Raw genomic sequence first — 53,830 nt, forward strand, 5'->3', positions numbered from 1 at the left:
TGGTTGCCGTCGGGCTGGTAGGGCGGCACGAGGTTGGCGATGTTGCGGTGGATGAAGAATTCCCCGGTGTCCGCGCCGAAGATCGACGTGACATGCACCCGGCTGTCGCAGCATGAAATGATCATCGCCCTCGGATGCTGCCCCTGGGAGGCCAGCCGCCGATACCACGCGTGATTTTCCGCGTAGCTGGTCGCCTTCCAGCCCTGGAACCTTTGGACGAGATAATTGGGAAGCGGTCGTGCGGCCTGCATCACTCTCTCCGGCGTCAGATGGTTTGCGAAGGCAATACGCGGAATTCAAATGGAATTCGAGAGAAGAAATGCTTCCGGTATAATGTTTCGGGAAGGAGAGTGCCGTATCAAGGCAAGGCCGTGGGGGCGAGAACGAGAGGACGATCGTGGTGAAACGGGTAGCTGTGCTTGCACCAAGCGAAAAAGCCGGGCTGGATCCGGAACGACTGGACGCGCTCTTTGTCCGGATGGGGCCCGTCGCCGGTGAGGATGCCGTCTGCCGCGCGATGGAGGAACTTGCCTACAATCTCGGACGGGCCGACCGGCTTCATGTCGCGGGCGATCTGGAAAACATGCTGTCCTGTACGCAGGCGCTGGGCCGGATCGCGGATGAAATCGGCATGTGGAAGCTGCATCGCGTGGCCGAAGACGTTGCCCAGTGCATCCAGGACGGCGATGGCGTGGCGGTGGCCGCCACCCTGGCGCGCATGGCGCGGGTCGGAGAGCGGTCGCTCTACGCCGTCTGGGATTTGCAGGACCTCTCGGTCTGACCCCTTGCAGGCACGGCGCGCTGGGGTAGGGTCCGGTCTGACAAGAACCGGAGCTTCGCCATGCCCTTTGCCTTTGCCGCCGCTGAATCCGGGGCCACCCCCCTTCACGTGATCGAGCAGGAGGCGCTGGCCGGCTGGCTGGACTCCGCGCCCGAAAGCACGGCGGCCTGGGTCGCCGGCAACGGATTCAAGGGCGCAATCGGGGAAACCCTGCTCATCCCCGGACCCGACGGCAGGCCGATCGCGGCGCTTGCCGGTTACGGCAGCGCAGAGCGTCGCCGCCGCGGCCGCTTTGCCCTGGCCGCCGCCGCCGCGAAACTTCCCGTGGGCACCTATGCGCTGTCCGGGCCCTTTCCCGATCCCGACCGGCTGGAGGAAGAGGCCCTCGGCTGGTTGCTGTCCTCCTATGCCTTCACCCGCTACCACGGCACGCCCCGCGACGCTGCCCGTCTTGTCGCCCCGGAGGGAATCGACGCCGCGCGCATCGAATGCCTCGCCGCGTCCGAGGCGCTGACCCGCGATCTGGTCAACACCCCGTCGTCCGACATGGGGCCGGAGGAACTCGAACGGGCGGCCCGCGCGCTGGCCGAGGAATTCGGCGCCTCGGTCGAGGTCATCACCGGCGACGACCTGCTCAGCGCGAACTTCCCGATGATCCACGCCGTCGGCCGCGCCAGCCCGCGCGCCCCGCGCCTGATCGACCTGACCCGCGGCACCACCGGCCCCAAGGTGACGCTGGTCGGCAAGGGGATCGTCTTCGATACAGGCGGGCTCAACATCAAGCCCGGCAGTTCCATGGGGCTGATGAAAAAGGACATGGGCGGTGCGGCCAACGTGCTCGGCCTCGCGCGGATGATCATGGCGCTGGACCTGCCGCTGCAACTGCGCGTGCTGATCCCGGTGGCGGAAAACGCCATCTCGGGCAATGCCTTCCGCCCGCAGGACATCCTCACCTCGCGCAAGGGCCTCACGGTCGAGATCAACAACACCGATGCCGAGGGGCGGCTGGTTCTGGCCGATGCCCTCGCCCTCGCCGACGAGGGGCGCCCCGATCTCATCGTCTCAATGGCGACGCTCACCGGCGCGGCCCGTGTCGCCGTCGGCCCGGAACTGGCGCCCTTCTACACCGATGACGAACCGCTCGCGGCGGCGCTTTCCGCCTCCGGTGCGCGCATGGCCGACCCGCTCTGGCGGATGCCGTTCTGGCCCGGCTACGAAAGCCGGATCGAGCCGGGCATCGCCGATCTCGACAACGCGCCCGCCGGCGGCATGGCGGGCAGCATCACCGCGGCCCTGTTCCTGCGCCGCTTCGTCACCGAAACGCCGCGCTACGCGCATTTCGACATCTACGCCTGGAACCCGGCCGCCGCGCCCGCCTGCCCCAAGGGCGGGCTGGGGCAGGGGCCCCGCGCCATCCTCGGCGCCCTGAGCGCGGTGTTCGACCTGTGAGCGACCGCCGCCTGACGCCCGCGAACGGCCGCGTCGCCGCCGCCCATCTCCGCGGCCTGGTCGAGGCCGAGCACTTCTCCGAAGGCCGCCGCGCCACCATCCGGCCCTCGGTCGCCAACCTGCTGGAAAGCCAGGGCGGCCGGCGCGAGCGCCAGCTCCTGCACGGCGCCGAGGTCGTCGAATACGAGGATGTCGACGGCTGGTCCTTCGTGCAGTCCCTCGCCGACGGCTATGTCGGCTATCTGCGCAGCGACATGGTCAACGACGATCTTGCCGACGAACCGGCGATGGCCGCGACCCACCGCGTCGTCACCCGCGCCACCCATGCCTACCGCCAGCCCGACATCAAATCCCGCGAGGCGCTCTGGCTCAGCCTCGGTGCGCGGGTCGAGGTGACGGGGCGGGACGAAACCTTTCTCCACACCACCAGCGGATACGTTCCCGCGCGGCACCTCGCGCCCCTCGAAGAGACCGCGACGGACCCGGTTGCCGTTGCCGAACGGCTGCTCGGCACGCCCTATCTCTGGGGCGGCAATTCCTCGCAGGGGATCGACTGTTCCGGCCTCGTGCAGGGCGCGCTGCTGCTCTGCGGGTGCGATTGTCCCGCCGACAGCGACCTGCAACAGGCCGCGCTCGGCGACACGCTGCCGCCGGACACCGAACCCCGGCGCGGCGATCTGCTGTTCTGGAAGGGTCATGTCGCCTGGGTTGCCGGACCGGACCTGCTGCTCCATGCCAATGCCCACCACATGGCCGTGGCCTTCGAACCGCTGGTGGCCGCCGTTGCGCGGATCGAGGCCAACGGCGACGGCCCCGTCACCCGTCACGCCCGCCTTCCCCTGACCTGACCGACCGGAGACCGAGACATGTCCAGCGATCCCTTCTTTCACCCCGTCTCCGGCATGGACCTGCCGCGCTTCGCCGGGGTGGCCACCTTCATGCGGCTGCCGCTGGTGACGCCGGACCATCCGCGCTTCCCCGAGGTGCAGGTCGGCCTCGTCGGCGTGCCCTGGGACGGCGGCACCACCAACCGCCCCGGCCCGCGCCACGGCCCGCGCCAGTTGCGCGACCATTCGACCATGGTGCGCGCCCAGCACGGCGTTTCCGGGATGCGCCCGTTCGAGACGCTGGCCTGCGCCGATCTTGGTGACGTCGGTCCCAACCCCGCCGACATCCAGGACAGCATGGCCCGGATCACCGCCTTCTACGACAGGCTGGTGGCCAACGGCACGCGGCCGCTGACCGCCGGGGGCGATCACCTCACCTCCCTGCCGGTGCTGCGCGCGCTCGCACGGGAACGCCCGCTGGGCATGATCCATTTCGACAGCCACACCGACCTGTGGCATTCGTATTTCGGCGGCACGATGTTCACCCACGGCACCCCGTTCCGCCGCGCGGTCGAGGAAGGCCTGCTCGACCCGAAACGCATGGTCCAGATCGGCATTCGTGGCCCGATGTATGATTCCGAGGACCGCGACTTCGCAAAGGCCGAGGGCATCCGCATCATCACGATCGAGGAGTTCCACGCCCGCGGAGTCTCGGATGTCATGGCCGAAGCCCGCGAGATCGCGGGAACGGGCGAAACCTATGTCAGCTACGACATCGACTTCGTCGACCCCACCTTCGCCCCCGGCACCGGGACGCCCGAAATCGGCGGCCCCAATTCCTGGCAGGCGCTTCAGGTGGTGCGCGAGCTGACCGGCGTCACCATCGTCGGCGCCGACCTTGTCGAGGTCTCGCCCCCCTTCGACGCGACGGGCGGCACCGCCTTCCTCGGCATCACGATCATGTTCGAACTGCTGTGCAAGATGGCCGAAAACGCCGCCTGACCGCGCCACGGGGCCCGCATCGGCGATCCGCGCCGGGTGCGGGGCTCACTCCACCGGACGGATCAGCTTGCGCTCCAGCACCCGCAGCACGGTGCGCAGATCGTGGCCGCGCTTCAGCACCTGCCCCTCCAGGCTGATGACGGCATATTCGCCCTGCCGGTTGCGCAGCTTCGGACGCTTCTCGATCCGGTAGAGCGGATTCTCCGCGGTCCGTCGAAAGACCGAGAACACCGCAACGTCGCGCAGCGAGGAAATCCCGTAATCCCGCCACTCTCCGGCCGCGACCATGCGCCCGTAGAGGGAAAGGATGACGCTCAACTCGGTCCGGTGAAAGGCGACGACATCCGCCCCGCCGCGCCGATCCGGAAAAGGTGTAAGGCTGTTCATTCCCCGAATCTGCGCCCGAACCCTCCGCAAATCAAGCGTCTCGCCGGATCCGGGATCGTCCCGCGGCATCTTCTGGCGCGAAATATCCCGGGGAGTCCGCCGCAAGGCGGACGGGGCAGCGCCCCGGGACGGTCCCGAAGTTTCCGATCCGCTCCATCGCCGGGGGACGATCCTCCGATTGCGACAATTCATGCACGGAATCCGGCTTGCCAGATCGCGCGGCCTGGCATATCTGCCGCAGCGGGACACCCTTCCCCAACGAAGGGCATCTATCTGTAAGGTTAGGCTACATGGCTCACAAGCACCCCACCGCACGCCCGGCGAATCCGCGTTTTTCGTCCGGCCCCTGCGCCAAGATCCCCGATTTCTCCGTCGACATGCTCGCCGATGCCGCGCTCGGGCGCTCGCATCGCGCCAAGATCGGCAAGGACAAGCTCAAGGCCGCCATCGACGGCACGCGCGAGATCCTGAACATTCCCGCCGACTACCGCATCGGCATCGTTCCCGCGTCCGATACCGGCGCCGTGGAGATGGCCATGTGGTCGCTGCTCGGACAGCGCAAGGCGACGATGGTCGCCTGGGAAAGCTTCGGCGCCGGTTGGGTGACCGACGTGGTCAAGCAGCTCAAGATCGACGCCGAAGTCCGGACCGCCGATTACGGCCGGATCGTCGACTTCGCCGAGATCGACTTCGACACCGACGTGGTCTTCACCTGGAACGGCACCACCTCCGGCGTGCGCGTGCCGAACGGCGACGCGATCCCCGCCGACCGTGCCGGCCTCACCATCTGCGATGCGACCTCGGCCGCCTTCGCGCAGGATCTGCCCTGGGACAAGCTCGACGTCACCACCTTCTCCTGGCAGAAGGTCATGGGCGGCGAAGCGGCCCACGGCATGCTGATCCTCAGCCCCCGCGCCGTCGAGCGGCTGGAAAGCTACGTGCCCGCATGGCCCATGCCCAAGATCTTCCGCATGACCAAGGGCGGCAAGCTGATCGAAGGCATCTTCGTCGGCGAAACGATCAACACGCCCTCCATGCTCGCGGTCGAGGACTACCTCGTCGCGCTCGACTGGGCGAAGAAGATCGGCGGCCTGCCGAAGCTGATGGAGCGGGCGTCCACCAACGCCAAGGTGCTCTGGGATTTCTGCGACCGCAACGACTGGCTTGCCAACCTGGCCGAGGACCCGGCGACGCGCTCGAACACCTCCGTCTGCCTCAAGTTCACCGATCCCCGGATCAAGGACGGCGCCGCCTTTGCCAAGGCCGTCGCCAAGAAGCTCGAGACCTATGACGCGGCCTATGACGTCGGCGCCTATCGCGACGCCCCGGCCGGCCTGCGGATCTGGTGCGGCGCGACGGTCGAATCCTCGGATGTCGAGGCGCTGACCCTCTGGCTGAAATGGGCCTTCGAAGAAGAGATCGAAGCGCAGACCGCCACCGCCTGAGCGCGATCTTCCGACATGAAATCGGGGCCCCCGCCGGCCCCGGACACTCTCCCCGTATTCAAAAGGACCACGCCAATGGCCCCCAAGGTTCTCATTTCCGACAAGCTGTCGGACGCCGCAATCCAGATCTTCAAGGACCGCGGCATCGAGGTCGATTTCCGCCCCGAGCTGGGCAAGGACAAGGACGCCCTCGCCGCCGTGATCGGCAACTATGACGGTCTCGCCATCCGCTCGGCCACCAAGGTCACGCCGTCGCTGCTCGAACATGCCGCCAACCTCAAGGTGGTGGGGCGTGCCGGTATCGGCACCGACAACGTCGACAAGGAAGCCGCCTCCAAGAAGGGGGTGATCGTCATGAACACGCCTTTCGGCAACATGATCACCACCGCCGAGCATGCCATCGCGCTGATGTTCGCGGTCGCCCGCCAGATCCCCGCCGCCGACGCCTCGACCCAGGCCGGCAAGTGGGAGAAGTCGCGCTTCATGGGGGTCGAACTGACCGGCAAGACCCTCGGCGTGATCGGCGCGGGCAACATCGGCGGCATCGTCTGCAACCGTGCCGTCGGGCTCAAGATGAAGGTCGTGGCGTTCGATCCCTTCCTCTCCGAGGAAAAGGCCGAGCAGATGCATGTGGAGAAGGTCGAACTCGACGACCTGCTCAAGCGGGCCGATTTCATCACCCTGCACGTGCCGCTGACCGACGGAACCCGCAACATCCTCTCGGCGCAGAACCTCGCCAAGACGAAAAAGGGCGTGCGGATCATCAACTGCGCCCGCGGCGGTCTGGTGGACGAGGCCGCGCTGGCCGAGCTGATCAAGTCGGGCCATGTCGCCGGTGCCGCCTTCGACGTCTTCTCCGAGGAACCCGCCACCGAGAACCCGCTGTTCGGCCTGCCCAACGTGGTCTGCACGCCGCACCTCGGCGCCTCGACCTCGGAAGCGCAGGAGAACGTCGCGCTGCAGGTGGCCGACCAGATGGCCAACTACCTGCTGACCGGCGCCGTCGAGAACGCGCTGAACATGCCGTCGGTCACCGCCGAGGAAGCGAAGGTCATGGGCCCGTGGATCAAGCTTGCCGGTCATCTCGGCAACTTCATCGGCCAGATGACCGACGAGCCGATCAAGGCGATCAACGTGCTCTATGACGGCCAGGCCGCCACCATGAACCTCGAAGCGCTGAACTGTTCGGCCATCGCGGGCATCATGAAGTCGATCTCGCCCGAGGTGAACATGGTCTCGGCGCCGGTCATCGCCAAGGAACGCGGCATCCGGATCTCGACCACCAGCCAGGAGCAGGCCGGCGTGTTCGAGGGCTACATCAAGATCACCATGGTCACCGACACCCGCGAACGGTCGATCGCGGGCACGGTATTCAGCGACGGCAAGCCGCGCTTCATCCAGATCAAGGGGATCAACATCGACGCCGAGGTGGGCGGGCACATGCTCTACACCACCAACAACGACGTCCCCGGCATCATCGGCAAGCTCGGCACCATGCTCGGCGATCACAAGGTCAACCTCGCGAACTTCACCCTGGGCCGTTCGGCACAGGGCGGCGAGGCGATCGCCATCGCCTATCTCGACGAAGCCATCGGCGCGGATGTCATCACCGCGCTGAAGGACACCGGCCTGTTCCAGCAGGTGAAACCGCTGGAATTCGACGTCGCCTGACGATCCGGGGCGGGCGGTGCACAATGCGCCGCCCGCCCCGCGCCCTCACCTCTGGTAGCGCCAACATTTTCCGCCGCGACGGGTTGTGCCCCGGCGCGGCTGCCGTCATCAAGAGGCAGGGAAAAGAGGGTGGGCCATGACTCCGATCTATGCCGTTGGCGATATCCACGGCCATGTCGACCAGCTGCACAAGGTGCTCAAGTACATCGAACGGGACGGCGGGCAGGATTGTCCGGTCGTCTTCGTCGGCGATTACGTGGACCGGGGGCCGAAATCCCGCGCGGTGATCGAAACGCTGATGCAGGGTCAGGCCGAGGGCAAGCCATGGACCTGCCTCATGGGCAACCACGACCGCTACGTGCTGCGGTTCCTCGAAGATCCCGACTACATCGATTCCGCGCCGTCGCGTCCGATCTACTGGACCGAACCGCCGCTCGGCGGGGCGCGGACGCTGGCCTCCTACGGGGTGGACGTGGACGAACGCCGCTCGCGCCGCGACATCCGCGACGATGCGCTCGACGCCATTCCGCAGGCGCATCGCGACTGGATCGCCGCCCTGCCGCGCTACCACGAAACCGACGATCAGATCTTCGTGCATGCGGGCCTGCGCCCCGGCGTCGCGCTCGAAGACCAGGTCGAGGACGACCTCGTCTGGATTCGCGGCCCCTTCCTCGATTTCGAGGGCGACTGGGGCAGGCTGGTGGTGCACGGCCATACCGCGCTCGACCAGCCGCAACTTTATCCCAACCGCCTGAACCTCGACGGCGGGGCGGGGTACGGACGCGCGCTGCGCCCCGCGCTGCTACTGGGCGGCGAGGTCTTTCTGCTCGGTCCCGAGGGGCGCAGCCGCCTCTAGCGCGCACCAGGCATCGTATTGCGCAAGGAACACCCGGCCGCTCAGCTCGTCGAGGAAATGCGACCGCTTGAGCCGGTCCATCACCGGGCCCTTCACCTCGGTCAGGTGCAGCTGGATGTTCAGCTCCGCCAACCGGCGGTTGATCTCCTCCAGCGTCTCCAGCGCGCTCATGTCGACCTCGTTCACCGCGGGGAACATCAGGATGACGTGGCGCAGTTCGGGCGAGGCGGCAACTCGGTTCAGCACGTAATCCTCCAGAAACCGGGCGTTGACGAAATAGAGGCTCTCGTCCACGCGCAGCGTCACGATCTCGGGCCGGGTTTCGACCCTGTGGCGCAGGATGTTGCGGAAATGGTGGGTGCCGGGGACGAGACCGACCTCGGCCACATGCGGTTTCGACGTCTTGTAGAGATGCAGGAAGATCGACAGCAGCACCCCGGCGGTCACCCCGACCTCGACCCCCACCAGCAGGGTCAGGACGATGGTCGCGGTGACGGCGGCGAAATCCACCATCGAATAGCGCCATGTCTTTCCGAGGATCGAAAAGTCCACGAGGCTCAGCACGGCCACGATGATCGTCGCGGCCAGCGTCGCGTTGGGCAGGAAGTAGAGCAGCGGCGTCAGCAGCAGCGTGGCGAGGCCGATTCCCACCGCGGTAAAGGCCCCGGCGGCGGGGGTTTCGGCGCCCGCGTCGAAATTCACCACCGAACGGGAAAAGCCGCCGGTCACCGGAAAGCCGCCCGAGAGCGCCGAGGCCACGTTCGACGCACCGAGTCCGATCAGCTCCTGGTCCGGGTCGATGCGCTGGCGCCGCTTCGCCGCCAGCGTCTGCGCGACCGAAACCGATTCGACGAAGCCGATGACCGAAATCAGGATCGCGGGCATCAGCAGGGCCGACCACATCTCCGGGCTGAACGAGGGCGCGGACAACGGCGGCAGGCCCGACGGGATGTCGCCCACCAGCTTCACCCCGTGCGCCCCGAGATCGAAGGCGCGGGCCAGCAGCGTCGTCACGGCGACGGCGGCCACCGGCCCGGCCTTGGCCAGCACATCGGTCATGCGCGGCCCCAGCCCGGACCGCAGCAGCAGCGGCTTCAGCCCCGTCCTCACCCAGAACAGGAAGGCCAGCGTCGCGCCCCCGATGGCAAGCGTGATGAGGTTGGTTTCGGTGAGGTGCTCGCCGAGGGAAATCAGCATCTCCAGCAGCGTGTGGCCCGACGCCCCGACCCCGAGCAGATGCTTGAGCTGCGAGGCGGCGATCAGCACGCCGGACGCGGTGATGAACCCGGCGATGACCGGGTGGCTCAGGAAATTGGCGAGAAAGCCCAGTTTCGACACGCCCAGCAGCACGAGGAACAGGCCCGAGATGAAGGCCAGCGTCACCGCCGCCTGCGCGATCTGCGCGGGCTCCGTCAGGCCTAGCTGCCCGACGGCGGCGGCGGTCATCAGCGACACCACCGCCACCGGCCCGACCGCCAGCGCCCGCGAGGTGCCGAAGATCGCATAGGCCACCAGCGGCAGGATCGAGGCATAGAGCCCCATCTCGGCCGGGAGTCCCGCGAGCAGCGCATAGGCCAGGGATTGCGGGATCAGCATGACCGTCACGATCACCGCCGCCACGAGATCCGAGGTTGCGATGTCCCGGTCGTAGCTCCGGGCCCATGTCAGGATCGGCAGATAGGTCGCAAGCGTCGCGCGGGAGAGGGGCATGGAAAGGTCCGTTCGCTCGATCCGGCGGCAGGGAAGGGCCGCCCGAGGCCCTATATATTCACAATGTAGAATTTGTGAAAGGGTAAAACCGGGGCCGGGGGCAAATCGCGCCCCCGATCGCCTTCGGCCCGGCCCGTCTTCGGTGCATCCGGGTCGCGGCAGTCACCGGGAGAACGAAAAACGCCGCCCCGAGGGGCGGCGCAAGTCGTCGAAACGGGCGAGGGTTCAGAAGCCCAGGCCTTCGTATTTCTTCTTGAACTTCGACACGCGGCCGCCGGCGTCGAGCAGGCGGGACGAGCCGCCGGTCCAGGCCGGGTGCACCGTCGGGTCGATGTCAAGCTGCATGCTGTCGCCTTCCTTGCCCCAGGTGGTGCGGGTCTGGAAGGTGGTGCCGTCGGTCATCTTGACGTCGATGACGTGGTAATCGGGGTGGATGCCCTTTTTCATCGCTCGGCTCCTTATGCGTCCGTGCCCGCGAGGGGCTTGTAGTTGGTGACTTCGGCGATGCGGGCAGATTTGCCGCGACGCGCGCGGAGGTAGTACAGCTTGGCGCGACGGACCTTGCCGCGGCGCACCACCTCGATGGTGTCGATGTTGGTCGAATAGAGCGGGAACACGCGCTCCACGCCTTCACCGAAGGAAATCTTGCGGACGGTGAACGAACCCGCGATACCCTTGCCGTTCTTGCGGCTGATGCAGACGCCTTCGTAGTTCTGCACACGGGTGCGGGTGCCTTCGGTCACCTTGTAGCCGACGCGAACGGTGTCGCCGGGCTTGAAGTCGGGGATGGTCTTACCCAGGGCGGCAATCTGTTCCGCCTCCAGCTGTGCGATCAGATTCATGTGATCGTCTCCTATATGACTCGCGGTTGCTCCGCGAAGATGTCTCGTGCGCCCAGAGCTCCGCGTCTTCGATCGGGTCCGCGCCGGAAGGGTCCGTGGCGCCCGCGGGAGGTTCGGTTCAGCTTTTCTGTCGTCTGTGCCTGCCCGGCCGTCTTGCCGCGCCGAAGGAGCGGGCCCGACCATGCAGGTATGCCCGCGCGACTCGATCAGAGCGCCCGGACCCGCGCCGTATATGTCGCAGCGCCCTGCCGATCAAGGAAAAAACGGGCCCCCGCACCAGATCGGCGGGGGCGGAGGGCGCCGGTCAGTCGCCCGAGGCTTCGTGCGCCGCCCAGAGGTCGGGTCGCCGCGCGCGGGTCAGCTCTTCGGACTGCGTCCGCCGCCAGGTCGCGATGGCGGCGTGGTTGCCGGAAAGCAGCACCTCGGGGATCGCGCGGCCGCGCCATTCGGCGGGCTTGGTATATTGCGGGTGTTCCAGCAAGCCGTTGGAAAAGCTTTCCTCTTCGGTCGAGGCGGCATTCCCGAGCACGCCGGGAATCAGCCGCACCGTGGCATCCAGAACCGCCTGTGCCGCCAGCTCTCCGCCGGTCAGCACGAAATCCCCGAGCGAGATTTCGGCGACGCCGTACTGTTCCAGCACCCGCTGGTCGAGCCCCTCGAACCGGCCGCAGATCATCGTGACGCCGGGACGCGCCGCAAGATCGCGCGCCATCGCCTGATCGAAGCGCGGACCGCGCGGCGAGAGGTAGACGATGGGGGCCAGCGGGTCGATCCGCTGGCGCGCCGCATCCAGCGCGCGGCCCATCACGTCGGCGCGCAGCACCATGCCCGCGCCGCCCCCGGCGGGGGTGTCGTCGACGTTGCGGTGCCGGCCCTCGCCGAAGTCGCGCAGCGCGATGGGGTCGAGCTGCCACAGGCCGTCCTGCAACGCGCGCCCGGTCAGCGACAGGCCGAGCACGCCGGGAAAGGCCTCGGGGAACAGGGTGATGACCTGCGCGGTCCAGGCCCGTGCCAGGTCAGGCTGCGGCGTCATCAGTTCGCGCGGTTTCAGGCTGGGGCGGATGGCCATGCGGCCGTGGGAACGGGGCGGGTTGCTCATGCCGCCCTCCTAGCCGCAAGGGGGGCGCCACTCAAGCGGCGTGACGGTCGTCCGCGTCGATATAGTCCGCGATGCTCGGCGCGCGGCTGACGCGCCCGGTCGCCAGGTCCCAGTGGTCTCTGTCGCGCGCCGCCCGTCCGGGGTATTCCGCGAACAGCCCGCGCGGCATCGGCCAACGCGGCCGGTGTTGCAGCGTCGACAGCCGGTCCAGCGCGCGGGACAGCACCGGCGCCTTGTCCGACACCGCGTCGGCCGGGGACAGCCCCAGTTCGCGGCCCTTGTACTGCCCGGCGTTCCAGGTCTCGATCACCTCCAGGACCCCGGCCAGCCAGGCGATGTCGCCGCGTTCGGCGGCGGCCTCCAGCCGCCCCGCGGTCGCGATGTCCGACAGGAACTGCGCGACGCTGGCGCGCTCGCAGGCGGGATGACGCGCGCACCACAGGGCCGCCGTCGCCTGCGCGGCGTCCGCCGGGTCATGCGCGACGATGACATGGTGGAACAGGTCCGGGTCCGGCTCCGTCAGGGCCTTCAGCGCCGTGCGCAGCGGCGCCGGGTGGGCGCCCGAGGCGACGCCGGTCCAGACCGCCTGCGTTGCCCGGAAGGCACCGAGCTGGCGGTCGTAGGCCTCTCTCCGCCGCGCCACGTCGGCGATCCGGTCGCGGATGTCGAGCACCACGTCGGGCTTCAGGAACGACCGGGCCAGATCGCCCGCCCGGTCCGGGCTTGCGGTCACGATCTCCACCAGAAGCCAGAGTTCGCGCAGCTCCTCCGGGCTCAGATCCTGCGCGTCGTGTTTTCCCCAGGACCCGAGCACACGGCCGATCACCCCGGCCAGCGCGTGCTCCGGCAGTTCCGGTTCCGGTGTGCCGGTCAGCGCGCGTCCGGGCGGCGGGGAGCGCAGGATGCGCGCGATGTCCGCGCGCTGGTCGCTCTCCGGCGGCGTCTCGATGGAGGACGCGCGACCGCCGTGCATGAGCGGCGCCTTGCGATCGGAAAAGGTCCGGGACAGCCGCCGCGCCACATGCGCCGCGCCGAAAGCGACAAGCCATGACCCGCCGAGCACCGTGGCGGGCCCGACCGACGCCAGCAGACCGTCGATCACGGTATCGGGCGTCAGCACCAGTGCGATGGCAGGGCTGAGCGCAATTCCGACCAAAATCTTCTGTTGCAAAACCATTGTCACGGGACGTTCCCCTTCTCGCCGCGATAACGGCTGAATTCACCTCGAATTGTGGCGATTTCTTGAAGGTCGATGGGCGATTTGGCGGACTGGTGACGCAGGGGAAACGATCAGCCGGATTCGGCGTCCCTGTTCGCGATCCGACGCAATTTCTTCTTGATCTCGCGCAGGGACTCCTCGGAAAAGCCGCTGCGGTTCAGTGCGAGAAAGACCTCGGCCAGCCCGATGTCCGGCTCCGCGTTGACGGGGGGGAGGGTGACCAGACGGGCGCGGACCTCCCCCGGAAGCGCGACCAGATCCAGCAGCGGGCTCAGAGGGCCCTCCGGCCGGTCGCGGCTGATTTCCAGCCGTTCCGACACGACCGTCGCGGGGGCGACGGCGGCGGCAACCTCCTCCAGCACCCGCGCCATGTCGGCGGCGGTGGCGAGCCCGGCGGCGTAGTCCTCGAACGACAGTTGCAGCCGGGTGCTGCGCAGGTTCTGCCACCAGGTCGAGCGCAGCCAGGCCCCGGCCTCGCGGGTGGAAAAGTAGAAGGTCAGCTCCAGCGCATCGCCGAACCGCGCGCGGGCCTGTTCCGCCAGCCCGGCCAGCAGCAGCGGCGCGGCGTCGTAGCCTTCGAGCCCGCGTCGCCCGGGCAGGGTGCCCGACAGATCCTCGGACGAGATCAGCACCGGGCGCGGATCGGCGGGGTCGATCCGGCGCAGCATCCGCGCCGCGCGCCCGCCGGCGGTGGTCAGCGCCTCTTCGGAGGGGCGCAGGGAAAAGCTGCGCGACGCTTCTGCCAGCCCGTCGAAATCCGCCTTCAGCAGGATGCGCAGATGCGGCGACAGCAGGGTGGCGTTCTTGCGCAGCATGGCCTGCACGCTGGAGGTTCCGGTCTTGTGGAACCCGGCATGAACGACGAGCCGCATCAGTCCAGCAGGCCCTCCGGCGGGTCCGCCACGATGCGCCCGGAGGCAAGATCGACCGTCGGCACGACCGCCTGCGTGAAGGGCAGCAGCACGGTGCGGGACGACCCCGGCAGATGCACTTCGAGCAGGTCCGCGGCGCCGTGGTTCAGCACCGCCTTGACGGAGCCGAGTTCCTTGCCGCCGGTATCGAAGACCGACAGGCCGATCAGGTCGGTGTGGTAGAATTCGTCATCGGGCAGCGCCGGCAGGCGGTCGCGCGGCGCAAAGAGCCGGGTGCCCTTGAGCGCGTCGGCCTCTTCCTTGCTGCGCACCTCGGACAGGCGCGCGGCGAACCCGCCCGACACGGCGCGGGTGATCTGCACCGAAAAGCTGCGGCCATGATCCTCGGTCGTCAGGGGGGCGTAATCCGCGATGGCCTCGGGATCGGCGGTGAAGCTCTTGAGGCGCACCTCGCCATGGACGCCGAACGCCCCGGAAATAACGCCTACGCAGATATCTTCGCTCACGCCCGTCGCCCTCGTCCCGTGCTGCACCGCTGCCGCTCTGGATAGACCAGAGCGGGACGCAAAGGCAATGCGGGGCGGATCTTCAGAACCGGAGGTTGAAGGTGCGCGTCACGCCGAGCCGCACGCGCCACTGATCGTCCGAGCCGTTCTCGACGATGGGACTGTCGGCGGCATCGTTGCGGAACTGCTGCCAGGTCACCGCGCCCTCGAGGCCCCAGGCGTCGTTGATGCGGTAGCGGGCGCCCAGTTCGATGCCCGCGCTGACGAGGCCGCCATCGGGATCGTAGGCGGGCAGGGTCGCGCTGGCCTCGGCCGGGGTGATGCCGAAATAGGTGTCGGTATAGCCGTCCGAGCCGTAGAACAGCCGCGGCCCGAGGCTGAGCCGCAGGTCCGGCGTCGGGCGCAGGATCGCATCCGCGCCGATTTCCCCGACCCAGCTTTCATGCCCGCCGAAGCCCCGGCGCACATCGGCATAGCCCGAGAAATATTCCGAGGAATAGCCGATGCCCAGCCCGAGTTCGAGCGCGGCATCCACGTCGTCCAGCCCGCGCAGTTCCGAATGGTCGCTGCTGTCACGCTCGCCGATGTAGCGGAAGGAGCCATGCAGGCCCCAGCCGGTCGGATCGTCCCAGGGATCGGGCGTGCCGAATTCGCGGCCGTTGCCCAGCCGCAGGTAATTGAAGCGGAAGCCCGCATCGGGACCGGCCTTGTAGTCGTCCGAGCCGAAATATTCCGGGGCGGAACTCACGCCACCGCGCAGGGTAAAGCTGAACTGGCCGTCCTGCGCCTGAAGCGGCGCGGCAAGCGCAAGTGTCGAGACCGTCGCGACGGCAAGGTGGCGGAGCATCATGGCAGTATCCCCGGGGGCGTGGTGAGCGAGCATGTCCTGAATGCACGAAATAACTCTGAAATGCCATAAGGAAAGGCGCGCGGGTTTCCCCGCGCGCCTTATTTGTCACGCCCGGAAGCGGCGGATTATTCCGCGGTTTCCTCGGCCGGTGCATTGGCGGCCTCGGCTGCGGCGGCAGCCTTGGCGGCCTTGGCTTCGGCGCGCTCCGTGGCGGCCTTGCCGGGCACGGCTTTCTTGGGGTTGTTGCGCTCTTTCTTCTCGACGACGCCGGCGGCTTCGAGGAAGCGCGCCACGCGGTCGGTCGCCTGGGCGCCCTGGCCCAGCCAGTATTGCACGCGCTCGACATCCATCACCACGCGGCGCTCGTCGTCCTTGGCGAGCAGCGGGTTGTAGGTGCCCAGCTTCTCGATGAAGCGGCCGTCGCGCGGCATGCGCGAATCGGATGCGACGATCGCGTAGTGGGGGCGCTTCTTGGAACCGCCGCGAGCGAGTCTGATCTTCATGGCCATTGTGGAATCTCCTTTTGAATGGCGTCTGGCGGGTCTCCCCGCCGGGATGACGGCAGGGCCGTCAGGATTGGTGACGTTCGTGGTGCTTGATGACTTCCTGAATGATGAAGTTCAGGAATTTCTTGGCGAATTCCGGATCGAGATCCGCGTTCTCCGCAAGATTCTGAAGCCGCGCGATCTGCTGTTCCTCACGCGCGGGGTCGGACGGGGGCAGGTCGTGTTCGGCCTTGAGGACGCCGACCGCCTGGGTGTGCTTGAACCGCTCGGCCAGGGTGAACACGAGGATCGCGTCCAGCCGGTCGATGCTTTCGCGGTGCCCCTTGAGAAGGGCTGCGGCGCGCGCGACGGTGTCGGGCGCACCCGGTTTGAGGGTCTCAGTCAATGGCCCAGCCTTTCGGTTTGAACAGGGGATCCTGAAAGTTGGCGATTTCCATGTCGATGCCGTGGGCAAGCTGCGTGCCCTTCAGCGCCGCCGGAGAGGGATGGCGGTAGACCGCGTCCGAGCCGTCGATCGAGGCCGCGGCCGCATCCCTGGTGGCACCGAGGCGCTCTGCCAGCCGGATGGAATCGAGGTTCTTGGGGTCGATGTAGCTGACCGCCGTCTCCCAGCCCGCATCGTGGTAGAAATGCCGCCGCACCCGGTCGGTGGCTTCGAGCGCAAAGCCCTTGCCGCCCTTGTCCGGCCAGATGATCCAGGCGATCTCGCGCTCGGGCCATTTCGCCGGGAACCAGCCGCCCGCCATGCCGACGGTCTCGCCGCTGTCCTTGAGGTGGACCATCCACATGCCGTAGCCGCGGATGTCCCAGTGGCCGATCTCGGCGGCGTAGAGCATCCAGGTCTCGTACGGGTTGAGCGGCCCGCCCATGAAGCGCGAGCGGTAGGAGGCGAAGGTGGCCTTGAAATCCGGGTAATCCTGCGGCTCGGGGGCGCGCAGGACCAGGCGTTTCGTCTCCAGCACCGGAATGTCGTGGCGGCGCGTCATGCGGCCTCCTTCCGGTGGCGGTAGACGCAGGTCGCGCCGTCCTCCAGCGCATCTTCGGCGGCGCGGTCGCGCTTGGCGCCGAGCTTGCGCATCAGCTTGCGGGCGCGGTCGTTGCCATGTGCGACGTAGGAGACGACGCTGTCCCAGCCGAGTTCGCCGAAGGCATGGCCGCGGGCGGCGATCATCGCCTCCTCGGCATAGCCCTGGCCCTCGGCCTCCTCGCAGAGGAAGATGCCGAGTTCCGCCTCCGGGTCCTCGTATTCGTAGCCCAGCAGGACGAAGCCGGCCGAGGGACGCGTCTGCGCGTCGATCGTCCAGAGCCCGTGCCCGTGCAGCAGCCAGAGCGCGGTGTACTGGGTGAAATCGGTCCAGGCCTGCGCGCGGCTCAACGGCCCGCCCATGAACTGTGCCCGATCCGAGGTCAGGATCGAGGCGTAGCAGTCGAAATCGTAGATCCGCGGGCCGCGCAACTGCAGCCGGCGGGTGTCGAGCGCCGGAATTCGTCCGCCGAGGCGCGCGGCGGCGCGAGCGGCGGGGCCGGGACGATGCTGTTCGCAGGCGGCGCTCATGCGGCGTCTCCCCGGATTTCGGGGTGGCGCCAGACCTGGCAGGGATGACCCTTGACGATCTCGTCCCGCTCGAAATGCGCACCCAGCCGCAGGGCGAGGGCGCGCGACCGGTCGTTCGCCGGGTCGATCAGGCTGATGAGCCGGGTCAGCCCGAAATGCCGCGCGGCGGCGGCGCGGGCGGCCTCGGTCGCCTCGTGGGCCAGGCCCTTGCCCTCCTGCGCGCCGAAGATCGCATAGCCGAGCTCCGGCTCGGGCCATTCCACGTGATGCAGCACGCCGGCATGCCCGATCATCGCGCCGCTGTCGCGCAGGGTGATGTGCCAGACGCCGTAGCCGCGGATCTGCCAGTGACCGGCGCTGCGCAGAAGGGCGCGCCAGACATCGCCGCGCTCGATCGGCCCGCCGACGAATCGCGAGCGCGGCTCGGCGTAGAAGCCGCACATCGCGTCCAGATCCTCGATCCGCGGGGCGCGCAGGATCAGGCGGTCGGTCTCGATCACCGGGATGTCGACGGTCATTCCGACACCTCGTCGGGGCCGGGATGGCGGAACAGCATGTCCTCGCCCATGTGATGGTTGGTGTAGGTGCGTTCGTGTCGCGCGCCCAGCCGCTCGGCCAGCGCGACCGAGCGGTCGTTGCCCGGCACGATGTTCGAGGTGAGCGTGGTCAGCCCGAGATCCTCGTAGGCGTGGCGGCGGGCGCGCAGGGCAGCCTCCCGCGCGATGCCCCGGCCCTCGAAGCCGGCAAAGACCACCCAGCCGAGTTCGGGCTCCGGCCAGCCCTCGGGATACCAGATGCCGCAGATGCCCGCGGTCTCGCCGGTGTGCTTCATCTCGATGGTGAAGTAGCCGTGACCGCGCAGGTGCCAGTGCCCGACGTTGAGCGCGAACCACCGCCAGGCGTCGCCCCGGTGGTCGTAGCCGCCGAACCCGTCCGACCGGGGCCGGTCCAGCAGGAAGGCGATCATCGCTTCGGCGTCGCGCGCTTCGGGACCGCGCAGGATCAGGCGGTCCGTCTCCAGACGCGGGGCGGTGACAAGGCTCATGCCGCACCTCCAAAGGGCGCCCAAAAGCCTTCGAAGGCTTTTGCAAATTCCTTGAAAGGAATTTGTCCCCGGCGTTGCGCGAGGTCCGTGCGCACCCCTCCCGGCCGCCGGCGCGGCGCGCGGGCCGTCGGCGCATGCGACAGCGGCGCCGGACGCCCGGCGGGTATGGTCGCGGTCCGGGTCACCTACTTCTTCTTGCCGAGACCCGAGAGACCCGAGGGCAGGCCGCCGCCCATGCCTGGCAGGCCCATGCCGCCGGGGAGCTTGCCGCCCATCGCCTTCGCGGCGGCTTCCAGCGCCTTGGGATCCATGCGCGACGGGTCCATGTCGGCGGGCATGCCGCCCTTGCCGAACATGCCCTTCATGGCCTGTTTCAGCATGCCGCCCTTTCCCATCTTGCCCATCTTCTTCATCATGTCGGACATCTGGCGCTGCATCTTCAGCAGCTTGTTCAGTTCCGACACCTCCATCCCGGCCCCTGCCGCGATCCGCTTCTTGCGCGAGGCCTGGAGGATCTGCGGATTGGCCCGCTCGGTCCGGGTCATGGAGTTGATGAGCGCGACCTGCTGGCGCAGGACCTTGTCGTCCAGCCCCGCGTCGTCCATCTGACGCGCCATCTTGGCGGCGCCGGGCATCATCTGCATCATCGCGCCGAGACCGCCCATCTTCATCATCTGCTCGAGCTGCATCTTCAGGTCGTTCATGTTGAACTGACCCTTCTGGAAGCGCCGCATCATGCGTTCGGCCTGTTCGGCCTCCAGCGTCTCCTGCGCCCGCTCGACCAGCGCGACGATGTCGCCCATGCCGAGGATGCGGCCCGCGACGCGGTCCGGCTCGAAGGTCTCGAGCGCGTCCATCTTCTCGCCCAGGCCGACGAAGCGGATCGGCTTGCCGGTGATCGCGCGCATCGACAGCGCCGCGCCGCCGCGCCCGTCGCCGTCCATCCGGGTCAGCACCACGCCCGACACGCCGATCTTGTCGTCGAACTCGGTCGCGACGTTCACCGCGTCCTGGCCGGTCAGGCCGTCGACCACCAGCAGCGTCTCGCGCGGGTTCACCGCGTCGCGCACGTTCGCCGCCTGCTGGATCAGCTCCGCGTCGATGTGCAGCCGGCCGGCGGTGTCGAGCATGTACACATCGTACCCGCCGAGCGAGGCCTGCGTCCGCGCCCGCCGGGCGATCGCCACCGGGTCCTCGCCCTTGACGATGGGCAGGGTGTCCACGCCGATCTGCTGGCCGAGGATCTGCAGCTGCTCCATCGCGGCCGGGCGGTTGACGTCGAGGGAGGCCATCAGGACCTTCTTCTTGTCCCGCTCCTTCAGGCGCTTGGCCAGCTTGGCGGTCGTCGTGGTCTTGCCCGAGCCCTGCAGGCCGACCATCAGGATCGGCGCCGGCGCGTTGTCGATGCGCAGCGCGCCCGGATCGCCCTCGCCGGTCAGCACCGCGATCAGCTCGTCATGGACGATCTTGACCACCTGCTGGCCCGGCGTCACCGATTTCGTGACCGCCGCGCCGGTGGCCTTCTTCTCGACCGACTTGATGAACTGCCGTGCCACCGGAAGCGAGACGTCGGCCTCCAGCAGGGCGACCCGCACTTCGCGCATCGCCGTGCGCACATCCTCCTCGGACAGCGCACCCTGCTTGGTGAGCCGGTCGAAGACGCCGCCAAGGCGTTCTGATAGAGTCTCGAACATGGGCCGCGCGGCTCCTTGTTTCCGTTTCCTGTGCCGGATCACATGGGGGCAGGCGACCCGATCGGCAAATTCAGACGGGTCAAAGCGGAATGGCCTCCGTGGGCGCAACGCGCTGACGGAGGGCGATCCCGGGAAAACCCAAGGGACCGGAAGCTGATGACAGACTCCCGGAAGTTGGCCGCCGTTTACGCGCGCGCAGGGATCGAGTCAAGATGGTGCCCGAAGTGCCGCGCCCGATCGTGCCCGGGGCGGTGTTGCTGCGCTGCCGCATGGCGGTTGTGGCGGATTCGCAGCGTTTGCTGGGAAAAGTGGCAGAATTCCACCGAAACCTGCTGCAACTGCAAACATTTCGGTATTTCCGGCTGGCGAAATGGCCGCGTTCGGGCTATGCCTTGTGTGGAACGCCGTCCGGGATTCCCCGGCGGTGATGAACTCTTGGCGCCCACGGGCGTCGCATCAGAAGAAAGGGTGACGACAATGACCAAGAAGCACGTATTCGCCTCGGCTGCGATCGTCAGCCTGCTCGCCTCCTCGGCAGCCTATGCCGGTTCCCCGGTGGCAGCAGAGGAAGAAGACGATCCCTATGCGCTGGCCGTGCCCGCCACGACCTCCCTGCCGCTGGCCCTGCTGGCCGCCGGTGGTGCCGTCCTCGCCGGTGCGCTGATCGCGTCCTCGTCGAACTCGTCCAGCTCCAGCTCGAGCTCGTCGGGCACGACCGCGACCGGCAATTGATGATTCGTTTCGAACCGGAAATTTGAAGAAAGGTGACTGACATGACCTTCAAGACTTTGTTCGCTTCCGCCGCCGTCGCCAGCATGCTGGCCTCCTCCGCTGCCTATGCCGGTTCCCCGGTCGCGGCCGAGGAAGAAGACGACCCCTATGCTCTGGCCGTGCCGGCAACGACCTCGCTGCCGCTGGCCCTGCTGGCCGCCGGTGGTGCCGTTCTGGCCGGTGCGCTGATCGCGTCCTCGTCGAACTCCTCCAGCTCCAGCTCGAGCTCGTCGGGCACGACCGCGACCACGAACTGATATACCGAACTCCCCGGTCACAGTGACCCTACCCCTGAAGGTGACACCATGAAACTCAAAGACCTCCTCGCCGCGGCGACCATCACCAGCCTCCTCGCCACCTCCGCAGCCTATGCCGGTTCCCCGGTCGCCGCCGAGGAAGAGGATGATCCCTATGCGCTGGCCGTGCCCGCAACGACCTCCCTGCCGCTGGCCCTGCTGGCCGCCGGTGGTGCCGTTCTCGCCGGTGCCCTGATCGCGTCCTCGTCGAACTCGTCCAGCTCGAGCTCGAGCTCGTCGGGCACGACCGCGACCGCCAACTGATTTGTGAACCGGGGTCCCCGACCCCGGATCTGCACCACGTTACGAATGCGCCCGGCTGGTCCGGGCGCATTGCGTTTCCGGGGGGACCGCGTCCGTCCGCCACCGCGCCCGCCGCCACGCGGCACTTGCGTCTCGGGCCGGGATGGCGCTCTGTGTCGCAACCCCGCGATCTGACCGAGAGAGACGAATGGACAATTGGGACGAGATCCGCACCGCCTACCAGGTTGCCCGGCTGGGGACCGTCAGCGGTGCGGCCGAGGTTCTGGGCGTGCACCATGCGACCGTGATCCGCCACATCGACGCGCTCGAAGGGCGGCTGGGCGTGAAGCTGTTCCAGCGCCATGCGCGCGGCTACACGGCGACCGAGGCGGGGCATGACCTTGCCCGCGTGGCGCAGACGACGGACGACCAGTTCCAGCTTCTGTCCGGGCGCATCCGCGGCCGGGGCGAAGGTGTCTCGGGCGAACTGCTCGTCACTTCGCTCATCAATTTCGCCCCGCTGATGGTCGGCGCGCTTTCCAGCTTCCGCGAGGCCTATCCCGAGGTCATCGTGCGCTATCTCACCGACACCCGCGTGTTCCGCCTGGAATACGGCGAGGCGCATGTCGCCCTGCGGGCCGGTTCGGTTCCGCAGGAACCCGACAACGTGGTGCAGAAGTTCGACCAGCAGGCGATCGCGCTCTACGGCTCGCGCGCCTATGTGGCCGAGAACGGAATGCCCGCCTCGTCCGAGGATCTCGTCAATCACTGGTTCGTCGGCTACGACGACATCGACAGCAAGGCACCCTTCCACCGCTGGCTGATGGAGCGGGTGCCCGCCGACCGGCTGGTCTTCCGCGTCAGCGACAGCCGTCTGCAGGAAACCGCCATCCGCAGCGGTGCCGGGCTCGGCTTCATGACCGTGATGGAAGGCTCCGCCGATCCCGACCTAGTGCAGGTCATGCCCTCGCAGGAGGACTGGTCCTCGCCGCTCTGGCTGGTCACCCACGTGGACCTTCACCGGACGCCCAAGGTGCAGGCCTTCCTCAAGCATCTCAAGGAATACGCGGCGGATCGTTGCGGGAAGTGAGCCCCCGGGTCGCCGGCCATCTGGCGATGCTGGCCTTCTCCGCGCTCGTCGCGGGGAGCTTTTCGCTCGGCAGCATGGCGGCCCCGCACATCGCGCCCGCCGCGCTCAACGCCGTCCGCTTCGCCCTGGCGAGCGTGGTGCTTGCCGCGCTGGTGCTCGGGCGCGGCGGGGCAGGGCGCGATTCCCTCTCCGCCCCCTGGCGCTACCTCGTGCTCGGCGGGCTGCTGATCGCCTATTTCGTGCTGATGTTCGAAGGGCTCAAGACCGGCGCCCCGGTCAGCATGGCGGCGGTCTTCACCCTGACCCCGATGATGGCCGCCGGCTTCGGCTGGGTGCTCGTGCGGCAGCGGACGACCCCGCGCATGGCGCTGGCGCTGGGTATCGGCGCGGTCGGGGCGCTCTGGGTGATCTTCCGCGCCGACCTCGCCGCCCTGCGTGCCTTCCACATCGGCGGGGGAGAGGCGATCTACTTCGTCGGCTGCATCTCGCACGCGCTCTACGCGCCGATGGTGCGCCGGCTGAACCGGGGCGAACAGACCCTCGTCTTCTCCCTATGGACCACCCTCGCGGGCACAGCGCTGCTGGTGCTCTGGGGCTGGTCGGACCTGCGCGCGACCGACTGGGGCGCGCTGCCGGGCATCGTCTGGATCACCATCCTCTACACCAGCCTCGCGGCGACGGCGGTGACGACGATCCTCCTCCAGTTCGCGGCGCTGCGGCTGCCCTCGGCCAAGGTCATGGCCTATACCTTCCTCACCCCGGCCTGGGTCACGGTGTGGGAAATCGTGCTGGGCCGGGGCATTCCCCCGGTGCTCGTCCTCGGCGGAGTGGTGCTGACGGTGATCGCCCTGGCGCTGCTTCTCGAGGACGACGGCTAGGCGCTACTCCCCCGCATCCTCGGCGGGCGCGCCCAGTTCCGCGGTCAGGAACCGCTCGAAGGCGTCGAGGTTCACCGGCTCGAACTGCCCGAACCCCTGCATCCAGACCGAGGCCCCGCGCAGCGCGTCCGGCTCCAGCTTGCACCACTTCACCCGGCCGCGCTGTTCCTGGCTGATGAGCCCGGCGCGGGTCAGCACGATCAGGTGCTTCGAGATCGCGGCGAGCGACATCTCGAACGGATCGGCCACGTCGGTCACGGCCATGTCGTCCTCGAGCAGCATCGACAGGATGCGGCGGCGGGTGGGGTCGGCGAGCGCCGCGAAAACGAGGGACAACCGGTCGGACATGGCGCAGAGAGTCCGCCGCGGCGCGGGCGGGGTCAAGCCCCCGCGCGGGGCGGCAGGGCCCCCGCCACCAAGATCAACCGCGCAGTTGAATATGCCCGAGGGGCCGCGACCGGCCCGACCTGCGGCAATGCGCGCAGTCCGGCGCCCGCGTCAGACAATCAAAACGCAACAAAAACAATAAGATACCAGGCGGCGCGCCGCCGTTCACCACTTCTTGACTCACGCGGCCATGCCGCATAGCAACATCGCGAAACTCCGAGTGGGGCAAAACGGTGAGCGATCCCGATCCGAAGCGGCAGATGGACGCGCTGGAGGCAAAGATCGCGGCGGCGAAAGCTGCCCGGGAAAGCGACCGCGCGCACCAGGAGGAGCATTATTCCCAGGCCAACATCGCCTGGCGGATGGTGACGGAAATGGTGGCCGGTCTGGGGATCGGCTTCGGCATCGGCTACGGGCTCGACATGGTGCTGGGCACCGCGCCCTGGCTCATGGTGCTGTTCACATTGCTGGGCGTCGCGGCAGGCATCAACGTGATGCTGCGCACCGCGAAAGAGGTCCAGAAGACACAGGCGGCGGCGACCGCCACGGACGAGAAGAGGGAACGCGATGGCGACGGAAGCAGCTGAAGGCGCAGCGCACGGGGCAGAAGCGGCGGGTCACGCCGCGGAAGGCGGCAGCGCGCTCGCCTTTCACCCGATGGATCAGTTCATGGTCAAGCCGCTGTTCGGCCATGGCGACGTGGGCATGTTCACCATCACCAACGCCACGCTGTGGATGGTCGTCGCGATCCTCGCGATCATCGGCCTGATGGTGCTCGGCACCTCGCGCCGCGCCGTGATCCCCTCGCGGTCGCAATCCATCGCGGAACTGGCCTACGGCTTCGTCTACAAGATGGTCGAGGACGTGACCGGCAAGGACGGTCTCAAGTACTTCCCCTATATCATGACGCTGTTCCTGTTCATCGTCTTCGCCAACTTCCTCGGCCTGCTGCCGATGGCCTTCACTCCGACCGCGCATTTCTCGGTCACGGTGGTGCTGGCGCTGGCGGTCTTCCTGACCGTCACGATCCTCGGCTTCGTCAAGAACGGTGTCAGCTTCCTCGGACTGTTCTGGGTGTCGAGCGCGCCGCTCGCCCTGCGCCCGGTGCTGGCGCTGATCGAACTGATCTCGTACTTCGTGCGCCCGGTCAGCCACTCCATTCGTCTTGCGGGCAACATGATGGCCGGCCACGCGGTGATCAAGGTCTTCGCGGGCTTCGCCGCCATCGCCGCGGTGTCGCCGATCTCGATCCTCGCCATCACCGCGATGTACGGGCTCGAAATCCTCGTAGCCTTCATCCAGGCCTACGTCTTCACCATCCTGACCTGCGTCTACCTCAAGGACGCGCTGCATCCGCATCACTGATCGACGCCGGGCGTCCCGCCCGGCCGACCCCGCACACCTGAAATCGACCAACTTCCAATCGTAAGGAGAATTCTCATGGAAGGTAACCTCGCACACATCGGCGCAGGCCTCGCAGCAATCGGTTCCGGCGCAGCCGCAATCGGTGTGGGCAACGTCGCCGGCAACTTCCTCGCCGGCGCCCTGCGCAACCCCTCCGCGGCTGCCTCGCAGACCGCAACGCTCTTCATCGGCATCGCATTCGCGGAAGCGCTGGGCATCTTCGCCTTCCTCGTCTCGCTGCTGCTGATGTTCGCCGTCTAAGCCGCGGAACCCACGATCCTTACGCGCGGGCGGCACGGTCCCTGACCGGCCGCCCGATGTAGAGACCAAAGTTCCGACGGAGAACGACATGGCGACAGAACCCATCATGGAAGACCTGGCCGGCGTCTGCGTCGACAGCCACGGCTCCGCCATCGGGATGCCGCAGCTTTGCGGCGAATGGATCCCGAACCAGGTTTTCTGGCTGGTCATCACGCTGCTGGTGATCTTCTTCGTGCTGTCGCGCGTCGCACTGCCGCGGATCGCATCGGTCCTGGCCGAGCGTCAGGGCACGATCACCAACGACATCACCGCTGCCGAAGACCTCAAGCGTCAGGCCCAGCTGGCCGAGCAGGCCTATGAAAAGGCCCTCGCGGATGCCCGCGCCGAGGCGCAGGCCATCGCGCAGCAGACCCGTGACGACATCAAGGCGCAGCTGGCCGAGGCAATTGCCGACGCCGACGTGCAGATCTCTGCCAAGGCGGCGGAATCCGAAGCGGCGATCGCCGAAATCCGGGCCTCCGCGCTGGAAAGCATCGAACTCGTGGCCAAGGACACCGCCGCTGCCATCGTCACCGCCCTCGGCGGTACGGCGGATCAGGGCGCGGTCGACGCGGCCGTCGACAGCCGGCTGAAAGGGTGAACGACATGCGCAAGCTGATGATCCCGAGCGCCCTCGGCGCCACCCTGGCCTCCCCGGCGCTTGCCGCCTCCGGGCCGTTCTTCTCGCTGCACAACACCGACTTCGTGGTGCTGCTGGCCTTCCTGCTGTTCCTTGTGGTGCTGGTGTACTTCAAGGTGCCCTCGACCCTGGGCAAGCTGCTGGACAAGCGCGCCGAAGGCATCCGCGACGAGCTGAACGAAGCCCGCCAGCTTCGCGAGGAGGCCCAGTCGCTGCTGGCGTCCTACGAGCGCAAGCAGCGCGAGGTGCAGGAGCAGGCGGCCCGCATCGTCGCACAGGCCCGGCAGGAGGCCGAAACGGCCGCCGCGCAGGCCCGCGAGGACCTGAAGCAGACCATCGCGCGCCGCCTTGCCGGTGCCGAGGACCAGATCGCCTCCGCCCGTGCCGCCGCCGTGCGCGACGTGCGCGACCGTGCCGCGGTGATCGCCGTCTCGGCCGCCCGCGAGGTCATCGCCAAGCAGATGTCCCCCGCGGACCGCGACCGTCTCATCGACGACGCGATCTCGACCGTGGGTGCCAAGCTGCACTGACGGCGCAGGACGCGACAGACAGCATGGCCCGGCCGAAAGGTCGGGCCTTTGCTTTTCGGCCGGGGGGTGACGCGCGCGGGACTCAGTTCGCGGGCAAATGCGCGACGACCTCTTGCCGTCCATCCCCCGCCTGCGCATAAGCGGAAAAAAGCCGTAGCCAGAGGGGCCCAACGTGGCACACATCATAGTTGTCGGGAACGAGAAGGGCGGGGCAGGCAAGTCCACCGTCTCCATGCACGTTGCAACCGCGCTGTCCCGCATGGGCCATCGGGTCGGGGCGCTGGATCTCGACCTCCGCCAGCGCACCCTCGGCCGCTACAGCAACAACCGCGCCGCCTATCTCCAGTCCGAAGGGCTGGAACTGCCGAGCCCGGTCTACATGGAACTCCCCGAAGCCGATCCCGCCAGCCTCGCGCCCGGCGAGAACGCCTTCGATCACCGCCTGTCCAAGGCCGTGGCCGAGCTCGAAGCGCAGTCCGATTTCATCCTGATCGACTGCCCGGGCTCCCATACCCGGCTCAGCCAGGTGGCGCATTCGCTGGCCGACACGCTCATCACGCCGCTCAACGACAGCTTCATCGACTTCGACCTGCTCGCCCATATCGACAGCGACGGCGACAAGATCCTCGGCCCCTCGGTCTATTCCGAGATGGTCTGGAACGCCCGCCAGCTCCGCGCCCAGGCCGGTCTCCAGCCCATCGACTGGGTGGTGCTGCGCAACCGCCTCGGCGCGCAGCAGATGATCAACAAGATGAAGATGGAGAACGCGCTCGAGCGCCTCTCCAAGCGCATCGGCTTCCGCATCGCCCCCGGCTTTTCCGAACGCGTGATCTTCCGCGAACTGTTCCCGCGCGGGCTGACCCTGCTCGACCTCAAGGATGTCGGGGTCAAGCAGCTCAACATCTCCAACGTCGCCGCCCGCCAGGAACTCCGGGACCTCATCAAGGAGCTGAAGCTCCCCGGTGTCACCCCCTCCTTCTGATCGCGGTTAACGCCCGATTAACCACGATGTGGTTGGCTCGGGCGCATGACCCGCGCGCTGCCCCTCTGCCTGCTGCTGCTGACCGCCTGCGACATGGCCGGGCCGGGGTTTCGCGGTGTCCCCGCCGTGCAGCGGGAGGTCGAGGGCTCCACCTTCACCATCCGCGTCAAGGACGACATGGCCGAGGTGATCCGCACCAGCATGGAATTCCCCGCCCGCTTCGACCCGATCTCGGCCCGCGCGCAAAAGGCGGTGTTTCTCGAAACCGGCTGCCGGCCGGACTGGGTCACCGGCGATCCCGCGATGATGGTCATGGGTTTGTCCTGCAACGGCGCGCCGGCTCCGAAACAGCCGCGCAAACGCTCCATCGCCTGCGAGATCTTCGATGCGCAGTATTCCCCGACGCTCGGCGGCAGCGCCGCGCTGGAATGCACCGAATACTAGTGCACCGCGGCCGCGACGGGCTTTTCGTAGAACAGGCTCGAGGTGTTGGGCTCGTAGCGCCCGAACGGCCCCCGCCGGGCAAAGCCGTGCCGCTCGTAGAGCGCCACCGCCGCCGCCAGCTTGTCGCCCGTCTCAAGGCGCAGCAGGGGGATTCCCTCGCCCGCCGCGACCCCTTCGAGATGGACCAGAAGCCGCCGCGCCACACCGATGCCGCGCGCCTCCGGCGGGACGAACATGGATTTCACCTCCGCGTAGCCATCCTGCCGGGCCAGCGCGGCGCAGCCCAGCAGCACGCCGTCCTCCTCCGCGCCGAACAGGGTGATCGCGGGATCGCACAGCGCCTCGATGTCGAGAAAGAAATTCTCCTCCGGCGGAAAGAGAACCTCCATCAGCGCGTGGCTTTCGCGCAGCAGCGCCGCGGCGCGTGCGTCGCGCGGTGAAACGGGTACGATTCTGAGCGCCATGGTGTGCCCCCCTGCGTTCGGTTGGAAAAGGAAAAGCCCAACGGAGGCTTACGTCAAGCATCCTTTAGGATCACTTATCATCAATATCTTGTGGATAATGAGCGGCGCCTCGCCATATACGCCCCAAAGCGTTTGACTCGGCGGTCTCCCGCCCGTCAAAATCGCCAAAAGAGCGGAATCAGGACAGGCAAGTGCGGTTTTCACGTCTCAGACTGACGGGCTTCAAGAGCTTTGTCGACCCCACCGATCTCGTGATCGCCGAGGGGCTGACGGGCGTGGTCGGTCCCAATGGCTGCGGCAAGTCCAACCTGCTCGAGGCGCTGCGCTGGGTCATGGGCGAAACCCGGGCCAAGGCGATGCGCGGCGCCGGGATGGAGGACGTGATCTTTGCCGGGGCCTCCTCGCGCCCCGCCCGCAATTTTGCCGAGGTCTGCCTCACCATCGACAATTCCGACCGCGTCGCGCCCGCCGGGTTCAACGACAGCGACCAGATCGAGATCGTGCGCCGCATCACCCGCGACGTCGGCTCGGCCTACAAGGCCAACGGCAAGGACACCCGCGCCCGCGACGTGCAGATGCTCTTTGCCGATGCCTCCACCGGCTCCACCTCTCCGGCGCTGGTCCGGCAGGGGCAGATTGCCGAGCTCATCAATGCCAAGCCCAAGAACCGCCGCCGCATTCTCGAAGAGGCGGCGGGGATTTCCGGCCTCTACCAGCGTCGCCACGAGGCGGAGCTGAAGCTCAACGCCGCCGAATCGAACCTCCTGCGGGTCGATGACGTGGTCGAACAGCTGGCCACCCAGCTTGCCCAGCTCGAACGGCAGGCCCGGCAGGCCGCCCGTTACCGCGCCATCGGCGAGGATCTGCGCCGCTCCGAGGGCATGCTTCTGTTCCGCCGCTGGAAGGAGGCGGACGAGGCCCGCCTCGCCGCCGAGGCGACGCTGCGCGACCGGGTCGCCGCCGCCGCCCGCGCCGAAGCCGAGGCACGCGCCACCGCGACCCGCCGCGAGGGCTTCGATGCCGCGCTGCCCCCCCTGCGCGAGGAAGAGGCCATCGCCGCCGCCATCCTGCAACGGCTGGTGGTGCAGCGCGACGCCCTGACCGAGCAGGAGCAGCGCGCCGCCGAAACCATCGCCACCCTGACCCGCCGCATCGACCAGCTTGTCCGCGACATGGAGCGCGAGACCGGCCTCAACCGCGATGCGGGCGAAACCATCGACCGGCTGGAGTGGGAGGCCCGCGAACTCGCCAGGGCCGGCGAAGGCCATGACGACCGGCTTTCCGAAGCCGCGGAAATGGCGCGGGAGTCGGCCTCGATCCTGCAGACCCGCGAGGCCGATCTCGCCCAGTACACCGAGGACATGGCCCGCCTCGCCGCGCGTCACCAGTCCGCGCACCGCTTCCTGTCGGATGTGCGCCGCACCCTCGAACGCCACGAGAGCGAGGCGCTGAAGGCGCGCGAGACGGTCGCCGGGTGCAAGGCCACCCTCGAAGGCGCGGCCGAAACCATGCAGGAGGCGCAGGAGCGCGCCGAATACGCCGCCGACATGGCCGAGCGGGCCGAACATCTCCTGACCTCCGCCGACGAGGCGCGCGCCGAGGCGCAGTCGCTCGAAGCCGAGGCGCGCGGCGAACGCTCGGAGGCCGAGGGCGAGTTCAACGCCCTGCGCGCCGAGGTGACCGCGCTGGCCCGCCTGCTCGACCGCGACACCGCCGAGGGCGGGCAGATCCTCGACCGGATGCAGGTGGAGCAGGGGTTCGAAAAGGCGCTCGGCGCGGCCCTGGCCGACGATCTCCGCGCGCCCGAGGTCGATGCCGACGGCCCCTCCGGCTGGACGATCCTGCCGCCCTACGACGCCCGCCAGCCGCTGCCCGAGGGGGTGACGGCGCTGACCCGTCACGTCTCCGTCCCCGAGGTGCTGGAGCGCCGGATGAGCCAGATCGGCCTTGTCGGCGCCGATGACGGTGCGCGGCTGCAACCCTTTCTCAAGCCCGGTCAACGATTGGTAAGTCTGGAGGGCGATCTCTGGCGCTGGGACGGTTACCGCGCCTGGGCCGAGGATGCCCCCTCCGCCGCGGCGCTGCGGCTGGAACAACTGAACCGGCTCGAAGCGCTGAAACAGGAAATGGCCCGCGCCGAGGCGCAGGTCGACGGGATGCGCAACGCCCACGAGGCGCTGGTCGCCCGGCTTGCGGACCTGACCCGCGCCGACCGGGAGGCGCGCGATGCCCGCCGCCAGGCCGACCAGGGATTGAACGAGGCGACCCGCGCGATGAACCGCGCCGAGGCGGATCGCAACATGGCCGAGGGCAAGCTGGAGGCGGCCGAACTGGCCGTGCGGCGCCACGAGGATGAGGCGACCTCGGCCCGCAAGCAGGTGCTCGAGGCCGAGCGCGCGGTGGCGGAACTGGGCGATCTGGAAACCGCCCGCGCCGAGGTCGAGGACCTCAAGATGACGGTGGAGGCGGCCCGGATGACCATGATGTCCCGCCGCTCCGCCCATGACGAGCTTCGCCGCGAGGGGGATGCCCGCAAGACCCGAGCCCAGACCGTGACCAAGGAGCTGTCGGGCTGGCGGCACCGGCTGGAGACCGCGGAGAAGCGCAGCGCCGAACTGATGGAGCGCAAGGCCGCGACCGAGGACGAGCTGGCCGATGCCGCGACCGCCCCGGAGGAACTGGCGGCCCGGCGCGACGAGCTTGGCCATGCCATCGCCGAGGGCGAGGCCCGCAAGGCCGCCGCCGCCGATGCCCTGTCCACGGCCGAAGGGGCCCTGCGCGACGCCATCGGCGCCGAGCGCGACGCGGAGCGGGCGGCTTCGGAGGCGCGCGAGGGACGCGCCCGCGCCGAGGCCCGAGTCGAGGCCGCGCGCGAGACGGTGGACCATGCCGCCGGGCGCATCGAGGAGGAGCAGGAGACCACCCCCTCCAAGCTGCTGGAGCGGCTCGGGGCCGACCCCGAAACCATGCCCGCCTCGGACGAGATCGAGACCGAGGTGAACCGCCTCAAGCGCCAGCGCGACGCGCTCGGCGCGGTGAACCTCAGGGCCGAGGAGGACGCCCGCGAGGTGCAGGGCGAATACGACGCGCTGGTGACGGAAAAGGCCGACCTCGAGGAGGCGATCAAGACCCTGCGCTCGGGCATCGCCTCGCTCAACCGGGAGGGCCGGGAACGGCTGCTGACCGCCTTCGAGCAGGTGAACAGCAATTTCCGCCTGCTCTTCACCCACCTCTTCAACGGGGGCGAGGCGAACCTCGTGATGGTCGAGAGCGACGACCCGCTGGAGGCCGGGCTGGAGATCATGTGCCAGCCGCCGGGCAAGAAGCTGTCGACCCTCAGCCTGCTGTCCGGGGGGGAACAGACCCTCACCGCGATGGCGCTGATCTTTGCGGTCTTCCTGGCCAACCCCGCCCCGATCTGCGTGCTGGACGAGGTCGACGCGCCGCTGGACGATGCCAACGTGACCCGCTTCTGCGACCTGCTGGACGAGATGTGCCGCCGCACCGATACGCGGTTCCTGATCATCACCCACCACGCGGTCACCATGTCCCGGATGGACCGCCTGTTCGGGGTGACCATGCAGGAGCAGGGGGTGTCGCAGCTGGTGTCGGTGGACCTCAAGAAGGCCGAGCGGCTGGTGGCCTGAGGTTTCGCGGCGAAACCTCCTTTGTTAACAGTGACTTAATTCGAGAAACGGACTCCCCCTTCGGACGGCAACGCCCGCGGAGGGGGCCGAATCGGCGTCGTTCGGACAAGAGGAAGGGCGCGCCGGTGCCCGGGGGGGGGCGGAGGCCGTCCCGGAAGGCCGCACTGGCGGAGGCGCGCGCGGGCGGGTAGAGCTTTGCCATGCGCCTGTTCCTGCTCACATCCCTGACGATGCTTGCCTTTGCGGCCAATTCCATCCTGAACCGCGCCGCGCTGAGCAGCGGCGGGATCGGGCCGGAGGCCTTCGGGACGATCCGGCTCTGGTCCGGGGCGATCGTGCTGATGGCGCTGGCGCTCATCAAGGGGCGCGGCGATGCGATGCGCGGGCCGGGGCGGATTGCCGGGGTCGGCGGGCTGTTGCTGTATATCTACGGGTTTTCCGCCGCTTACGTGGCGCTCGACGCGGGGCTGGGGGCGCTGATCCTGTTCGGCACGGTGCAGGTCACGATGTTCGCGGGGGCCATCGCGGCCGGCGAGCGGCCCGGCCCGGCGCGCTGGCTGGGGGCGGTGCTGGCCTTCGGCGGGCTGGCCTGGCTGCTCTGGCCGGGAGACGAGACGGCGCCGAGCCTCTGGCACGGCGGGCTGATGGCGGCGGCCGGGTTCGGCTGGGGCGCCTATTCGCTTGCCGGGCGGCGGGCGCGGGACCCGCTGGCCTCGACCGCGGCGAATTTCGTCATGGCGGCGCCGCTCGGCCTGCTGCTGGGCGCGGTGATGCTGCCGGGGTCGAACATGACCCTGTCCGGGGGCGGCATCGTGCTGGCGGTGGTGTCCGGGGCGATCACCTCGGGGCTGGGCTATGCGCTGTGGTATTCGGTGCTGCCGCGCCTGCCGGGCACGGTGGCGGCGGTGGCGCAGCTGACGGTGCCGGTGATCGCCGCCGGGGGCGGAGCGGCGCTGCTGGCCGAAGCGCCGTCGCCGCGGTTCCTGTTCGCCGCGCTGGTGGTGCTGGGCGGCGTGGCGGTGTCGGTCCTGCCGATGCGGCGGGGCTGAGCGCGCCCTGCGGGCCGCGGGGCGGCCCGGCGCGAGCGGGAGCGGGTGGAGGCCGGAGCCCCCACCGCGCGGGATCTCATTGCGTCCAGCGAACCTGCGTCAGGTCGGTGGCCTGCGTCGGCATGTTGGTCCACAGACCCGTCAGCCGCGCATCCGCGATGGTCGGAAAGGCGAGCTGGAAGAGGTAGACGTTGACGAAATCCGCCGCGATAATCTCCTGCGCCTCGGCGACAAGACCGGACCGGGTTTCCGGGTCGGTGGTGGCGGTGAGCGTGGTCATAAGCTCCTGAAAGGCCGGGTTGTCGTACTGGAAATAGTAGTCCGGCCGGGCATAGATGCCGATGTCGAAGGGTTCGGTATGGGAGACGATGGTCATCCCGAAATCCTTGCCCTTGAACACCTCTTCGAGCCACTGGGCCCATTCGAGGTTGGTGATCTGCGCGTCGATCCCCACGGCGCGCAGCTGGGCGGCGATGATCTCGCCTCCGCGGCGGGCATAGGAGGGGGGCGGCAGTTTCAGCGTCGTGGTGAAGCCGTCGGGCATCCCGGCATCGGCGAGCAGCTGGCGGGCCTTTTCCGGGTCGTGGGCCGACAGGCCGGTGAGGTCGACGTAATCGGGATTGTGCGGGGCGAAATGCGTGCCGATGGGCGTGCCGAGCCCGAACATCGCGCCGTCGATGACCGCCTGCCGGTCGACGGCATGGGCCACCGCCTCGCGCACCTTCACGTCGTCGAAGGGGGGCTGCTTGTTGTTCATGGCGAGGATGGTCTCGCCCTCGGTCGAGCCCTTGAGCACCTGGAAGCGGGGGTCCGCTTCGAACTGCGGCAGGTTCTCGGGGGCGGGGAAGCCGGCGAAGGCGTCGATGTCCTGCGCCATCATCGCGGCGAAGGCGGCGGTCGGATCGGCGATGAAGCGGAAGGTGGCCTTGGTGAGCGCGGGCCTGGTGCCCCAGTAGCCGTCGTATTGCGACAGTTCGATCCGGTCGCCCTGCACCCAGCGGTCGAACCTGAACGGGCCGGTGCCGATCGGGGTCTGCGCGATTCCCTCGATGCTTTCGGGCGCGACGATCACCGCATCGCCCCAGGCAAGGTTGAACAGCAGGGTGCCGTCGGGCGCGCCGAGGGTGACGGTCACGGTCTGCGGATCGGTCACGGTCACGTCGGTGATGCCGGTGAACAGCGCCTTCTGCGCGTTCTGGCTGTCGTCGGCGCGGGCGCGGTCGAGGGTGAATTTCACGTCCTCCGCATCCATCGTGGTGCCGTCGTGGAAGGTCACGCCGGGGGCGAGGTGGAAGGTGTAGGTGGTGCCGTCTTCGGAAATCTCCCAGCTGCGGGCGAGGCCGGGCAGGACGGAGCCGTCCTCGGCGAATTTCGTAAGGCCTTCGAACACGTTGGTGTAGAGCACGCTGTCGATGGCCCCGGCGGCATTGGCGGTGGGATCGAGGTTCGGCGGTTCGAGCTGAAGGGCGACGGTGATGTCGGTCTGCTGGGCGAGGGCGGCGCTGGAGGACAGCATCAGCGCGGCGAGGCCGGCACGAAGGCGGGTCATGGGTCTTCTCCTGTCGGGGCGGTGCTTTGCGCGAGTGTGGGGCGAAGTGAGGGCAGCTTTCAAGCGCAACCGCCCGGGATGTTGGCGGTATCAGGCTGGAACGGCGGGGGCGGGGCTGATAGACGGCGCAGGCCATTGGCTGCGAGAGGAGGCGCCCGTGAGCGCGACTGCAAGAAAGACGGCCCCGATGCCGGAGGATATCCGCGCCCGCAAGGGCGGTGTGCCGCTGGTGAGTCTGACCGCCTACACCACCCCGATGGCGCAGTTCATGGATGCGCATTGCGATTTCGTCCTGGTGGGTGATTCGGTCGGGATGGTGCTGCACGGTCTGCCCTCGACCCTCGGCGTGACGATGGAGATGATGATCCTGCACGGCCAGGCGGTGCGGCGCGGGTTGTCGCGCGCGATGATGGTGGTCGACATGCCGTTCGGCTCCTACGAGGCGGGGCCGGAGGAGGCGTTCCGCAACGCCGCCCGGCTGATGTCGGAGACCGGCGCGGGCGCGGTGAAGCTGGAGGGCGGCGTCGCGATGGCGCCGACCATCGCCTTCCTGGTGGCGCGGGGCGTGCCGGTGATGGCCCATGTCGGGCTGACGCCGCAGTCGATCAACACGCTCGGCGGCTACAAGGTGCAGGGCCGGGGCGACGCGGCCGCGGCGCTGATGGCGGATGCGCGGGCGGTGACATCGGCCGGGGCCTTTGCCGTGGTGCTGGAAAAGGTGCCGGCGGCGCTCGCGGACCGGGTGACGGCGGAGGTGGCGATCCCGACCATCGGGATCGGCGCCTCGGCGGGCTGCGACGGGCAGATCCTGGTGGTGGACGACATGCTGGGGCTGTTCACCGCGTTCCGCCCGAAGTTCGTGAAGCGCTACGCGACGCTGGGCGAGCAGGCGGAGGCGGCGGTGGCGGCCTATGCCGAGGAGGTGCGGGCGCGGGCGTTCCCCGGGCCGGAGCACGTGTTCGCCGAGACGGCAGGGGGCAAGTCATGACCGAGATCCTGCGCACCAGGGCGGCGCTGCGCGCGCGGGTGACCGGCTGGAAGCGGGCCGGCGAAGTGGTGGGCGTGGTGCCGACCATGGGGGCGCTGCATGCGGGGCACCTGAGCCTCGTCACCGCGGCGAAGGCCGGGTGCGACCGGGTGATCGTGACGATCTTCGTCAACCCCAAGCAGTTCAACAGCGCTTCGGACCTGGAGAAGTACCCCCGGACCGAGGAGGCGGATGCGGAGAAGGTCGCGCCCTACGGTGTCGACGTGATCTATGCGCCGGGCCCGGAGGAGATCTATCCCGAGGGTTTTGCGACCTCGGTATCGGTGAGCGGGCTGACCGAGGGGCTGTGCGGGGCGTTCAGGCCGGGGCATTTCGACGGGGTGACCACGGTGGTCCCCAAGCTGTTCCTGCAGACCGGGGCGGACAAGGCCTATTTCGGCGAGAAGGATTACCAGCAGTTGCAGGTTGTCACGCGGATGGCGGCGGATCTGGACATCCCGGTGGAGATCGTGCCCTGCGCCACGGTGCGCGAGGCGGACGGGCTGGCGCTGTCGTCGCGCAACGTGATGCTGCCCGCCGACACCCGCCGGGGCGCGGCGGAGCTTTACGCCGTGCTGAGCGAGGTCGCGGCGGCGCTGAGCGGCGGGGCGGTGCTGGACGAGCTCTCGGGCGCGGCCGAGGCGCGGCTGATCGCGGCGGGTTTCGAAAAGGTGGAATACCTCGACCTGCGCGCGGTGGGCACGCTGGCGCCGATGCAGCGGGCGGACGGCCCGGCGCGGCTGCTGGTGGCGGCCTGGCTGGGCGGCGTGCGGCTGATCGACAACGTGGCGGTGGGCTGAGGGGCCGCTGCCGGAGGCCGCCCCGCCCGCCCACCCGCGGCCTCCGGCAGCGGCGTCTGCCACCCCGGCGCGGCGCGGGCCGGGGTGGTTCGGGTGCGTATTTGCAACAAGAAGAAGGGCGGGGGCGGCGCGCTGCGCCGGAGCCGGGACGCCGTGAGCCGGGACGCGGTGGCCCGGACCCCCTGGCGAGACCTCCTTGGACGGGACCCTGCCGCCGGGGCGTCAGGGCAGCAGCAAGGTTTCCAGGCTGCGGCCCATGACGGCGGCGGAATCCAGCATGTCGGTGACCGAGATCCATTCGTCGGGCTTGTGGGCCAGTTCCAGCACGCCCGGCCCGTAGGCGATGCAGTTCCGGAGCTTGCCGATGCGGTCGATGTGTTTCTGGTCGTAGCTGCCCGGCGAGGCGACATAGGTCGGCTCCTGCCCCAGCACGTCGCGGATGGCGCGGGCGACGGTGGTCACCACCGGGGCCTCGCGGTCGGTCATCGAGGGGATGACCCGGTTCAGTTCGCGGATCTCGTAGTCGAAATTCTCGCGCCGCGCCTTGAGGTCGTCGAGCAGGGCGACGACTTCGTCGCGCACGCCGTCGGCGGTTTCCTCGATCAGGAAGCGGCGGTCGATGGTGATGCGGCAGCTGTCGGGCACGCAATGGGCGGGCAGGCCGTCGAAATCCGGCGGATTCTCGGGCTGGCCGCCGTGGATGGCGTTGATGTTCATGGTGGACTGCCGCGCGCCGTCGGGCACCACCGGCATTTCGGTGCGCCGCGAGGCCATGGCGGGAAAGAGCCGCTCTTCGAAGGCGGCGAGCACGGCGCCCATGTGGCGCACCGCGCAATCGCCGAGGAAGGGCATGGAACCGTGGGCGATTTCGCCCTTGGTCTCGATCTCGGCCCACCAGCCGCCGCGGTGGCCGAGGCAGATGCGGTCCTTGTCCAGCGGTTCGGGGATGATGACGTGCTGCACCCGCTCGGGCGCGAACCAGCCTTCGCGGGCGAGATGCGCCACCCCGCCGTAGCCGCCGGATTCCTCGTCCGCCGTGGCGCTGATCTCGATCGCGCCGGCGAAATCGGTGTGGGTTTCGAGAAAGGCTTCGGCGGCGAGGATCGAGGCGGCGAGCCCGCCCTTCATGTCGCAGGCACCGCGGCCGTAGATCCGGTCATCCTCGAGCGCGCCGCCGAAGGGGTCGCGGGTCCAGCCCTGGCCGACCTCGACCACGTCGTGATGCGAGTTGAAATGCACGCAGTCGCCGGGGCGCGGGCCCTCGCGGCGGGCGACGAGGTTCCAGCGCGGGTAGCGGTCGCTGTCGCCGGGGGCGCCGGTCGCCCGCACGAAGGTGCAGTCGAAGCCGCGCGGGGCGAGGCGGCGTTCGACCAGTTCGCAGATGTCGCGGTAGTGCTGGCCGGGCGGGTTCAGCGTGGGAATGCGGATCAGGTCCCGGGTCAGCGCGATCAGATCGTCGCGCTTGTCGTGCAGGCGGTGGGTCAGGGTATCGCTCATGCCGGTACTGTTCCCCCGAACGGGCGCGGGCGCAAGCCGTTGCGGGGCGGCACCCGGCGCGCGGTCAGGGCAGGCGCAGGCGCGGCGCCTCTCCCAGCGGGATCGGGCCGAGCCAGGTCTTGCCGCCGGAGAAATCCAGCGGCAGATCCAGCGTGTTGCGGTTGCCCGAGAGCCCGGCGACCAGGGTCAGCCCGTCTTCGAGCACGTCGGCCATGGAGTCCTGCAACTGCCCCGACTCGCGGGCGAGGCCGATCAGTTCGCGCCAGTTCACCGCGCGCACGGTGATCCTGCCGTCGGGACGGCCCTCGGCGTCGATGTCGACGGCACCGGCGAGGTTCACCTCGAGCTTGCCCGCCCGGTATTCCGCCAGCTTCACGTCGATCCGCCGCGGTTGCGGCAGCGTGTCCGAGAGGCGCAGGGGCGCGTCGAGCGCGACTTCGGCATCGAGCGCGGCGCTGTCCGTTGTGGTGCCGCCGTCGACGATCAGGTCGCCGCGATTCGTCGCCAGCGCATCGGCGCGCAGCCCGAGGTGGTAGCGCCGATCGGAGAGGATGCCGATGGCCGCCGTCAGCCCCGCCATGGCGAGGGGGCTTTCGCCGCCGATGTTGAGCACCGAGGCTTCGAGCGTGGCGCGCTGCACGAGGTCGCCGTCGTGGATCAGGCTGGCGCGCAGCCCTTCGGAGGTGATCTCGTGACGGCCGTTCGGCGTGGTCAGGGTCTGGCTGTCGGGCCAGACGAGGATTTCGTGGCCCCGGCCATAGGAGAGTTGCAGGATCTGGAAGAACGGCGCCTCCCAGACGATGCGGGTGTCGGGATCGGCAAGCGTCAGCCCGGTGAAGGTGATGTCGAGCCGGTTGGGAAAGCCGCGGACGGAAAGGTCGTCGTAGCCGGCCTCCCAGCCGTCGGCGCGGCGGTCGGCGAACCAGGCCTCGATCGCGCTGCGCTGGGACCAGGCGGCGTAGACCCACCATCCGGACCAGGCAAGCCCCGCCACGATCACGACAATTGCCAGACGTTTCACTGCGTACCCCTTTCGTGGACGGTCGCAATGATGTTTACAGCCGCGCAAAGGAAAGGACCAGAATGATGGCGCTTTGGGTCTTCGGCTACGGCTCGCTTCTGTGGAACCCCGGCTTCGAGGTGGCCGAGCAGGCCGCCGCCTGTCTGCCCGACTGGCGGCGCAGCTTCTGCATGCGCTCGATCCATCATCGCGGCACGCCGGAGGCGCCGGGGCTGGTGCTTGCCCTCGACGCCCACCCCGGGGCGGTCTGCGAGGGGGTCGCGCTGCGCGCCGCGCCGGGCACCGAGGACGCGGTGCTGGCCTATCTGAGGGAGCGGGAGCTGATCTCGTCCGCCTATCTCGAGAAGGTGCTGCCGGTGGATCTGAGCGACGGCACGCGGATCGAGACGGTCACCTACGTCATCGACCCGGACCACGTGCAATATTGCGACCTGGAGCTGGAGGAGCAGGCCCGGATCATCGCCCGCGCGGTGGGCGGACGGGGGCCGAACACGGAATATCTCTACAACACCGCCGCGCATCTCGATGCGCTGGGCATTCCCGATGCGGAACTGCACTGGTTGGCGTCCCGCGTGCGCGCGCTCGTGGATAACGGCTTGGCTTGAATGGTCCGAGTCTCTAGGGTTTACGTGACTTTAACGACTTAGGTGCCCGGTGCCCCGCATGGACCGTCCCGACCTCGAAGCCGAGCCTCATTTCAGCCAGCCTTTCCGCCAGATCGCCCTGATGCTGGCCGTGCTCGGGCTGTCGGCCGCCGGGGCGGTGCTGGCCCTGCCGCGCGTGCTGCCGGTGTTCCAGTCCAACCCCTATCTGAACGGGTTCATCGTCTTCGTCTTCGTGCTGGGCGTGCTGGCCTGCTTCTGGCAGGTGGCGCAGCTGATCCAGTCGGTGCGCTGGATCGAGGGCTTTGCCTCGGACCGGGACGCGGGCGCGCAGGCGCCGCGCCTGCTGGCGCCGCTGGCCGCGCTGCTGCGGCGCCGCGACCGGCGGATGCAGATCACCACCGGCTCGACGCGGTCGATCCTCGATTCGGTGTCGACGCGGATCGACGAGGCGCGCGAGATCACGCGCTACATCGTGTCGCTGCTGATCTTTCTCGGCCTGCTGGGGACGTTCTACGGCCTGGCCACCACGGTGCCCGCGCTGGTCGACACCATCCGCAGCCTCGCGCCGGAGGACGGCGAATCCGGGGTCGAGACCTTTTCCCGCCTGATGTCGGGGCTCGAAGGGCAGCTAGGCGGGATGGGCGTCGCCTTTGCCTCGTCGCTGCTGGGGCTGACGGGATCGCTGGTCGTCGGCCTGCTGGAGCTGTTCGCGGGCCACGGGCAGAACCGCTTTTTCCGGGAGCTGGAGGAATGGCTGTCCTCGATCACCAAGCTGTCGCTTTCGGGGGACGGCGACGGGTCGTCCGAGATGGGCGTCGTGGGCATGGTGCTCGACCAGATGACCGAGCAGATGGAGCGGCTGAACTACCTCTTCGCCCAGGCGGAGGAGGGACGGATCGAGGTCGATTCCCGCCTTGGCCAGCTTGCGGATTCCATCGAGCGGATGACCGAGCGGCTGGAGGCGACGGCGCCGTCGGCCACCTCGCTGGCGCGGATCGCGGAGGGGCAGGAACGGCTGATCGACGTGCTTGCCAGCAAGGAGACCGAGGGGCTGGACGCGGAAAGCCGGATGCGGCTGCGGTCGATCGACGTGCAGATGCTGCGCATTCTCGAAGAGATCTCGGCCGGGCGGCAGGAAAGCATGGCCGAACTTCGCACCGACATCACCTCGCTGACCCGCGCGATCGCGCAGATGGCGCGGCAGCCGGTGTCGCAATCGGTCAAGATCCGCCCGATGCGCCCCGCCGCCGGACCGGGCGGGGAAGGCTGATCCATGGCGCTTTCCCGCCGCACCGGGTCGCGTTTCCAGGCCAATATCTGGCCCGGCTTCGTCGATGCGATGACCGGCCTGCTGCTGGTGCTGATGTTCGTGCTGACCATCTTCATGGTGATCCAGTTCGTGCTGCGGGAAACCATCTCCGGGCAGGAGACCAAGCTTGATTCGCTCTCCGGCGAGATTGCCGAACTGGCCCGCGCGCTGGGCGTGCAGGAACGGCGCAACACCGCGCTGACCAACCAGCTCGGAGAGCTGGAAACCACCCTGTCGGATGCCGAGACCCGCGCCGCCGAGCAGCAGTCGATCATCGCCGCGCTGTCGTCCGAACGCGACCGGCAGGCTTCGGAACTGAGTGCCGCCGCGGGGCGGATCGCCTCGTTCGAGGAGCAGGTCGCGGCGCTGCTGTCGGAGCGCGACGATGCCCGCGCCTCGGTCGCGGAGCTGACGGCGGACCGTACGGCGCTGGAAGAGGCCCGCACCGCCCTGCTGACCGAACGCGAGGCGCTGAACCTCGCGCTGGCGCAGGCGCGCGACGAGGTCGACGCACAGGCCGAGGCGGCGCGGCTTGCCGCCTCCCGCCGCGAGGCGCTGGATGCGCTGGTGGCCGATCTGCGCGCGAAGGCGGCCGACCGGGAGACCGCGCTGGGCGGGCTGTCGTCGAAGGTCGACGCGCTCGAAGCGGCGCTGTCCGAGGAGGAGGCGCAGCGCCTGGCCGAAGCCGAAGCGGCAAAGGCCCTGCGGCAGCGGCTGGAGACCGCGGATACCGAACTGACCGCCATGACCATGAAGCTGGAACAGGAGCGGCAGCGCGCCGAGGACACGCTGACCCTGCTCGCCGCCGCGCGCGACGCGGAGGACGACCTGAATGCCCGGCTGGCCGCCGCGCTGGTCGCGGGCGAGGAACTGGGCGGCCTGCGCGCCGAACTGGCGGAGACCCGGCAGGCCCGCGATGCCGCCGAGGCGCAGCTTGCCGCCGCCTCCGGGCAGGCCGGGACCATCGACACCCTGCGCGCCGATCTGGCCACCGCCCGCGCCGGTCGCGAGGCGGCGGAGGCGGAACTGGCCGATCTGCGCGCGGCCTCGGCGGCGGGCGAGACGAAGCTTTCGGACCTGTCGGCCCGCCTCGCCGAGGCGCTGGCCCGCGTGACCGAGGCGGATGCGCTGGAAGCACGCGTCGCGGACCTGCGGGCGCGCAACGAGGCGCTGACGCAGGACCTGACCGACGCCGGGGCGCAGGCGCAGACCATCGCCAGCCTGCGCAGCCAGTTGGCCGAGGCGCAGGCCCGGGCGACGGAACGCTCGGAGGATGCGCGCTCTCTCGAGGAACGGCTGGCCGAGGCGCTGGCCTCGCGCCTGGCGGCGGAAACCAGCGCCGAGGAAACCCGCGACCGTCTGGCCGCCGCGCTGGCCGCGCAGAAGGCCGCGGAGGCCAGTGCCGCCGCGCGCCTGTCCGAGGCGGAGCAGCGCGCGACGCTGCTGGCGCAGGCCCGCAACGCGCTTTCCGACAGCGAGGTCCGTTCGGAGGCGGCGCAACGGCAGTCGGCGCTGCTCAACCAGCAGGTTTCGGCGCTGCGCTCGCAACTCGGGGAATTGCAGGCGCTGCTCGACGATTCCAAGGCACGGGATGCGGCGGCGAACGTGCAGCTGCAGTCGCTGGGCTCGGATCTGAACGCCGCGCTGGCGCGGGCCGCCGCCGAGGAACGCCGCCGCCGCCAGCTCGAGGAGGCGGAGCGCCTGCGGCTGGAGGCCGAGGCCCGGGACCTGCAGGCGCAGGCCAAGGATCTGGAGCGCTACAGGTCGGAATTCTTCGGCCGCCTGCGCGAGGTGATCGGCAACCAGGAGGGCATCCGGATCGAGGGCGACCGCTTTGTCTTTTCCTCCGAGGTGCTGTTCGCGGTAGGCGAGGCGGACCTGTCCCCGGCGGGGGAGGCCGAGATCGCCAAGATCGCGGGCATCCTGCGCAGCGTGATGGACGCCATCCCCGAGGGAATCGACTGGGTGCTGCGGGTCGACGGCCATACCGACGACATTCCCCTGCGGCCCGGCGCGCGGTTCGCCGACAACTGGGAACTCAGCCAGGCCCGCGCCCTGTCGGTGGTGCGCTACATGGTCGATTTCCTCGGCATGCCGCCGGAGCGGCTGTCGGCCAACGGCTTTGGCCAGTACCAGCCGATCAACCCCGCCCCGACCGAGGAGGCGCGGGCCCAGAACCGCCGGATCGAGCTCAAGCTGACCGAGAAATAGCGCCGGTTTCGCCTACTCCACGGTCACATGCGCATTGCGGTGGGCGATCACCGTGCCGTCGCGGGTCAGCGTCGCCTCGCCGAGATAGGCGCCGGCGGGCCAGCCGCCGGGGGGAGCCTTGCGGCCGAAGGCGCGCATCTGGCTGACCTGCGGATCGGTCAACGTCTCCTCGGTCCGGAAGATTTCGGTGCCCTGCGGGTCGCGGGCGCGGATCGTCAGCACGTCGCCGGGTTCGGCGTGACCGGCATGGGCATAGACCACGAGCGGGGAGTCGGGCGCCGTCTCCGTCACCCGCGCCGAGCCGTCGCCGACCGCAGCGAGCGAGGGGACCGAGGTGGAGAAGCCCGCCGTGACGAGGCCGGTCCTGTAATAGGCCGGCGGGTCGGCCCAGAGCGTGCCCGCGCTGTCGCCGCAACTGTCGAGGCTCGCATCCGGGCGGAACGGGTCGACCAGTGCGCCGTCGTGATAGACGGTCAGGTGCACATGCGGATGGGTGGTCTGGCCCGAAAGCCCGACCAGCCCGAGGCGGTCGCCGGCCTTGACCTCCTGCCCCGGGGTGACCGAGACGGAGCCCTGTTTCATGTGGCAGTAGAGGGTCTGCCAGCCGTCGCCGTGGTCGATGATCGCGGCATTGCCGCAGGCGTTGTCGTCGGTGACGCCGGGCATGGTGTAGTCGTCGACCATCCCGTCGCGCATCCGCAGGACGGTGCCCGGCGCGGCGGCGCGCACCTCGACCCCCGCCTCCATCGCGTCGAAGGACAACAGGGCGATGTCGGTGCCCTTGTGCCCGTCGCGCGAATTGATCCCGCAGGCAAAGTCGCGCTGGCGGCCGCGGGCGGGGTCGTGGTCGACGTAATCCTCGATGTAGCAGGTCCTGCCCGGGACGCAGTCGATGGGCAGGTCCAGAACGGGTGTCTCCGCCGCGAGGGGGGCGGCGGAGACACAAAGTGCAGCAATGAGCGGTCGCATCACTCGGCGGTGAGCAGCGGCGGCTTCTTCGACGACAGGCGCAGCTTGTCCGGGCCGAAGGTGGTGAGGGAGATCTCTCCGTCCTTGACGCCGACCTTGACCAGCCCGCCCTTGGTGAGCTTGCCGAACAGCAGCTCCTCCGCGAGGGGCTTCTTGATGCTCTCCTGGATCACGCGGCCCAGCGGACGCGCGCCCATCTTGTCGTCGTAACCCTTCTCCGCGAGCCATTCGGCGGCGGGGCGGGTCAGTTCGATGGTCACGTTGCGGTCCAGAAGCTGGGCTTCCAGTTGCAGCACGAACTTTTCGACGACCGACAGGATGACCTCTCTCGGGAGCGGCTGGAAGCTGATGACCGCGTCCAGACGGTTGCGGAATTCCGGCGTGAAGGTCCGCTCGATCGCGGCGGTATCCTCGCCCGTGCGACGGTCGCGGTTGAAGCCGATCGCCGCCTTGGCCTGTTCCGCCGCACCGGCGTTCGAGGTCATGATGAGGATCACGTTGCGGAAATCCACCGTCCGGCCGTTGTGGTCGGTCAGCGAGCCGTGGTCCATCACCTGCAGCAGGATGTTGTAGACATCCGGGTGCGCCTTTTCGATCTCGTCGAGCAGCAGCACGCAATGCGGGTGCTGGTCCACGCCGTCGGTGAGCTGGCCGCCCTGGTCGAAGCCGACATAGCCCGGAGGCGCGCCGATCAGGCGGGAGACCGCGTGCTTCTCCATGTATTCCGACATGTCGAAGCGCAGCAGTTCCACCCCGAGCGAGCTTGCCAACTGCTTGGCCACCTCGGTCTTGCCGACGCCCGTGGGCCCGGCGAAGAGGTAGTTGCCGATGGGCTTTTCGGGCTCGCGCAGGCCGGCACGCGCCAGCTTGATCGCGGAGGACAGCGCCTCGATCGCCTTGTCCTGACCGAAGACGACGCGCTTGAGGGTCCGTTCCAGATCCTTGAGCACCTCGGCATCGTTCTTGGACACGTTCTTGGGCGGGATGCGCGCGATCTTGGCGACGACATCCTCGATCTCGCGGGCGCCGATGGTCTTGCGGCGCTTGGATTCCACCACGAGATGCTGTGCCGCTCCCGCCTCGTCGATCACGTCGATCGCCTTGTCGGGCAGCTTGCGGTCATTGATGTAGCGCGCCGAAAGCTCGACCGCCGACTTGATCGCATCCGCGGTGTATTTGACGGAGTGATGCTCCTCGAAATAGGGCTTGAGGCCCTTGAGGATCTTCACGGTGTCTTCGACCGAGGGTTCGTTGACGTCGATCTTCTGGAACCGGCGGCTGAGCGCGCGGTCCTTTTCGAAGTGCTGGCGGAACTCCTTGTAGGTGGTGGAGCCCATGGTGCGCAGCTTGCCGCCCTGAAGCGCGGGCTTGAGCAGGTTGGAGGCGTCCATCGCGCCGCCGGAGGTCGCCCCGGCCCCGATCACGGTATGGATCTCGTCGATGAAGAGCACCGCGTCGGGATGTTCCTCGAGTTCGGTGACGACGGCCTTCAGCCGCTCCTCGAAATCGCCGCGATAGCGCGTCCCGGCAAGCAGGGCGCCCATGTCGAGAGAATAGATCGTGGTTTCCGAAAGCACCTCGGGGGTGTCGCCGGAGACGATCTTGCGCGCCAGCCCTTCGGCGATGGCGGTCTTGCCGACGCCGGGGTCACCCACCAGCAGCGGGTTGTTCTTGCGGCGGCGGCAGAGCACCTGGATGCAACGCTCGACCTCGGACTCGCGGCCGATCAGCGGGTCGACATCGCCCTTGCGGGATTTGGCGTTGAGGTCGACGCAGTACTTGGCCAGCGCCGATTCCTTGTTGCTCTCCTTTTCGGGGGCTTCGGCTTTCGTTTCTTCCTCCTGCTCCTGCGCGCCCTGGACGGGGCGGGATTCGCCGTAGGCGGGGTTCTTGGCGACGCCGTGGGCAATGAAATTCACCGCGTCGTAGCGGGTCATGTCCTGCTCCTGCAGGAAGTAGGCGGCATTCGATTCGCGCTCGGCAAAGATCGCCACGAGCACGTTGGCGCCGGTCACTTCGGTGCGGCCGGAGCTCTGGACGTGGATCGCGGCGCGCTGGATGACGCGCTGGAAGGCGGCGGTCGGCACCGCCTCCGACCCCTCGATGTCGGTGACGAGGTTCGACAGATCCTCGTCGATGAATTCCACGAGGGTTGTCCGCAACTCCTCCGTATCGACGGAGCAGGCTTTCATCACGCGGACGGCGTCGGGTTCGTCGATCAGAGCAAGGAGGAGGTGTTCCAGCGTGGCGAATTCGTGACTGCGCGAGTTGGCGAGCGCCAGCGCCGAGTGAATTGCCTGCTCAAGGGTGTTCGAGAATGAAGGCACTTGGGTGCTCCTCTTGTCTGCGCCGGGCTCTGACGCCCAACTTTGCCTCTTACGGTTAAAGTTTGGTCGATACCGGCCATCCTTCAAGTTTTTTCTGTCCGTTTGGCGCTCACATTTGGCGGGGTGGCCGAAACGTGACGTGAAAAGCGGCTCAGAAGCGATCCTTCCGGGCGCGGATTTCGGCAAAGACTTCCGCGTCGGTTGCATCCGCCATGCCCAGCCCGTCGCGGATGGCGGGCACGTGCGGTCGCAGGAAGGGGTTGGTGGCCAGTTCCTCGGACAGCTTGCAGGGTACGGTCGGCCGTCCCTCTGTCCGGGCTTTGGCAATGGCGTCTGATCTCGATTTAAGCTCTGCGTTGCCGGGTTCAATGGTCAGGGCGAACCTTGCGTTGCCCTGAGTGTATTCGTGACCCGAACAGACCAGCGTTTCGGGCGGCAGTCCGGCGAGCCGGCGAAGGCTGTCCCACATCATCTCCGGGGTGCCTTCGAACAGGCGTCCGCAACCCAGGGCCATGAGGCTGTCGGCGGTAAAGACCGCGCCCGCGCCGGGCATGTGAAAGGCGATGTGGCCGAGGGTGTGGCCGGGCACCGGGATGACCTGCACGTCGAGGCCGACGACGCGCAGACGCTCGTCATCGTCGAGCAGGCGGTCCATCGGAGGCAGCTTTGCCTCTTCGGAGCGCGGGCCCATGACCGGGCAGCCGTAGCGTTCGCGGAGGCCGGGCAGCCCTTCGACGTGATCCCAGTGGTGGTGGGTGATGAGAATGGCGTCCAGCGTCATCCCCCGCGCGTCGAGCGCCGCGATGATCGGGCCGGGTTCCGGCGCGTCGATCAGGCACACCCCCTCGGGGCCCGCCACGAGGTAGGCGTAATTGTCTTCGAGACAGGGGATGGTGAGGATCTCCACGGGCATGGTCTTTCCTTCGAGGCTTTGTCACAGTGGTGCCAGCCTGCAGGAGGAAACGGGGGGCTGCAATGCATCTGGACGTGAAGACCCTGCGCGACTTCTATTATCGCAGCGCGCTCGGGCGGGCGGCGCAGCGGGCCGTGCGCGACCAGGTGCGCCGGTTCTGGCCGGATGCGCATGGGCATACGGTGGCGGGCTACGGTTTTGCGGTGCCGCTGCTGCGTCCCTATCTCGGCGATGCGCGCCGGGTGATCGGCCTGATGCCGGGGCCGCAGGGGGTCATGCACTGGCCGGTGGGGCTGCCCAATGTCTCGGTCCTCTGCGAGGAAACGCTCTGGCCGCTGGAAACGGGCCATGTCGACCGACTGGTGCTGATGCACGGGCTGGAGAATTCGGAACGGCCGACGGAGCTTCTCGATGAATGCTACCGGGTGCTGGGGCCGGGGGGGCAGGCGCTGTTCGTGGTGCCGAACCGCTCGGGGCTGTGGGCGCGGTCCGACGCCACGCCCTTCGGGTTCGGCCGGCCCTATTCGCTGAGCCAGCTCGACGCGCAGCTCAAGGCGCATGACTTCATCCGGCAGAACTACTGCTCGGTGCTCTACCAGCCGCCGTCGGACCGGCGCATGTGGATGAAGACCGCCCCCGCCTGGGAGCGCATGGGCCGGGCCATTCCGGCGGTGATGGCCGGCGGGGTGCTGATGGTGCTGGCCTCCAAGCGGCACCCGCCGCAGCGCAAGGGCCTCGGCCGCAAGGTCCGGGTGCCGAGCCCGCTCGACGTGCTGGCGCCGAGCCCCGGCAAACCCGCCGAACAGGTCTGAGCACGCAGGTCGCTGCCCCGCAGAATCGCCGGGAGGCGGCCGGGGCGCCGCCGCGGCCTGTTAGCGCTAGCCGGGACGGCGCCCGCCGTCCGGCCGGAAAACACCGGGGATTCGGCAATTCCTGACGAAAAGCTGCATGTTTCCATGGCGCTGCCCTGCGCGTAAGGTCGCACCCCGCGCTAACAGCGCAAAAAGCGGGCGATACAGGGGTCTTAATTCAGTGTTAGCATGTTGCGAGGTCGGGGAGGCTCTGCTACATCCGCGCTGATTTCGACGCCTTGCGAGCCAGTCAGGGCAGGGACAATAGCCTCCGGATGCCGGTAACCCCGCGCGTCACGGGGGCCTCATATCGGAAGGGTGGACGTGTCTGAATCAGCTTCGATCTCCGGTGGCATCGCGGCACGCTATGCCAAGGCGGTCTTCGAGATCGCCAAAGAGACCAGCAATCTCGACAGCCTCGAAGGCAACCTGGATGAACTCGCGGGCGCGCTGAGCGACAGCGCCGACCTGCGGGATCTCATCTCTTCTCCCGTCTATTCGCGTCAGGCGCAGGGCGATGCCATCGCCGCCGTCGCGGAGCGGATGGGTCTCATTCCCGTCCTCAGGAACACGCTCGGCCTCATGGCCCAGAAGCGCCGCCTGTTCGTCCTGCCCCAGCTCGTGCGCACGCTGCGCGAGATGCTGGCGGCGGAAAAGGGCGAAGTGACGGCCGAGGTGACCTCGGCCACCGCGCTGACCGATGCCCAGACCGCCAAGCTGGCGGAAACGCTGAAGGCGCAGGTCGGTTCGGACGTGAAGATCAATACCACCGTCGATGAAAGCCTCATCGGTGGACTCGTCGTAAAGGTGGGCTCGAAGATGATCGACACGTCGATCCGCGCGAAGCTCAACTCCCTCCAGAATGCAATGAAAGAGGTCGGATAAATGGGTATCCAAGCTGCCGAAATTTCGGCGATCCTGAAGGAGCAGATCAAGAACTTCGGGCAGGACGCCGAAGTCGCCGAAGTGGGCCGCGTGCTCTCGGTCGGTGACGGGATTGCCCGTGTCTATGGTCTCGACAGTGTCAAGGCAGGCGAAATGGTCGAGTTCCCGGGCGGGATCATGGGCATGGCGCTGAACCTCGAATCCGACAACGTCGGCGTCGTGATCTTCGGTTCCGACCGCGACATCAAGGAAGGTGACGTCGTCAAGCGCACCAACTCCATCGTGGACGTTCCCGCAGGCCCCGCCATGCTGGGCCGCGTCGTTGACGGCCTCGGCAACCCGCTGGACGGCAAGGGCCCGATCGCCACGACCGAGCGTCGCGTCGCCGACGTGAAGGCTCCGGGCATCATCCCGCGCAAGTCGGTTCACGAACCGATGGCGACCGGCCTCAAGGCCGTGGACGCGATGATCCCGATCGGCCGCGGTCAGCGCGAACTGATCATCGGCGACCGTCAGACCGGCAAGACCGCCATCGCGCTCGATGCCATCCTGAACCAGAAGTCCTACAACGATGCCGCCGGCGACGACGAGAGCAAGAAGCTCTACTGCGTCTACGTCGCCATCGGCCAGAAGCGCTCGACCGTGGCGCAGCTGGTGAAGCGTCTCGAAGCGACCGGCGCCATCGACTATTCCATCGTCGTCGCCGCGACCGCGTCCGACCCCGCGCCGATGCAGTACCTCGCGCCCTATACCGCGACCGCGATGGCCGAGTACTTCCGCGACAACGGCAAGCACGCCCTCATCATCTATGATGACCTGTCCAAGCAGGCCGTGTCCTACCGCCAGATGTCGCTGCTCCTGCGCCGTCCGCCGGGCCGCGAAGCCTATCCGGGCGACGTGTTCTACCTCCACTCGCGCCTGCTCGAGCGTTCGGCAAAGCTGAACGAAGATCACGGCGCAGGTTCGCTGACGGCGCTGCCGATCATCGAAACCCAGGGCGGTGACGTTTCGGCCTTCATTCCGACCAACGTGATCTCGATCACCGACGGCCAGATCTTCCTCGAGACCGAACTGTTCTTCCAGGGCATCCGCCCCGCCGTGAACACCGGTCTGTCGGTGTCGCGCGTCGGTTCGTCCGCTCAGACCAAGGCGATGTCCTCGGTCGCCGGTCCGGTGAAACTGTCGCTCGCCCAGTACCGCGAGATGGCGGCCTTCGCGCAGTTCGGTTCCGACCTCGACGCCTCGACCCAGCGCCTGCTGGCCCGTGGCGCGCGTCTGACCGAGCTGATGAAGCAGCCGCAGTATTCGCCGCTCACCAACTCGGAAATCGTCTGCGTCATCTTCGCCGGCACCAACGGCTACCTCGACAAGGTTCCGGTCAAGGACGTCGGCCGCTACGAGGCCGCGCTGCTGGCCTTCCTGCGTGGCAAGAAGAAAGACCTGCTCGACTGGATTGCCACCGAAGATCCCAAGATCAAGGGCGATGCGGCGGACAAGCTCAAGGCTGCGCTGGACGAATTCGCCGCCGACTTCGCGTAAGAGGGGGGAAAAATGCCCAACCTCAAGGACCTGAAAAACCGGATCGCGTCGGTCAAATCGACCCGCAAGATCACCAAGGCCATGCAGATGGTGGCCGCCGCGAAACTGCGGCGGGCACAGGATGCCGCCGAGGCGTCGCGTCCCTACACCGAGCGCTTCAACAAGGTGCTCGGGGCCCTGGCCGCGTCGGTGGGTGACAGCGCATCCGCACCCCGTCTGCTGAGCGGAACGGGCAAGGACGACGTGCATCTGCTCGTCGTCATGACCGCCGAGCGCGGTCTGTGCGGCGGCTTCAACAGCTCCATCGTGAAGCTGGCGCGCGTCCATGCCGCCAAGCTCAAGGCCGAAGGCAAGACGGTCAAGATCCTGACCGTCGGCAAGAAGGGCCGCGAGCAGCTGAAGCGCGATCTCGGCGACCTGTTCGTCGGTCACGTGGATCTGAGCGAGGTCAAGAAGCTCGGCTACGGCGATGCACAGGGCGTTGCCAAGGACGTGCTGACCCGTTTCGATGCCGGCGAGTTCGACGTGGCGACGATCTTCTACAACAAGTTCCAGTCGGTCATCTCGCAGGTGCCGACCGCGCAGCAGATCATCCCCGCCAAGTTCGACGCCCCCGAGGATGGCCAGGCCGGCGACGGCACGGTCTACGATTACGAGCCCGGCGAAGAGCGCATCCTTGCCGATCTCCTTCCCCGTGGTGTCGCGACCCAGATCTTCTCGGCTCTTCTGGAGAACGCCGCCTCGGAACAGGGTGCCCGGATGAGCGCCATGGACAACGCCACACGCAACGCGGGCGAGATGATCGACAAGCTGACGATCGAATACAACCGATCCCGTCAGGCGGTCATCACCAGCGAACTGATCGAAATTATCTCGGGCGCCGAGGCGCTCTAAGAACCGGAGACGAAACATGGCTAACGCAAAAGGCAAAGTGACCCAGGTCATCGGCGCCGTGGTCGATGTGCAGTTCAGCGACCACCTGCCGCAGATTCTGAACGCGCTGACCACCCAGAACGACGGCAAGACCCTGGTTCTTGAAGTCGCCCAGCACCTCGGTGAAGGCACCGTGCGCTGCATCGCGATGGACGCGACCGAAGGTCTGGTCCGCGGTCAGGAAGTGACCGACACCGACGGCCCGATCTCGGTTCCGGTCGGCAACGCCACCCTCGGCCGCATTCTCAACGTCGTGGGCGAGCCCGTGGACGAAAAGGGCCCGGTCAACGCGACCGAGACCCGCTCGATCCACCAGCCCGCACCGCAGTTCGACGAACAGTCGACCGAGTCCGAGATCCTCGTGACCGGCATCAAGGTGATCGACCTGCTGGCGCCCTATTCCAAGGGCGGCAAGATCGGTCTCTTCGGCGGTGCCGGCGTGGGCAAGACCGTTCTCATCATGGAACTGATCAACAACATCGCAAAGGTGCACTCGGGCTTCTCCGTGTTCGCCGGTGTCGGCGAGCGGACCCGTGAAGGCAACGACCTCTACCACGAGATGATCGAATCGAACGTGATCAAGCCCGACAACCTGGAGGAATCCCAGGTGGCGCTTGTCTACGGTCAGATGAACGAGCCGCCGGGAGCCCGTGCCCGCGTCGCGCTGACCGGCCTCACCCTGGCCGAGCAGTTCCGCGATCAGTCCGGCACCGACGTTCTGTTCTTCGTTGACAACATCTTCCGCTTCACGCAGGCCGGCTCCGAAGTGTCCGCTCTGCTGGGTCGTATCCCGTCCGCCGTGGGCTACCAGCCGACGCTGGCGACCGACATGGGCGCGATGCAGGAACGCATCACCTCGACCAAGAACGGCTCGATCACCTCGATCCAGGCCGTCTACGTTCCCGCGGACGACCTTACCGACCCCGCGCCGGCAACGACCTTTGCCCACCTCGACGCGACCACGGTTCTCAACCGCGCGATCTCGGAACTCGGCATCTACCCCGCCGTGGACCCGCTCGACTCCTCGTCGCGTCTCATGGACCCGGCCGTCGTCGGTCAGGAACACTACGACACCGCCTTCGCGGTTCAGGGTATCCTTCAGCGCTACAAGTCGCTGCAGGACATCATCGCCATCCTCGGGATGGACGAACTGTCGGAAGAGGACAAGCTGACCGTGGCCCGCGCCCGGAAGATCCAGCGCTTCCTGTCCCAGCCGTTCGACGTGGCGAAGGTGTTCACCGGCTCCGACGGTGTGCAGGTTCCGCTCGAAGACACCATCTCGTCCTTCAAGGCGGTGGTGAACGGCGAATACGACCATTTCCCCGAGGCGGCCTTCTACATGGTCGGCGGCATCGAGGAAGTGAAAGCCAAGGCCGAGAAGCTGGCTGCCGAGGCTGCCTGAGGTCATCTTGCGGCGGGGCGTCGGCCTGACGCCCTCCGCAATTCAAGGAGACAGATATGGCAGAGACGATGCAATTCGACCTGGTCAGCCCGGAACGCAGCCTGATCTCGACGCAGGCTTTGTCGGTGTCGATCCCCGGCGCCGAGGGTGACATGACGGCGATGCCGAACCATGCTCCGACCATCACCACGCTGCGTCCCGGCATCCTCAAGGTCGAGACCGAGAAGGGCACCGAAGAGTTCGTCGTGACCGGCGGCTTTGCCGAGATCGGCGCCGGTGGCGTGACGGTCCTGGCCGAAAAGGCGGTGCCGCACGGCGACATGGACCAGGCGACCTACGAGTCGCTCGTGAAGGAAGCGGAACTGGCCTACAAGCAGGTCAAGGAAGCCACCGAGAACGAGCCGGGCCCCGTCGACGAAGCGGCCAAGCTGCTTCAGGACATGGTGGCCGTGGGCACCCATATCGGGCTGGACCCGATGCAGCCGAACTTCTGATCGGCTGACAGACCTCATCGCAAGGGCCCTGCCGTCGGCGGGGCCCTTTGCCGTTCC

58 protein-coding genes (1 of these 58 cut by a window edge) are annotated in these 53,830 nt (G+C 68.1%); 33 read left to right on the forward strand and 25 right to left on the reverse strand.

Annotation, left to right across the window (positions count from 1 at the left end):
• On the reverse strand, nucleotides 1–251 hold the 5' end (the start) of the coding sequence (locus tag ACN0RJ_RS02840) for a carbonic anhydrase (RefSeq protein WP_417718452.1). The gene continues 397 nt to the left of window position 1, outside the view; the window shows 251 of its 648 coding nt (coding positions 1–251); the start codon lies at nucleotides 249–251; the stop codon falls past the left edge of the window.
• A 149-nt stretch (nucleotides 252–400) separates the two neighbouring features.
• Here ACN0RJ_RS02840 and ACN0RJ_RS02845 point away from each other — a divergent pair, with 149 nt between their 5' ends.
• The 4 genes from ACN0RJ_RS02845 to speB are packed head-to-tail and all read left to right on the forward strand — an operon-like array spanning nucleotide 401 to nucleotide 4,059.
• Nucleotides 401–781 (forward strand): hypothetical protein, encoded by a 381-nt coding sequence (locus tag ACN0RJ_RS02845; RefSeq protein ID WP_417723352.1) that lies wholly within the window; start codon nucleotides 401–403, stop codon nucleotides 779–781.
• Between the two features lie 60 nt (nucleotides 782–841).
• Nucleotides 842–2,230, forward strand: a complete 1,389-nt coding sequence (locus tag ACN0RJ_RS02850; RefSeq protein ID WP_417723353.1) for a leucyl aminopeptidase family protein — start codon at nucleotides 842–844, stop codon at nucleotides 2,228–2,230.
• Entirely contained in the window at nucleotides 2,227–3,078 is an 852-nt protein-coding gene (locus ACN0RJ_RS02855; protein WP_417723354.1) for an NlpC/P60 family protein, read from the forward strand. Before ACN0RJ_RS02850 ends, ACN0RJ_RS02855 begins: the two co-directional genes overlap by 4 nt.
• 18 nt (nucleotides 3,079–3,096) lie before the next feature.
• Nucleotides 3,097–4,059 (forward strand): agmatinase, encoded by a 963-nt coding sequence (gene speB / locus ACN0RJ_RS02860; protein ID WP_417723355.1) that lies wholly within the window; start codon nucleotides 3,097–3,099, stop codon nucleotides 4,057–4,059.
• Between the two features lie 45 nt (nucleotides 4,060–4,104).
• Here speB and ACN0RJ_RS02865 read toward each other — a convergent pair whose 3' ends face one another.
• Entirely contained in the window at nucleotides 4,105–4,446 is a 342-nt protein-coding gene (locus tag ACN0RJ_RS02865) for a DUF2794 domain-containing protein (RefSeq protein ID WP_417718447.1), read from the reverse strand.
• A gap of 290 nt (nucleotides 4,447–4,736) precedes the next feature.
• Between ACN0RJ_RS02865 and ACN0RJ_RS02870 the strand changes: the two genes are divergently transcribed.
• From ACN0RJ_RS02870 to ACN0RJ_RS02880, 3 genes are all read left to right on the forward strand, one after another.
• The gene (locus ACN0RJ_RS02870; RefSeq protein WP_417723356.1) at nucleotides 4,737–5,891 is read left to right on the forward strand and encodes a phosphoserine transaminase; all 1,155 of its coding nucleotides are present in this window, start codon (nucleotides 4,737–4,739) and stop codon (nucleotides 5,889–5,891) included.
• A gap of 75 nt (nucleotides 5,892–5,966) precedes the next feature.
• Nucleotides 5,967–7,562 carry a phosphoglycerate dehydrogenase gene (gene serA, locus ACN0RJ_RS02875; RefSeq protein ID WP_417718445.1) on the forward strand — a complete coding sequence of 532 codons (1,596 nt, stop codon included), beginning with the start codon at nucleotides 5,967–5,969 and terminating at the stop codon, nucleotides 7,560–7,562.
• Between the two features lie 136 nt (nucleotides 7,563–7,698).
• Entirely contained in the window at nucleotides 7,699–8,418 is a 720-nt protein-coding gene (locus ACN0RJ_RS02880) for a metallophosphoesterase family protein (protein ID WP_417718444.1), read from the forward strand.
• On the opposite strand, the gene ACN0RJ_RS02885 is transcribed toward ACN0RJ_RS02880, so the two are convergent.
• The 15 genes from ACN0RJ_RS02885 to ffh all read right to left on the reverse strand — a co-directional run bounded on the left by ACN0RJ_RS02885 (nucleotide 8,365) and on the right by ffh (nucleotide 20,316).
• Nucleotides 8,365–10,128 carry a SulP family inorganic anion transporter gene (locus ACN0RJ_RS02885; RefSeq protein ID WP_417723357.1) on the reverse strand — a complete coding sequence of 588 codons (1,764 nt, stop codon included), beginning with the start codon at nucleotides 10,126–10,128 and terminating at the stop codon, nucleotides 8,365–8,367. The two genes, ACN0RJ_RS02880 and ACN0RJ_RS02885, sit on opposite strands and share 54 nt — an antisense overlap.
• Nucleotides 10,129–10,353: 225 nt before the next feature.
• Nucleotides 10,354–10,575 carry a 50S ribosomal protein L31 gene (gene rpmE / locus ACN0RJ_RS02890; protein WP_417718442.1) on the reverse strand — a complete coding sequence of 74 codons (222 nt, stop codon included), beginning with the start codon at nucleotides 10,573–10,575 and terminating at the stop codon, nucleotides 10,354–10,356.
• An 11-nt stretch (nucleotides 10,576–10,586) separates the two neighbouring features.
• Nucleotides 10,587–10,970 (reverse strand): 50S ribosomal protein L19, encoded by a 384-nt coding sequence (rplS, locus tag ACN0RJ_RS02895; RefSeq protein WP_417718441.1) that lies wholly within the window; start codon nucleotides 10,968–10,970, stop codon nucleotides 10,587–10,589.
• 304 nt (nucleotides 10,971–11,274) lie between these two features.
• Entirely contained in the window at nucleotides 11,275–12,069 is a 795-nt protein-coding gene (trmD, locus tag ACN0RJ_RS02900) for a tRNA (guanosine(37)-N1)-methyltransferase TrmD (RefSeq protein WP_417718440.1), read from the reverse strand.
• A gap of 31 nt (nucleotides 12,070–12,100) precedes the next feature.
• Nucleotides 12,101–13,189 (reverse strand): hypothetical protein, encoded by a 1,089-nt coding sequence (locus tag ACN0RJ_RS02905; RefSeq protein WP_417723358.1) that lies wholly within the window; start codon nucleotides 13,187–13,189, stop codon nucleotides 12,101–12,103.
• A gap of 170 nt (nucleotides 13,190–13,359) precedes the next feature.
• Nucleotides 13,360–14,160, reverse strand: a complete 801-nt coding sequence (locus tag ACN0RJ_RS02910; RefSeq protein ID WP_417723359.1) for a hypothetical protein — start codon at nucleotides 14,158–14,160, stop codon at nucleotides 13,360–13,362.
• Nucleotides 14,160–14,666 carry a ribosome maturation factor RimM gene (gene rimM / locus ACN0RJ_RS02915; RefSeq protein WP_417718437.1) on the reverse strand — a complete coding sequence of 169 codons (507 nt, stop codon included), beginning with the start codon at nucleotides 14,664–14,666 and terminating at the stop codon, nucleotides 14,160–14,162. The genes ACN0RJ_RS02910 and rimM overlap by 1 nt, the downstream gene beginning before the upstream one ends.
• Nucleotides 14,667–14,748: 82 nt before the next feature.
• Entirely contained in the window at nucleotides 14,749–15,516 is a 768-nt protein-coding gene (locus tag ACN0RJ_RS02920) for a MipA/OmpV family protein (RefSeq protein WP_417723360.1), read from the reverse strand.
• A 125-nt stretch (nucleotides 15,517–15,641) separates the two neighbouring features.
• Nucleotides 15,642–16,025: a 30S ribosomal protein S16 gene (rpsP, locus tag ACN0RJ_RS02925; protein ID WP_417718435.1), complete on the reverse strand. Its 384-nt coding sequence runs from the start codon at nucleotides 16,023–16,025 to the stop codon at nucleotides 15,642–15,644.
• A 61-nt stretch (nucleotides 16,026–16,086) separates the two neighbouring features.
• A complete protein-coding gene (locus ACN0RJ_RS02930; RefSeq protein WP_417718434.1) occupies nucleotides 16,087–16,407 on the reverse strand; it encodes a chorismate mutase in 321 nt (106 codons plus the stop codon).
• Entirely contained in the window at nucleotides 16,400–17,008 is a 609-nt protein-coding gene (locus ACN0RJ_RS02935; protein ID WP_417723361.1) for a GNAT family N-acetyltransferase, read from the reverse strand. The genes ACN0RJ_RS02930 and ACN0RJ_RS02935 overlap by 8 nt, the downstream gene beginning before the upstream one ends.
• Nucleotides 17,005–17,577 carry a GNAT family N-acetyltransferase gene (locus ACN0RJ_RS02940; RefSeq protein ID WP_417718432.1) on the reverse strand — a complete coding sequence of 191 codons (573 nt, stop codon included), beginning with the start codon at nucleotides 17,575–17,577 and terminating at the stop codon, nucleotides 17,005–17,007. Before ACN0RJ_RS02940 ends, ACN0RJ_RS02935 begins: the two co-directional genes overlap by 4 nt.
• Nucleotides 17,574–18,095 (reverse strand): GNAT family N-acetyltransferase, encoded by a 522-nt coding sequence (locus ACN0RJ_RS02945; RefSeq protein WP_417723362.1) that lies wholly within the window; start codon nucleotides 18,093–18,095, stop codon nucleotides 17,574–17,576. Before ACN0RJ_RS02945 ends, ACN0RJ_RS02940 begins: the two co-directional genes overlap by 4 nt.
• The gene (locus ACN0RJ_RS02950; RefSeq protein ID WP_417723363.1) at nucleotides 18,092–18,622 is read right to left on the reverse strand and encodes a GNAT family N-acetyltransferase; all 531 of its coding nucleotides are present in this window, start codon (nucleotides 18,620–18,622) and stop codon (nucleotides 18,092–18,094) included. The genes ACN0RJ_RS02945 and ACN0RJ_RS02950 overlap by 4 nt, the downstream gene beginning before the upstream one ends.
• 185 nt (nucleotides 18,623–18,807) lie before the next feature.
• Entirely contained in the window at nucleotides 18,808–20,316 is a 1,509-nt protein-coding gene (gene ffh / locus ACN0RJ_RS02955; RefSeq protein WP_417718429.1) for a signal recognition particle protein, read from the reverse strand.
• Nucleotides 20,317–20,528: 212 nt separating this feature from the next.
• Between ffh and ACN0RJ_RS02960 the strand changes: the two genes are divergently transcribed.
• The 6 genes from ACN0RJ_RS02960 to ACN0RJ_RS02985 all read left to right on the forward strand — a co-directional run bounded on the left by ACN0RJ_RS02960 (nucleotide 20,529) and on the right by ACN0RJ_RS02985 (nucleotide 23,594).
• Nucleotides 20,529–20,744: a hypothetical protein gene (locus ACN0RJ_RS02960; RefSeq protein WP_417723364.1), complete on the forward strand. Its 216-nt coding sequence runs from the start codon at nucleotides 20,529–20,531 to the stop codon at nucleotides 20,742–20,744.
• A 49-nt stretch (nucleotides 20,745–20,793) separates the two neighbouring features.
• Nucleotides 20,794–21,048 (forward strand): hypothetical protein, encoded by a 255-nt coding sequence (locus ACN0RJ_RS02965; protein WP_417718427.1) that lies wholly within the window; start codon nucleotides 20,794–20,796, stop codon nucleotides 21,046–21,048.
• A gap of 41 nt (nucleotides 21,049–21,089) precedes the next feature.
• The gene (locus ACN0RJ_RS02970) at nucleotides 21,090–21,344 is read left to right on the forward strand and encodes a hypothetical protein (RefSeq protein WP_417718426.1); all 255 of its coding nucleotides are present in this window, start codon (nucleotides 21,090–21,092) and stop codon (nucleotides 21,342–21,344) included.
• Nucleotides 21,345–21,392: 48 nt separating this feature from the next.
• Nucleotides 21,393–21,647, forward strand: a complete 255-nt coding sequence (locus tag ACN0RJ_RS02975) for a hypothetical protein (protein ID WP_417718425.1) — start codon at nucleotides 21,393–21,395, stop codon at nucleotides 21,645–21,647.
• A 187-nt stretch (nucleotides 21,648–21,834) separates the two neighbouring features.
• Nucleotides 21,835–22,716, forward strand: coding sequence for a LysR family transcriptional regulator (locus tag ACN0RJ_RS02980; RefSeq protein ID WP_417723365.1), 882 nt, complete (start codon nucleotides 21,835–21,837; stop codon nucleotides 22,714–22,716).
• A gap of 26 nt (nucleotides 22,717–22,742) precedes the next feature.
• Complete coding sequence (locus ACN0RJ_RS02985; protein WP_417718817.1) at nucleotides 22,743–23,594, forward strand: DMT family transporter; 852 nt, start codon at nucleotides 22,743–22,745, stop codon at nucleotides 23,592–23,594.
• 3 nt (nucleotides 23,595–23,597) lie between these two features.
• Here the strand turns inward: ACN0RJ_RS02985 and ACN0RJ_RS02990 are convergent, their stop codons facing one another.
• Nucleotides 23,598–23,942 carry an ArsR/SmtB family transcription factor gene (locus ACN0RJ_RS02990; protein WP_417718423.1) on the reverse strand — a complete coding sequence of 115 codons (345 nt, stop codon included), beginning with the start codon at nucleotides 23,940–23,942 and terminating at the stop codon, nucleotides 23,598–23,600.
• Between the two features lie 272 nt (nucleotides 23,943–24,214).
• Here ACN0RJ_RS02990 and ACN0RJ_RS02995 point away from each other — a divergent pair, with 272 nt between their 5' ends.
• The 7 genes from ACN0RJ_RS02995 to ACN0RJ_RS03025 all read left to right on the forward strand — a co-directional run bounded on the left by ACN0RJ_RS02995 (nucleotide 24,215) and on the right by ACN0RJ_RS03025 (nucleotide 28,281).
• Complete coding sequence (locus ACN0RJ_RS02995; RefSeq protein ID WP_417718422.1) at nucleotides 24,215–24,568, forward strand: AtpZ/AtpI family protein; 354 nt, start codon at nucleotides 24,215–24,217, stop codon at nucleotides 24,566–24,568.
• Nucleotides 24,549–25,346 (forward strand): F0F1 ATP synthase subunit A, encoded by a 798-nt coding sequence (locus ACN0RJ_RS03000; RefSeq protein ID WP_417718421.1) that lies wholly within the window; start codon nucleotides 24,549–24,551, stop codon nucleotides 25,344–25,346. The genes ACN0RJ_RS02995 and ACN0RJ_RS03000 overlap by 20 nt, the downstream gene beginning before the upstream one ends.
• Nucleotides 25,347–25,421: 75 nt before the next feature.
• On the forward strand, nucleotides 25,422–25,646 hold the full coding sequence (locus tag ACN0RJ_RS03005) for a F0F1 ATP synthase subunit C (protein ID WP_417718420.1): 225 nt from the start codon (nucleotides 25,422–25,424) through the stop codon (nucleotides 25,644–25,646).
• Nucleotides 25,647–25,734: 88 nt separating this feature from the next.
• Nucleotides 25,735–26,286, forward strand: coding sequence for a F0F1 ATP synthase subunit B' (locus ACN0RJ_RS03010; protein WP_417718419.1), 552 nt, complete (start codon nucleotides 25,735–25,737; stop codon nucleotides 26,284–26,286).
• Nucleotides 26,287–26,291: 5 nt separating this feature from the next.
• Nucleotides 26,292–26,855, forward strand: a complete 564-nt coding sequence (locus ACN0RJ_RS03015) for a F0F1 ATP synthase subunit B (protein WP_417718418.1) — start codon at nucleotides 26,292–26,294, stop codon at nucleotides 26,853–26,855.
• A 172-nt stretch (nucleotides 26,856–27,027) separates the two neighbouring features.
• Entirely contained in the window at nucleotides 27,028–27,837 is an 810-nt protein-coding gene (locus ACN0RJ_RS03020; RefSeq protein WP_417718417.1) for a division plane positioning ATPase MipZ, read from the forward strand.
• A gap of 45 nt (nucleotides 27,838–27,882) precedes the next feature.
• Nucleotides 27,883–28,281 (forward strand): hypothetical protein, encoded by a 399-nt coding sequence (locus ACN0RJ_RS03025; RefSeq protein ID WP_417718416.1) that lies wholly within the window; start codon nucleotides 27,883–27,885, stop codon nucleotides 28,279–28,281.
• Here the strand turns inward: ACN0RJ_RS03025 and ACN0RJ_RS03030 are convergent.
• Complete coding sequence (locus tag ACN0RJ_RS03030) at nucleotides 28,278–28,745, reverse strand: GNAT family N-acetyltransferase (protein ID WP_417718415.1); 468 nt, start codon at nucleotides 28,743–28,745, stop codon at nucleotides 28,278–28,280. The genes ACN0RJ_RS03025 and ACN0RJ_RS03030 overlap by 4 nt on opposite strands.
• A 191-nt stretch (nucleotides 28,746–28,936) precedes the next feature.
• On the opposite strand from ACN0RJ_RS03030, the gene smc reads away from it, so the two are divergent.
• Both smc and ACN0RJ_RS03040 read left to right on the forward strand, forming a co-directional pair.
• A complete protein-coding gene (smc, locus tag ACN0RJ_RS03035) occupies nucleotides 28,937–32,392 on the forward strand; it encodes a chromosome segregation protein SMC (protein WP_417723366.1) in 3,456 nt (1,151 codons plus the stop codon).
• A 200-nt stretch (nucleotides 32,393–32,592) separates the two neighbouring features.
• Nucleotides 32,593–33,441, forward strand: a complete 849-nt coding sequence (locus ACN0RJ_RS03040) for a DMT family transporter (RefSeq protein WP_417718413.1) — start codon at nucleotides 32,593–32,595, stop codon at nucleotides 33,439–33,441.
• Between the two features lie 76 nt (nucleotides 33,442–33,517).
• Here ACN0RJ_RS03040 and ACN0RJ_RS03045 read toward each other — a convergent pair whose 3' ends face one another.
• Nucleotides 33,518–34,990, reverse strand: a complete 1,473-nt coding sequence (locus ACN0RJ_RS03045) for an ABC transporter substrate-binding protein (RefSeq protein ID WP_417723367.1) — start codon at nucleotides 34,988–34,990, stop codon at nucleotides 33,518–33,520.
• A 157-nt stretch (nucleotides 34,991–35,147) separates the two neighbouring features.
• On the opposite strand from ACN0RJ_RS03045, the gene panB reads away from it, so the two are divergent.
• Both panB and panC read left to right on the forward strand, forming a co-directional pair.
• Entirely contained in the window at nucleotides 35,148–35,978 is an 831-nt protein-coding gene (panB, locus tag ACN0RJ_RS03050) for a 3-methyl-2-oxobutanoate hydroxymethyltransferase (protein ID WP_417723368.1), read from the forward strand.
• Nucleotides 35,975–36,817, forward strand: a complete 843-nt coding sequence (gene panC / locus ACN0RJ_RS03055; protein WP_417718410.1) for a pantoate--beta-alanine ligase — start codon at nucleotides 35,975–35,977, stop codon at nucleotides 36,815–36,817. Before panB ends, panC begins: the two co-directional genes overlap by 4 nt.
• A gap of 222 nt (nucleotides 36,818–37,039) precedes the next feature.
• Here the strand turns inward: panC and ACN0RJ_RS03060 are convergent, their stop codons facing one another.
• Nucleotides 37,040–38,314 (reverse strand): acetylornithine deacetylase/succinyl-diaminopimelate desuccinylase family protein, encoded by a 1,275-nt coding sequence (locus tag ACN0RJ_RS03060; RefSeq protein WP_417723369.1) that lies wholly within the window; start codon nucleotides 38,312–38,314, stop codon nucleotides 37,040–37,042.
• Between the two features lie 64 nt (nucleotides 38,315–38,378).
• A complete protein-coding gene (locus tag ACN0RJ_RS03065) occupies nucleotides 38,379–39,335 on the reverse strand; it encodes a DUF2125 domain-containing protein (RefSeq protein WP_417723370.1) in 957 nt (318 codons plus the stop codon).
• 65 nt (nucleotides 39,336–39,400) lie between these two features.
• Between ACN0RJ_RS03065 and ACN0RJ_RS03070 the strand changes: the two genes are divergently transcribed.
• The 3 genes from ACN0RJ_RS03070 to ACN0RJ_RS03080 are packed head-to-tail and all read left to right on the forward strand — an operon-like array spanning nucleotide 39,401 to nucleotide 43,460.
• Nucleotides 39,401–39,940: a gamma-glutamylcyclotransferase gene (locus ACN0RJ_RS03070; RefSeq protein WP_417718816.1), complete on the forward strand. Its 540-nt coding sequence runs from the start codon at nucleotides 39,401–39,403 to the stop codon at nucleotides 39,938–39,940.
• Nucleotides 39,941–39,998: 58 nt separating this feature from the next.
• The gene (locus ACN0RJ_RS03075) at nucleotides 39,999–41,210 is read left to right on the forward strand and encodes a biopolymer transporter ExbB (RefSeq protein WP_417718407.1); all 1,212 of its coding nucleotides are present in this window, start codon (nucleotides 39,999–40,001) and stop codon (nucleotides 41,208–41,210) included.
• Between the two features lie 3 nt (nucleotides 41,211–41,213).
• Complete coding sequence (locus tag ACN0RJ_RS03080; protein WP_417723371.1) at nucleotides 41,214–43,460, forward strand: peptidoglycan -binding protein; 2,247 nt, start codon at nucleotides 41,214–41,216, stop codon at nucleotides 43,458–43,460.
• 12 nt (nucleotides 43,461–43,472) lie between these two features.
• Here ACN0RJ_RS03080 and ACN0RJ_RS03085 read toward each other — a convergent pair whose 3' ends face one another.
• The 3 genes from ACN0RJ_RS03085 to gloB all read right to left on the reverse strand — a co-directional run bounded on the left by ACN0RJ_RS03085 (nucleotide 43,473) and on the right by gloB (nucleotide 47,669).
• Complete coding sequence (locus ACN0RJ_RS03085; protein ID WP_417723372.1) at nucleotides 43,473–44,429, reverse strand: M23 family metallopeptidase; 957 nt, start codon at nucleotides 44,427–44,429, stop codon at nucleotides 43,473–43,475.
• Nucleotides 44,429–46,756: an ATP-dependent Clp protease ATP-binding subunit ClpA gene (clpA, locus tag ACN0RJ_RS03090; protein WP_417718404.1), complete on the reverse strand. Its 2,328-nt coding sequence runs from the start codon at nucleotides 46,754–46,756 to the stop codon at nucleotides 44,429–44,431. Before clpA ends, ACN0RJ_RS03085 begins: the two co-directional genes overlap by 1 nt.
• A 151-nt stretch (nucleotides 46,757–46,907) precedes the next feature.
• Nucleotides 46,908–47,669, reverse strand: a complete 762-nt coding sequence (gene gloB, locus ACN0RJ_RS03095) for a hydroxyacylglutathione hydrolase (protein WP_417718403.1) — start codon at nucleotides 47,667–47,669, stop codon at nucleotides 46,908–46,910.
• A 62-nt stretch (nucleotides 47,670–47,731) separates the two neighbouring features.
• On the opposite strand from gloB, the gene ACN0RJ_RS03100 reads away from it, so the two are divergent.
• From ACN0RJ_RS03100 to ACN0RJ_RS03125, 6 genes are all read left to right on the forward strand, one after another.
• On the forward strand, nucleotides 47,732–48,481 hold the full coding sequence (locus tag ACN0RJ_RS03100; protein WP_417718402.1) for a class I SAM-dependent methyltransferase: 750 nt from the start codon (nucleotides 47,732–47,734) through the stop codon (nucleotides 48,479–48,481).
• A gap of 357 nt (nucleotides 48,482–48,838) precedes the next feature.
• A complete protein-coding gene (locus ACN0RJ_RS03105; RefSeq protein WP_417718401.1) occupies nucleotides 48,839–49,405 on the forward strand; it encodes a F0F1 ATP synthase subunit delta in 567 nt (188 codons plus the stop codon).
• Nucleotides 49,406–50,944, forward strand: a complete 1,539-nt coding sequence (atpA, locus tag ACN0RJ_RS03110; RefSeq protein WP_417718400.1) for a F0F1 ATP synthase subunit alpha — start codon at nucleotides 49,406–49,408, stop codon at nucleotides 50,942–50,944.
• 12 nt (nucleotides 50,945–50,956) lie between these two features.
• Entirely contained in the window at nucleotides 50,957–51,838 is an 882-nt protein-coding gene (locus ACN0RJ_RS03115) for a F0F1 ATP synthase subunit gamma (protein ID WP_417718399.1), read from the forward strand.
• A gap of 16 nt (nucleotides 51,839–51,854) precedes the next feature.
• Nucleotides 51,855–53,279 (forward strand): F0F1 ATP synthase subunit beta, encoded by a 1,425-nt coding sequence (gene atpD, locus ACN0RJ_RS03120; protein ID WP_417718398.1) that lies wholly within the window; start codon nucleotides 51,855–51,857, stop codon nucleotides 53,277–53,279.
• 56 nt (nucleotides 53,280–53,335) lie between these two features.
• Complete coding sequence (locus tag ACN0RJ_RS03125; protein ID WP_417718397.1) at nucleotides 53,336–53,773, forward strand: F0F1 ATP synthase subunit epsilon; 438 nt, start codon at nucleotides 53,336–53,338, stop codon at nucleotides 53,771–53,773.
• Nucleotides 53,774–53,830: the final 57 nt, after the last annotated feature.

Source organism: Salipiger sp., assembly GCF_048261495.1.
In the GTDB taxonomy this organism is placed as follows: domain Bacteria; phylum Pseudomonadota; class Alphaproteobacteria; order Rhodobacterales; family Rhodobacteraceae; genus Salipiger.

What these genes read in the sequence shown, in the direction of transcription:
- ACN0RJ_RS02850 (WP_417723353.1), top strand. Translation starts at nt 842, where the DNA reads ATGCCCTTTGCCTTTGCCGCCGCTGAATCCGGGGCCACCCCCCTTCAC.
- speB (WP_417723355.1), top strand. Translation starts at nt 3,097, where the DNA reads ATGTCCAGCGATCCCTTCTTTCACCCCGTCTCCGGCATGGACCTGCCG.
- ACN0RJ_RS02865 (WP_417718447.1), bottom strand. Translation starts at nt 4,446, where the DNA reads ATGAACAGCCTTACACCTTTTCCGGATCGGCGCGGCGGGGCGGATGTC.
- ACN0RJ_RS02870 (WP_417723356.1), top strand. Translation starts at nt 4,737, where the DNA reads ATGGCTCACAAGCACCCCACCGCACGCCCGGCGAATCCGCGTTTTTCG.
- serA (WP_417718445.1), top strand. Translation starts at nt 5,967, where the DNA reads ATGGCCCCCAAGGTTCTCATTTCCGACAAGCTGTCGGACGCCGCAATC.
- ACN0RJ_RS02880 (WP_417718444.1), top strand. Translation starts at nt 7,699, where the DNA reads ATGACTCCGATCTATGCCGTTGGCGATATCCACGGCCATGTCGACCAG.
- ACN0RJ_RS02885 (WP_417723357.1), bottom strand. Translation starts at nt 10,128, where the DNA reads ATGCCCCTCTCCCGCGCGACGCTTGCGACCTATCTGCCGATCCTGACA.
- rpmE (WP_417718442.1), bottom strand. Translation starts at nt 10,575, where the DNA reads ATGAAAAAGGGCATCCACCCCGATTACCACGTCATCGACGTCAAGATG.
- rplS (WP_417718441.1), bottom strand. Translation starts at nt 10,970, where the DNA reads ATGAATCTGATCGCACAGCTGGAGGCGGAACAGATTGCCGCCCTGGGT.
- trmD (WP_417718440.1), bottom strand. Translation starts at nt 12,069, where the DNA reads ATGAGCAACCCGCCCCGTTCCCACGGCCGCATGGCCATCCGCCCCAGC.
- ACN0RJ_RS02910 (WP_417723359.1), bottom strand. Translation starts at nt 14,160, where the DNA reads ATGCGGCTCGTCGTTCATGCCGGGTTCCACAAGACCGGAACCTCCAGC.
- ACN0RJ_RS02920 (WP_417723360.1), bottom strand. Translation starts at nt 15,516, where the DNA reads ATGATGCTCCGCCACCTTGCCGTCGCGACGGTCTCGACACTTGCGCTT.
- rpsP (WP_417718435.1), bottom strand. Translation starts at nt 16,025, where the DNA reads ATGGCCATGAAGATCAGACTCGCTCGCGGCGGTTCCAAGAAGCGCCCC.
- ACN0RJ_RS02935 (WP_417723361.1), bottom strand. Translation starts at nt 17,008, where the DNA reads ATGACGCGCCGCCACGACATTCCGGTGCTGGAGACGAAACGCCTGGTC.
- ACN0RJ_RS02940 (WP_417718432.1), bottom strand. Translation starts at nt 17,577, where the DNA reads ATGAGCGCCGCCTGCGAACAGCATCGTCCCGGCCCCGCCGCTCGCGCC.
- ACN0RJ_RS02945 (WP_417723362.1), bottom strand. Translation starts at nt 18,095, where the DNA reads ATGACCGTCGACATCCCGGTGATCGAGACCGACCGCCTGATCCTGCGC.
- ACN0RJ_RS02950 (WP_417723363.1), bottom strand. Translation starts at nt 18,622, where the DNA reads ATGAGCCTTGTCACCGCCCCGCGTCTGGAGACGGACCGCCTGATCCTG.
- ffh (WP_417718429.1), bottom strand. Translation starts at nt 20,316, where the DNA reads ATGTTCGAGACTCTATCAGAACGCCTTGGCGGCGTCTTCGACCGGCTC.
- ACN0RJ_RS02960 (WP_417723364.1), top strand. Translation starts at nt 20,529, where the DNA reads ATGGTGCCCGAAGTGCCGCGCCCGATCGTGCCCGGGGCGGTGTTGCTG.
- ACN0RJ_RS02965 (WP_417718427.1), top strand. Translation starts at nt 20,794, where the DNA reads ATGACCAAGAAGCACGTATTCGCCTCGGCTGCGATCGTCAGCCTGCTC.
- ACN0RJ_RS02970 (WP_417718426.1), top strand. Translation starts at nt 21,090, where the DNA reads ATGACCTTCAAGACTTTGTTCGCTTCCGCCGCCGTCGCCAGCATGCTG.
- ACN0RJ_RS02975 (WP_417718425.1), top strand. Translation starts at nt 21,393, where the DNA reads ATGAAACTCAAAGACCTCCTCGCCGCGGCGACCATCACCAGCCTCCTC.
- ACN0RJ_RS02980 (WP_417723365.1), top strand. Translation starts at nt 21,835, where the DNA reads ATGGACAATTGGGACGAGATCCGCACCGCCTACCAGGTTGCCCGGCTG.
- ACN0RJ_RS02985 (WP_417718817.1), top strand. Translation starts at nt 22,743, where the DNA reads ATGCTGGCCTTCTCCGCGCTCGTCGCGGGGAGCTTTTCGCTCGGCAGC.
- ACN0RJ_RS02990 (WP_417718423.1), bottom strand. Translation starts at nt 23,942, where the DNA reads ATGTCCGACCGGTTGTCCCTCGTTTTCGCGGCGCTCGCCGACCCCACC.
- ACN0RJ_RS03000 (WP_417718421.1), top strand. Translation starts at nt 24,549, where the DNA reads ATGGCGACGGAAGCAGCTGAAGGCGCAGCGCACGGGGCAGAAGCGGCG.
- ACN0RJ_RS03005 (WP_417718420.1), top strand. Translation starts at nt 25,422, where the DNA reads ATGGAAGGTAACCTCGCACACATCGGCGCAGGCCTCGCAGCAATCGGT.
- ACN0RJ_RS03010 (WP_417718419.1), top strand. Translation starts at nt 25,735, where the DNA reads ATGGCGACAGAACCCATCATGGAAGACCTGGCCGGCGTCTGCGTCGAC.
- ACN0RJ_RS03015 (WP_417718418.1), top strand. Translation starts at nt 26,292, where the DNA reads ATGCGCAAGCTGATGATCCCGAGCGCCCTCGGCGCCACCCTGGCCTCC.
- ACN0RJ_RS03025 (WP_417718416.1), top strand. Translation starts at nt 27,883, where the DNA reads ATGACCCGCGCGCTGCCCCTCTGCCTGCTGCTGCTGACCGCCTGCGAC.
- ACN0RJ_RS03030 (WP_417718415.1), bottom strand. Translation starts at nt 28,745, where the DNA reads ATGGCGCTCAGAATCGTACCCGTTTCACCGCGCGACGCACGCGCCGCG.
- ACN0RJ_RS03040 (WP_417718413.1), top strand. Translation starts at nt 32,593, where the DNA reads ATGCGCCTGTTCCTGCTCACATCCCTGACGATGCTTGCCTTTGCGGCC.
- ACN0RJ_RS03045 (WP_417723367.1), bottom strand. Translation starts at nt 34,990, where the DNA reads ATGACCCGCCTTCGTGCCGGCCTCGCCGCGCTGATGCTGTCCTCCAGC.
- panC (WP_417718410.1), top strand. Translation starts at nt 35,975, where the DNA reads ATGACCGAGATCCTGCGCACCAGGGCGGCGCTGCGCGCGCGGGTGACC.
- ACN0RJ_RS03060 (WP_417723369.1), bottom strand. Translation starts at nt 38,314, where the DNA reads ATGAGCGATACCCTGACCCACCGCCTGCACGACAAGCGCGACGATCTG.
- ACN0RJ_RS03070 (WP_417718816.1), top strand. Translation starts at nt 39,401, where the DNA reads ATGGCGCTTTGGGTCTTCGGCTACGGCTCGCTTCTGTGGAACCCCGGC.
- ACN0RJ_RS03075 (WP_417718407.1), top strand. Translation starts at nt 39,999, where the DNA reads ATGGACCGTCCCGACCTCGAAGCCGAGCCTCATTTCAGCCAGCCTTTC.
- ACN0RJ_RS03080 (WP_417723371.1), top strand. Translation starts at nt 41,214, where the DNA reads ATGGCGCTTTCCCGCCGCACCGGGTCGCGTTTCCAGGCCAATATCTGG.
- ACN0RJ_RS03085 (WP_417723372.1), bottom strand. Translation starts at nt 44,429, where the DNA reads ATGCGACCGCTCATTGCTGCACTTTGTGTCTCCGCCGCCCCCCTCGCG.
- gloB (WP_417718403.1), bottom strand. Translation starts at nt 47,669, where the DNA reads ATGCCCGTGGAGATCCTCACCATCCCCTGTCTCGAAGACAATTACGCC.
- ACN0RJ_RS03100 (WP_417718402.1), top strand. Translation starts at nt 47,732, where the DNA reads ATGCATCTGGACGTGAAGACCCTGCGCGACTTCTATTATCGCAGCGCG.
- atpA (WP_417718400.1), top strand. Translation starts at nt 49,406, where the DNA reads ATGGGTATCCAAGCTGCCGAAATTTCGGCGATCCTGAAGGAGCAGATC.
- ACN0RJ_RS03115 (WP_417718399.1), top strand. Translation starts at nt 50,957, where the DNA reads ATGCCCAACCTCAAGGACCTGAAAAACCGGATCGCGTCGGTCAAATCG.
- atpD (WP_417718398.1), top strand. Translation starts at nt 51,855, where the DNA reads ATGGCTAACGCAAAAGGCAAAGTGACCCAGGTCATCGGCGCCGTGGTC.
- ACN0RJ_RS03125 (WP_417718397.1), top strand. Translation starts at nt 53,336, where the DNA reads ATGGCAGAGACGATGCAATTCGACCTGGTCAGCCCGGAACGCAGCCTG.